Consider the following 57,671-nt stretch of genomic DNA (forward strand, 5'->3'; position numbering starts at 1 on the left):
CAGTATCTTCACTTATAACCTTACCAACACTGTTACATTTTTGTAAAATTATCTTAGTAATTTTGTGTTCATCATCGTGATAGCAAGCTAGAGAAGCTAGATAAGTTTCAGTTTCAAAAAACTTACGTATACTAGAAGCAGCTGATAATTCATCAGCAATAAAAACTAAGAAATGCAATGAGTCTTTACTGAGAGCCAGTTTTAAAGATTTATCTATAGACTCGCCAACTGACCTTACTATAATCAATTGTTTTTGCATAAAGAAATTTTGGGTATTAACTAACGTCTCGAGCGATCGATTTTTAATTTCAGAATATTCTATAGAGGTTTTTAGTAAGTCAAATTTCTTTACTAAAGTCTTACAAACTTTATCAATGTACCCTTTATCTGGACCATAAAGCAACAGAGCCTTAATTTGTCCATTTTCTACCTTATCAAGTAGCTGAATGATTTGTGATAGATAAAGCTTCATCTTTAATTCTATTTTAGACTTCTTGCATAATTCTACTTCTGTTGGTAATTTATACGTCGATCCGGTACTCAAATCCTCACGTACACTTGCCGTACTGCTTGCGGTCATAGTACCCTACATTTTTTCTATAATCGTCATAGCAAGGCTCTTTAGATGCCGTGGCGATCCAAGTAAACAGCAAAGCTGTTTTTTTAGAGTAACGCTTCGCGTATCTTGGATTGCCGCGTCGCCGCTTTTTCGCGGCTTCTCGCTAATAGACGCTCGGAAGACCCCTTAACAGTAGTGAAATAAAAATGTAAGGTACTATGGCTTGCGGTACTAAGCTACATTTTTCCTAAAAATTCCTCAAAAATTATTCAGTTCGTAGGCACTCTCTTAAAATATAAAATTAATCTTGCTAGGATTTCATCTGCTCCTCGTTTTGTAAGGTCTTTCAATGCTACCTCTTCATCTATATAGCTATAATATGGTAAAGCAGCTGTACTATAAGAGGTTATATGACTAAATGTTCCTGTTGTTACTTCTCGATTAGTAACAATATCAACTAACCTATATTGAATAGTTTGACTGATTGTTTCTCTTAACACATCAGAATTCTTTTGAAGAATAAGTGGTAAACGTTTGTTGGTAAATTTTACCTTTAATAAATACTTTGTTGTGACTGTTGTAGAGCTTGGTAAAATACTCGATAAATAGTAACAAAATTCTGCACCTTCAATAGATGCTATTGGTTCAATTTCAATGCTACTTAATTGGCTTAATTCCTGCGTGCTATATTTATTACTATATACAGGTTTTAAACTACAAGAGGTAAATAAAAATAAGTAAGCAAGAGCTACTAATAAATTTGAACGCACCATATTGTATTTACCATTCTCAACTATTAGTTACCTCCTGAGATTGTCCACTATCATTGTCATCTACCTTACGTTTATTATAGTTACGTACTCTAGAGGGGCGAGAATAATTTGATTTTTTCTCAATATATTTACGGTTTGACTTATTGGTGTCAAGGTCATTGACTCCGTTAACCGATTCATTTACCACTACTGGTTTATTAGTTTCTTGAATAGAATCAATTACCTCTTTATCAATTTTTTCCATACCCTTATTTGATTCACTACTAGATTCTAATTTATCAGGCATTTTCCATTTTTGCTTCTTCTTGTTATGAGCAGGAGTCTCTTTAATACTCTTTTCTTCTTGATAATTAGAGGACTGATTCTGAATTAATGGCTTATTACCAGCTTCTGTATGGCTAGATTTCTTTGGCAATTTTATTTTTTCAATTGAATAATTATCAGAAGTGGCAGAAGGATCAACGTGGAATTTTAACTTTAAATTATATTTTTCTTCAATTAGAGATATTTCTGAACGTTTATTATTCAGTAAATAGATAACTGAATGAATATTAGCAAAAATATTTACTAAATCAATATTTTCATTAAAAATTTCATTTTCCACCGTACGTAGAATCAACATAGCATTTGACTCATCTGCCCTAACAAGACCCTTACCGTTACAATATGAACAAATCGATGAATTTGATTCCAAAAATGAGGGGCTTAATCTTTGACGAGACATCTCAAGCAAACCAAATTGGCTAATATGAGCAGTTTGAATTCTTGCACGATCTCTACTTAGAAATTCCTTAAAAGACCTCTCGACAATCCTACGATTTCTAGCTTCATACATATCGATAAAATCAATAACCACTAAGCCTGATAAATCTCTTAATTTAATTTGCCTAGCAATTTCTCTAGCAGCTTCTAAGTTGGTCTTTAATGCCGTTTCTTCAATATTTTTTTCAGAAGTTGCTTTTCCTGAATTAACATCAATTGAAATAAGTGCTTCTGTTGGATTTATCACTATATAACCACCAGAAGGTAAAGCAAAAACTGGTTGGTATAGTTTTGCTAGTTGTTCCTCAACAGCAAATTTTGTAAAAATTGGCACCTTATTTTTGTATTCTTTGAGCTTAGCCAAATCAATAGGTAATATATCCTTCATGAATTTCACAGCATTTTGATAAGTCCCACTACCTTGTATTATCAACTCTTTAACAGTAGGATCACACATATCTCTTATGACTTTTTGAATTAGACCATCTTCTTCATGTATAAAACAGGGGGCTACAGATTTAAGAGTATTCTCCCTAATTTTATTCCATAATCTTGCTAAATAATCATAATCTCTTTTTATGTCTAAAGTAGTACAACCAGCACCAGCTGTACGAATTATGATACTTGACCCACTACTGTTATTATTTGCAGTTATTTTACTGACTATATTCTTAAGCCTTTTTCGCTCATCAGCATTGGATATCTTACGCGATACACCATTCTGCAATGGAGTATTAGCCATCAGAACGCAATACTTTCCCGCAAGAGATATAAAGGTTGTAAATGATGCACCTTTATTAGCTCTTTCCTCTTTTGTAACTTGAACAAGCATAACTTGTCCTTTTTTTATTACTTCTTGAATTTTGTATTGCTTTTGTTTATTGTCTTCCTCTCTATCACTTTTGTCTACACTTATTGTTTCAATATCATTATCTAAGACATCCAAATTAAATTCTACCTGAATTTTTTCGTCCACTAATCTTTCTATGGCATTTAAATCAATTTCTTCACTATCTATTATCGGATTATAATCCCTCTTTGCTTCAGATTCTACAAAATCATCTTGGGTAATATCTAAAAGAGAAATTTCTTGTAATTTATTTATAGAAGTTAAAGATTTAAGATCAGATACTGGTACATTATAATAATATGGATGAATTTCATTGAAAGGCAAGAATCCGCTTTTGTCCGGACCATAATCTATAAAGGCAGCCTGCAACGCTGGTTCAACTCTTATAACTTTTGCAAGATATATATTACCTTTGATTTGTTGTTTTATGGCTGTTTCATATTCAATATCCTCGATATTGTTACTATGATTCAGTAAAACCACCCTTGTTTCATTAGGGAAGTTAGCATCAACTATAATTTTTTTACTCATTAATTTTTTACTCGTAAATTTCTAGGTATATCTCTAAACTCTGTAACATTTAGCAATATTAGAGAATATTATAACAAATTTAAAACTTAATATTAAGTTTTTATGAGAAAACATTTAACAAGTACATTAACCTAACAAATAACTAAAAAACTCTACTTAACCTAAATTCGATATAACATTACTATGCCATTGATCATTCCTAGCTAAAAGCGGGAATCCATGATACCTAACAGTCATTCAGGCTGTTCTTTGGATTCTGCAATGAAGCGGGGATGACATCGAGAACTATTATACCTACTTGGTTATATAATAGACTTCTTGCATAATTCTACTTCTGTTGGTAATTTATACGTCAATCCGGTACTCAAATCCTCACGTACACTAGAGTACGCTGCGGTTTTCCGTTCCTTGTCTCCTATAAATTCCGGAGCAGCAGCGAATTCTGCAAGAAGTCTAATATTTTATTAATGGTCAAAATAACAAATTAATTAGACAAATCATAATGAGTGATATAATGTACTTTTAGTTATATCAAAATCTCTTAAACGCCTCTCAACTAATAAAATTTATATACGATGTAATCTAGTTTAGCAAACAATTATTTATGACCCAAAATAATCATTTAAAAACAGTTTTGCTATTGTTTCTTAGCGTATTTCTTTTTGCATGTATCACTTACATCAATGCACTTATAATGCCAAGTTTTCTGCTAAGTAAAGGCTTATTTGGGGAACAACTAGACCATATCGAATCAATCGAAATGTTAGGTTATATAATAGCTGGTTTATTCTTAACCCCATTAATTAACAAAATCAGCGATAACAAAACTACTATTATTAGCTTAATCTTACTTATAATAGGCATATTAAACCTAATTATGATTAAGGATTACACCATTCTTAAAATCAATTTTATTGTAATGGCATCTGCCTACTACACTTACATAACCACAACTATCATCAAAATAGTAGAGTTAACCAATAACTATAAATATTATAAATATTTTGCTCTTATTATCTTTTCTTTGTTATGGATAGCTGGACAGTTTACCGTTGATTTACTAACTGTATTTCTAGAATCAGCTATAAATGGGTTATTATTATGCACGTTACTTTATAGCTTCATTATTATAACTTGCTTACAAAGAGAGAATATTAATAAAAATACAACTTTAGTTTCTAGATTTTCATTCTTAATTGAGAATATAGAATTACAGATACTAACAGGCTTTATGGTATCTTATATTACTTTTGATATATTGTGGTATTATGAAGAATTTGCCTTAGAGAAACACTTTCCTGTATCAAAGATAGACACTATTACTCATTATACTCTTATAAGTATATTTTTCTTGATATCACCTGTTATTTTATCATTAAAAATAATCAATAAATATCTTGCGAACTTAATATTGATAATTATCCTCCTAGCCAGTTTTATTCTTTTACCATATTATGGAGTCACTTTAATAGGTAACATCTATCTCCTTTCTATAATTGGTGTATGTTTATGTGCTATTTTTATTTGTAATATATTAATATTATCCGGTAAATTTGAAGCACAAGATTTGAGAACCGCACTGGCAATATATTTCACTATGTGTGCTATTGGCATTTATTCTGGAGCTTTATCTTCTTATATATCCCATGGACTCTATGATGGGCAGGGTTTTCTATTTTCTACATATAGTGTTGTTGGAACTTTTGTACTTTATTATTCTTGGTATTTTTTTAAACGGAAATTGTACAAATGGTAGGGGTATAATCTAAACAGTTTCCCAAAACTAAATTGCTACTCGGAGTACGAGTGTCGGCTACCTTCGCGTACAACTAGTACGTGAGCAGCACAGATATTTGGTCGCGAGAACGCCAATTCTTGCAGTTCACCGAGTATACTAGTGATCCACACGGGTAAAGCCTGTACGGGGATGACATCAAACCTATTACATTGAACTCAGGTTTAAGTTGCTATGAAGATTTATGAAAAAAATAAGACTTGACCAATATCTAGTAGAATCCAAATTAGTTGATGATATTAACATTGCACGAAGCTTAATAGTACAAGGCAAAGTATATATCAACCAGTACCAAAATACCAAACCAGGTACAAGAATATTGACTAATACTCCTGATGTTATTATAAAACACCCAGTACATGATTATGTATCACGAGGGGCTTTGAAATTAATTGCTGCTCTAGACTATTTCAATATTGATCCACAAGATTTAGTTTGTTTAGATATAGGTTCTAGCACTGGTGGTTTTACTGAGGTTTTACTCCGTAGAAATGCCAAAAAGATTTTTGCAGTAGATGTAGGATATGGTGAACTACATTATAAATTGCGTAATAATCCTAAAATTGCAGTAATTGAAAGAACTAATGCCCGCTATCTAACAGTTGAGCAAATTAGCTTACCACTAGACCTTATCGTTTGTGATGCCAGCTTCATTAGTCTTACCACTATATTACCCACTTCATTTGACCTAGCAAAAGATAATTATAGTCTAGTTGCCCTAATTAAACCGCAATTCGAAGTAGCAAGGGATGAAGTCGGGAGCGGTGGAATTGTCAGAAGCCAACTCTTACACCAAAGAGTATGTGACCATATTCAACAATGGCTAGAATCAAACCATAACTTTAATATACACGGGATAATACCCAGCCCTATTTTAGGGGCAAAAGGCAATCAGGAGTTTTTAATTTATGGACAGCGTATAGTCAATTGATGAGAATTTGGTAACATCGTTTTCGATCGCTCGCCTATTATCTATAGGCGTTGCTCCATCGTTCCTAGCATCAAATTCTCATAAATTGACTATAACACCTATGAACCTTTGGCAAAAAAATATAAAACTCGATAATCAAGTTTTTTAGAATTATTAAAAAATATGTCATTGCAAGGAGACCGTAGGTCGACGAAGCAATCCAGTAACATCATTTATCTATAGATTGTTTCGCTTACGCTCGCTAATAGACGTTGTGGTATTCTGTGTTTATATCGCACGAGGCGATAACTGGAATTTCTCTTGTTCATTAACAATAGTACTATTCACTCTATTATTAGTGTCGTGTTTACCAACTTTCTCATTAGGGTCATTTACCTTCATATCATCATAATCTTCACTAAGAAATTTTCTTTTCATTTCTGATTTATTGAGTACACTCTTAGTTTTATTAGTTTCTAATTTTTTAATGTTTTTATGACTATCTGTTTCTATTGGTAACATATCAGCACTTTGTGTTTTAGTATTTTTCCCCGCAGGACAACTATACTTTTCTAAATCTTTTTTAGTTTCATGCAGCATAGCTTTAATTTGCTCTAACTCTTTGTGCAACTTACTGTTTTCCTCATCACTATTTCGCTTTTTTACCCTATCACTTGCTAAGTTCAATGAAGGATAATCTTTATCTTGATTTAACTTCTGCCTTCTTTTGCGATCTGCATCCTGTTTTACCATCTTAAGATACATCTGACGATTTCTTAAAGTTGGATTAATTGTTTCCGTATCAGATTCACTAAGTAAATCTTCCTCATCGTCATCAAAATTTTCTTCCGTGACGTTCCTTTTTGCCATTGATATATACTTCTTATTATAAAGAGGCGGACGCTTACCACCTTCAAAACCTTTGGTATCTATAATTTTATTATTAGCAGATTTTTTAAAATATCCTTTAAAACCATCAGTACAACCTGAAAGTAGGAACAATCCCAAAACTGTAATAATAATTTTCCCTAACATAAAGCAATCCGATAATTTTTTACTAAACCATAATTAATGACACAGAATTATTAAAGTTGCAAGAAGCAATTCCCTCAACTGAATTAAAAAGTCAGCTTATTATTTTTTCTACCGCATCAGCTAAAAGCCTACTACCATCATTTTTCCTTTTTAATAACTCATTAGATGTTTTTTTTAATATATCACGATTTTTTACTAGCACTAAGAGTTTACTGGCTAATTTTTCTGCTGTGACGTCATTTTGTTCAAAACACCACCCTGCCCCACTATCTTCTAGAGCCTTGGCATTATAGAATTGATGGTTTTCGCTAGCTGAAGGTAGTGGAATAAAAATCGCCGGCAATCCTACATAGCAAAGCTCAGAAATAGTCGATGCCCCAGCTCTTGATATTACTAATTCTTGACTCGCATATTGCTGATCCATATCATAAAAAAAATCTGCCAACTTATATGGAATTTTCAACTGAGCATAAATTTTAGCAATATTATCATGATCTTCTATGGAAGCTTGTTGGGTAATATGCAGTTTAATATCAGGATTTGATTGCACTAATATTTGAATAGCTTCAGGTACTAAAGTAGAGAAAATCTTTGCTCCTTGGCTTCCTCCAAAAATAAATATCCGAAAAGGATCATTGCCAAAATCATTTCTTACTTTCAGGTTTTTAACATTCTCCCGTACTATATTTCCTATAACCAATTTCTTATTCTTATCAAGAATATCATAATTTTTAGTTTCATCATATGTAAGGGCAACTTTCCTAGCATATTTTAAGAAAAATCTATTAGCTTTACCAATAAAGCAATTTTGTTCATAAACTATGATAGGAATACGTAAAAATACTGCAGCAAGCAATGGAGGAAAAGTCGGATAGCCACCAAACCCAATTATAGCATATGGTTTAATCTTCACTAATAGCAATAACATCTTAAAAGTTATAATTAATAAGGAAATCAATAATTTAAACTTATTAAATAAACCTTTAGGTGGCAATCTAAAATTTATTATATGTGGTATAAGCTTTAAATCTTCAGTTAAATATTTTTGACACCTAACATCGGTGATAAGGTGCAACTCATACCCACGCTTCATTAATTCTTCACCTAAAGCAATAGCGGGAAACAAATGCCCAGCTGTACCACCACCAGCAACAATTATATTCTTCATATGTCAATATCTTGAATTTTATATTTACCAAGAGAGGTTTTATGTTTGGTAAAACCAAGCAGCATCCCCGTAGCAATGGCTATAGCAAGAGTTGAAGAACCACCATAACTAATAAAGGGTAACGTCATACCTTTGGTTGGCAATAAATTCAAGGTTACACCAATATTAATGATTGCTTGTAACCCTATTTGGGAAATAATACCACTTGCTGCTAATTGAATAAATTTATCTTCTTCATTAATAAGTTTAAGTAAACTACGAATAACTATAAAAGCAAAGATCCCTACAATGATTAAACAAATAATTGCTCCAAATTCTTCACCAGCAACAGCAAAGATAAAATCAGTATGCGAATCCGGCAATACTTGTTTTACCGCCCCTTCACCAGGACCACAACCGTATAAACCTCCATGCTCAAACGCCCTGATTGACTTACCAACTTGGTAATTACTACTACTATCAGGATCCAAGAAACTATTAATCCTTTTTGTTACATGAGGAAGCCAAAAGTAAGCTGCTGTAACCCCAAATACCAACATAAAAGCAGCAAGTATAATCCAAAATATCGGCATACCAGCAATAAAAAGTTGAATACCAAAAACAGCAGTCACCATCACTAACATACCAAAATCTGGCTGGATAATTAATAATAAAGCAACGATACTATAAAGACTTATGCAGATAGAAAAACTTGGAAATTCACCTTCAAATTTCAGCGATAATATCCAGCCTGCCACCACTGCAAAAAATGGTTTTACAAATTCTGAAGGTTGTATAGAGAGACCTAGAATATTAATCCAACGAGTAGCCCCCTTAACCTCATAACCATAAAATCTAACTAAAATTAATAATAATATACTACCAATAAATCCTAGAATTGAGAATCTCTTTAACCATTTTCTTGAGAAAAAAGAAAAAAAAATGATTAGTAACAAAGCACTAGCAAGGTAGAATAATTGTCTAGATGCAAAATAATACTCATTAAGTCCAATTCTATTGGCTACTGCTGATCCTGATGTAGTAACCAACATTATACTAAATACAAATAGGATTACTAAAGCAATAATCATTTGCTGGTCAATACTACGCCACCACCATTTTATATAGTTGTTAGACAATTCATTATTATGATTATCTTTAACCATGATTAATAATAGCATTATATAATTTAATAAATAATTCTCCGCGTTCCTCAAAATTTTTAAATTGATCGTAGGAAGCACAAGCTGGGGCTAGCAGAATATTCTTTATACCCCCCATATCCTCCATTGCATCTTTAAAGGCAGAATTAAAAGCCTCCGTTAAATCTTGACAAATTTGGTAGTCTACCTTGCCATTAAGAAATGATGCAAAAATATCTTTGTCTTGACCAAAAAGATAAGCCTTACGAATTTTATAAAACCATGGCTCTAGCTCTGTTATTCCTCCTTCTTTTGCTATCCCCCCAGCTAACCAATATATATTATCAAGCGATGAGATGGATTTAGAGGCAGCAATACCATTGGTAGCTTTGCTATCGTTATAAAAACTTATTCCTTGCATTGTACCAACATATTGCATTCTATGTGGTAACCCCTTAAATAGCCCGATAGCGGCAATTATTTGTTCTGGCATTGCCCCTATAATTCGACAAACTGCATAACTAGCGGCAATATTTTCTTGATTATGTATACCTTGTAGATAGTTATTATTATGGAGATTAATAGTAATCGGTTCAAAAATATTGTCATAAATAATATTATTACAAATTGATATTCCTTTATTAAGAATTTCATAAGTAGAGATTGGTACTACATTTGTTCTATTTTCCTTTTGTAATTCTAGAAAAATATTCTTGGTAATTTCATGATCAACACTAATTATAGCAAATGAATCTTTATCTATTCGATCAAAGATCTTTTTTTTGGCAGCAATATAGCCTTGCATATTATTATGTCGGTCTAAATGATCTTGCGTGATATTAAGAAGCACCACAATTTTGGCTTTAAAACTGTTTAATAAATCTAATTGGAATGAGGATAGCTCCAATACATATCCTTTACTATCTAATCTCATAGCCAAAACAGGAAAACCAATATTTCCTCCAACTTGATAATCAAAACCACAAGATTGTAAAATATGGCTGGTTAAAGCAGTGTTAGTACTCTTACCATTAGTACCAGTTATGCCAATGAAATTAGCTGCCTCAGGCTCTCTTAACCTAACTTCCTCAAATAACAGATCTATATCTGAAGTTATCGGTATATTATAAGAATTAGCCATTGTAACAATGTCATGAGACAAAGGAATACCTGGACTCAGTAGAATCTTATCAAGATTTTGCCACTGCAGATCAGATAAGCTAACAAGACTATCACTCCCATAGATTTTGGTAAAAGCATCCCGACTACTCTTTGCTTGATCATAGCAAATTACTTTAGCTACTTTATTCAGTACTTTCCAAGCAGCTATACCAGTCTTACCTAAACCAACTATACCTATATTCTTATGTTTTTGCGAAAGAAATGACGACATAATTTTTAGGCTCACCTTGTTTTACTTATGTTTACTATACGTCTATAAAACGTCTACTAGCGAGGAGACCATAAGCACAACTGTTAAAAGTTAAAAAGTTGTCATTGCGAGAAGCCGCTGCAAGCGGCGACGTGGCAATCCATGAACCTTGTCATATAGACAACGCTTCGCTAATAGACATATATACTTCTATGATTTCAAGAGTTGATAGACGATAGTATAACTTCAAGAAGAGCTAGGCAGTAGCAAAGTCGAGCATCGGAGATCTTTGGTCGCGGGAACGCCAATTCTTGAAGTTCACCGAGTATACGTCTATAAATAAGAAACGAGAACTATATTAACTCCTTAAGATTTCAAAAGAATTTTGTTGCTGAATTTTCAGCAATCTCTGACTTATTATCAAGCTCACTACTTAAAGACCTTACATTACTTTTAAATTGTTTAAATTTTGCTAATTGCTTGCCAACAAGCTCTATGCCTGGAGTAGATTTAACGTGCATAGGGTTTATGTTCTTACCACCTATTTTAACCTCATAATGTAAATGTGGCCCCGTAGTTCTACCAGTACTACCAACATACGCAATAACTTGGCCTTGTTTAACTATACTTCCTAACTTAAGATTTTTAGCAAAATTAGAAGCATGAGCATAAGCAGTTGATAGATTTTGACTATGTTTAATCTGTACAAATTTTCCGTAACCAGATTTCCATCCTATTTCAGTTATCACCCCATTACCTGCAGCATAAATCGGCGTACCAGTTGGAGCAGCGAAATCAACACCTTTGTGCATTTTGGTATAGCCTAAAGTAGGATGATGTCTATTACCATAATGAGAAGAAACTCTAACTAATTTAACAGGGGTTCTAAGCAAACTTCTTTTTACACTTTTACCATCTTCAGAAAAGAAATCATGATTATTGGGTGTATTATCTAGAGAATACCGGAAAATATTATATTCTTTACCGGACAAATTAAGCGATACATATAAAACCTTACCATGATGAGAGAATTTACCCTCCTTGGTAACAAATTTTTCGGTTATAACAGTTACCGTATCACCATTTTTAATTTGACGTTGAAAATCAATCTGATAACTATACGAGTTAATCAGCTCAATTATACTATTACTTGATAATCCCAACGATTTTAAGGCCGACATAAAGCTTGAATTAATAACCACAGAAGATTTGGTTATTAATTTATTTAGAACTTTGGTCACATCTTTCGCATAAAAACTTTCCTCTTCTCTAATAATTTCTAAAGATTTAACATTATCATACGCTATGGTTATTTTATTCAATATACGTGATTCAGAAGCAAGATCTTCATCATCTTGTTCAGTAATGTTTATCTCATAATCAAAAACAAGTTGCTGTCCTATCTTCAGGGAAGATTCAATATTCTTGTCTTTTATTAGTTTTACGATTTGGTTTATTTCATTATTTGGAATTTGTTGCCGTAAAAGTATTGCCTTTAATGTATCACCTTTTTTGACTGTTATAATTTGGGAGATTTCATTTGATAGTTCTTCTGAAGATTCAAGTATCTCTGGCTCTGCTATAGTAATTGACATAGTATCACTAACGAACTTATTGATCGATAAAGATACAAAAGTAGCAAACCCCATAAAAAGGAATATAGAAAAGTATGAAAAAATGACCCTAAATTTATACTTAATCTGCGGGTTTGTTAATATAAGGCGGATAATAGCTTGCATTAATGCTCATTTAAGTGATATTGATTCATGAAAAAACAAATAACTAACCAAAAATTTATTTAAATATTTTTAGTTTTTATTTGATCTGTATGTAATGATCCTACCAATATGGAGTATAGAAAAATAAATTACAATAAAAATATTACTAAAGTTTTACTTATTTTAAACTACTAGCGATGAATTACACTATCAGGGCAGTTTAAAAGCCCCAACTAATGATAGGAAATACTAAATTATAGAAATAAATAGTTGTCATCGCGAGCCACAAAGTGGCGTGGCGATCCAAATAAACAGCAATTATCTTTTTAAAAAAACAAACTTTTCTATCATTAGTTGGGACTTCTAAACTGCCCTGTTACACTATCATAAAATTTTATATATACAATTTTGCTGCATGCTAGTATAATTCAGCACAGTCCAAATTATAACTTAAAGAATTGTTATTTTCGCATGTTGCAGAAATTGATGAAGCACCTTATATTTGCTAGTATAATGGGGTTTTTATGCATTCTTTCTTCTTATGGACAAGCTGAAGATAATACTCAAAATATGGAATTCCTTGATACTACAGATGAAAGTAATGAATTAGAAAAAGATAATAATTTTACTGAGCATGTTGCTGATTCTAATAACTTGCCAAATATACAAAATAATGTTGAACATTCAGAATTAAAAACTTACAGTCTTGGTAAGATTATTGCTTTAAATAAAATCACAGCAACATCAAAGGAGCTGGTATTAAAGCCTAATGAACCACAATATTTTGGTAATATTCAAATTAAACTTCATAAATGTATTAAAAATCTTGATCCTTACAATGAGGATAATTACATGCTATTAACCATTACAGAGCATAAAATTGATGAGGATGCTATGTTAATTTTCCAAGGATGGATTATCTCGTCAAGTATCTCAGCCTCCACCTTTGAACATCCTATTTATGAAATCTTTGCTAAAAATTGTTTATAGGATATTTTAACTAATGATATACTCAAATGATTTGAAAAATGGGAACAATAAACAAGGGGAGAGTAAGCGGAGCGTACATTTAGTACGTGAACACGCGAATGCCCCGCAAGTATTTGCAAAAGCCAATTCTTAAAAGCATAAGAGTATACAATCCATGATCTGCCTATTAGTTATGTTATTCCCAGTAGTTGGATTGATTTCTGGTTTTTCTACTGCAGTAACAGTTCCTATGTTGTTATTAACTATATTAGTTGCTTTGCGAGATAAAATCTTTATTCATTTTAAATACGCTACTATTAAAGAAACTTTGTTATCCAATTGGAAACTGGAATTACTATTTTGTCTCTGGTGTCTTATAACAAATTTTTATTCACCTAACTACCCCTCCTCTTTATTTAACTATCTACAGGTTTGTTTAATTGTTCTAATAGGGTTTATCGTAAATAGCAATATTGACAAATTATCCATAAATGTAACTAAAATAAAAATATATTTTATTTTAGGAATAACAGCAGCAATTGCTTTGTTTTTTATAGAATACGCATCTTACGGTATTATAACAAGGGCTTTCCGTACTGTTTTTCAGCCAAAATCTTCATGTCAATTCTTTTTATTCATTCTTGACCGTGGGTGTTCTTTATTATCAGTTCTTTCATGGGTAGCGATAGCTATAATTATATCATATCATAGATATTTATTAGCGCTAATATATTACCTGATAATTTTTTATTTGCTCTATATCTCAGATAGCCTTGCAAGCTTTTTAGCATTTACCGTAGCTGGATTAGTATTTTTAACAAATAGGCTGTTAGTAACCAAATCACTGCAATCTGTTTTTTTGAAATTATTTACCCTTGCTATGATATCTGGTTCAATATTGATGCCAATAATTGCATATAAAATACAACCACATTATGCCTCAGATCACTATGCCAAGTTTCTACCAGATTCTGCTAAGCACCGTGTATTTATTTGGCACTTTGTTGCTGAACAAATTATCAAGAAACCAATTTTGGGTCATGGATTTGCTTCATCAAGAAATTTTAAAATTGATGAGAAACAAATGATTAGCTATAACCAGTGGACGTGGTCTCCCCTTCCTCTACACCCACATAATAATATAATGCAAATTTTATTGGAAACGGGCTTAATAGGTTTGATACTATTTTTATCTTTAATTTACAAATATATTCAAAAAATTAGTAATATATCCTTAGTGCAGTCCTCTAAAAGTGGTAAGATAAATCGAACGACTGAAAATAACAAAATAGATGTATTAAATTACAAGTCAGTTGCCTATGCTTGCTTTATAAATTATTATATAATAGGTATGATTTCATTTAACATTTGGCAAATATGGTGGGTTTGCAGCTCTTTTGGAGCGATGATTTTGTTTAAGTTACTTCTTTCAAAATCACAGGAGTATAATTACTAATGTTGGAAACATCTAATATTTTACAAGAATACTTGCCTATAGCTGTGTTTTTTGGTATAGCATCAGTTTTATCATTGGTAATAGTTACATTGCCAAGGCTTTTAGCTCCTCGAAAATATAATAAGGCTAAGTTGGATAGTTATGAATGCGGATTTGAAGCTTTTGGTGATGCTAGAAGCAAATTTGATGTACGTTTTTATCTAGTAGCTATTTTATTTATTATTTTTGATCTAGAAATAACTTTTTTGGTGCCATGGGCTATTACGCTTGGACAAATTGGTAAATTTGGTTTCTTCTCAATGATGTTTTTCTTATTGGTACTTACCATCGGTTTTGTATATGAATGGAAAAAAGGAGCTTTAGACTGGGAGTAATGACATGCAAGCAAAGATAGATCTATATGAATATGATCAAGATAAGCTCCTTGAAGAAGAAATTTCAAACCGAGGATTCCTTATAACTAAACTCGATGATTTGATAGGCTGGGCTAGATCTAATTCACTTTGGCCTATGAGTTTTGGTCTTGCATGTTGTGCAGTAGAAATGATGCAAGCTGCTTCTAGCCGCTATGATATGGATCGTTTTGGCATGTTGTTTAGACCAAGCCCACGTCAATCTGATTTAATGATAGTTGCAGGAACATTAACAAATAAGATGGCTCCGGCTCTTAGAAAAGTTTATGACCAAATGACTGAACCTAAGTGGGTTCTGTCAATGGGAAGCTGTGCCAATGGTGGTGGTTATTATCACTATTCATACTCAGTAGTACGCGGCTGTGATCAGATTGTTCCAGTAGACGTATACGTGCCAGGCTGCCCTCCAACTGCCGAAGCTTTGATTTATGGTTTAATGCAGTTACAAAAGAAGATTAAAAGAACTACTAGATTTAGAGAAGGTGACAATGGAAAATATCATTGACGACTTAATAAAAAATCAGGAGCTTGAGATAACTGCTTTGCCTGTAAATGATTTAAATATACATTTTACTAACTATAAAGCTGGTATAGAAAGTTTGCTACCATTTTTATCGGCAATTAAGGAATCTGAGGATTTGCGTTTTACTGTGCTAACAGATCTATTTGCTGCTGATTTCCTAAACCGCTCTAATCGGTTTGAGATAGTGTATAATTTACTGAGTCTTAAATTAAATAAACGTATATTAGTAAAAATTGAGGCTGGAGAACATGACATAATCCCCTCAGTTACCAAAATATTTAGTGCTGCTTGCTGGTATGAACGCGAAGCATATGATATGTTTGGAGTAATTTTTGGTGGTAGTCATGATAATCGTCGTATTCTAACAGATTATGATTTTGTCGGTCATCCTCTCAGAAAAGACTTCCCATTAACGGGTTACGTGCAGGTTAAATATGATGATACTCTTGCAAAAGTAGTATATGAGCCAGTAAAACTTGACCAACTATATAGAGAATTTGATTTTTCATCAAGTTGGCAAGGCCCAAGTTATGTATTACCTGGAGATGAAAAGGCGAAGTGAAATAACTGTCATATTTACCTTTTTGATTATGGCATATATATAACAACCATTAATTATAATTTTTAATTATTTATCAATTTATAATTAAATTAGTCTTAGGATTAAGAAACATTAAATCAAAGATATGATTAATTTTAAATAAAAGAAGATAATTTAATGAAAAATGTAATTAAGTGCAATAACTTTTATTGTTTTGTTTAGCTGTTATATGCAATTTATAATTGGTAGTAAAATAGAACCCGTGTTGTATTCCACAAAGTCACCGAGTACAAAAGAATACAATGTAAATGAATCTAGACAAAAAAGTTTAAAACTTATCAGTCTTAACATATGGGGAGGACATATACGACAACTACTTTTAGAATTTATAAAATTACATAGAGATATTGATATTTTTTGTCTTCAAGAAGTATATAATAATGCTCTACATAAAGTATCAACTGATGATAACGAAGTTATCCTTAATATTTTCTCAGAAATGAGTGCATTAGTCCCAAAGCATAATGCATTTTTTACACCAGTTGTAGGGGAAGGGTATGGTATTGGGATATTTATAAAAAAGGAGATTGATATACTAAGCAAAGGGGAGACTAACATACATGATAATCCAAATTACATAGGTCGCGGTCCGACTCACTCTAGAAAAATGCAATGGCTTAAATATCGTTTTAATGACCAAATTTATACTCTCTTTAATGTACATGGTTTATGGAATGGGATGGGTAAAACGGATACACAAGAAAGAATAAATCAATCTCAAAGGATTAAAAATTTTGTAGATACTATTAATACACCTAAAATATTATGTGGTGATTTCAATTTAACTCTAGATACCAAAAATATAAAAATACTTGAAAATAGCATGAATAATCTTATAAAAATCTACAATATTAAATCTACACGTACTAATATATATACAAAAGAAGAAAAATTCGCTGATTATATTTTTACTTCTCCTGATATTATTATAAGTAATTTTGAAATATTAAAAGATGAAATATCCGATCACTCACCACTATTGTTAGAGATTAATACACCTTAAAAGAAGATGCCTTATCTATATCAACGGCTTCCTATCTAGGAGCATTTTAGCTAGTAGAGCGATCGTTACCTAAATACGCGAATTCAGGATAAGAATTTGTCAATTCTTATCCCGAATTCGCGTATATGTATTACCACCACTTACCATAACTAAAATTACCAATCCCTCCTATTTCGCCAAACCCCAAGCCACCAACAGTAAAAGTACCAGTACCAGCAAACCACGTGTCAGCAGGATCATTATGATAAAGATTAACATGAGTCCTACCTACGCCAATAGGAACGCCATAACCACATTCAAATCGAACACAATTACCCTTATCCACTAATGACAAAAGGTCAATATCAGAATTTAACCAATTGTGCCACTTTGTGGCTCGCAACTCATCTTCGAGATAAATATGAGCAGAAATTATGCTATAGAACGTGAGTATTATGCGACGAGTGGAGTGTAGAATTAAATTCTCGTTACTGACTACATTTTTTCACCTGTGGAATTTTATAATAAAGAAATACTGATAAAAGTGTACTTTAATGACAAGAGTTTTTATTTGAAACAAAACAATGGTAATACACATAAGAAGCATTATGTTGACTAATTTTTAGTATGTCAAGTAGAAAAGTGATGTTTACATGACTACAAACTTCATGCCAAAACCACTGCGAACCTGATTCTTTAGACGTTTCAAGCACTTTTTCGTCTCGAAGATGAGTCGCAATGACAACTATTTATTTCTATAATTTAGAATTTTCCATCATTAGTTGTGACTTTTAAACTGCCCTGACCTTCACAACCTAAAAATTAAGTTGAATATAAACTATTAACAAGCTAATATGCAAGGTACTAAAAATTAGATACAATATTAGATAAAATGATTACTATTACTTTTCCAGATAGAACGCAAAAACAATTTGAAAAAAATATTACGGGATTGGAGATAGCTAGTAAAATCTCTACTTCTCTAGCAAAAGAAGCTATGGTTATTGAGATAAATAATCAATTAAAGGATTTAAGTTTACCTATAGAATCTGATTGTAATGTAAGGATTCTGACCCATAAAGATCCTGAATGTTTAGAGATAATACGTCATGATGCCGCTCATATAATAGCAGAGGCAGCTAAAGAATTATTTCCAGATATCCAAGTGACCATAGGACCTGCTATCGAAAATGGTTTCTTTTACGATTTTGCTAAAGATAAACCTTTTACCCCTGAGGATTTAGTCAATATAGAAGCAAAAATGCATGAAATTGTTAAAAGAAATGAAAAAATTACTAGAGAAGTATGGAATCGTGATCAAGCCATAGAATTCTTTAAGTCAATAGGCGAGCATTATAAAGCCGAGATAATTTCAGAGATTCCAGCAAGTGAGGAGATTACATTATATCGACAAGGTAACTTCCTTGATCTTTGTCGTGGTCCACATGCCCCGTCAACTGCCTTTGTCAAACATTTTAAATTAATGAAAGTAGCGGGAGCCTATTGGCGAGGTGATAGTAGAAACCCAATGCTACAAAGAATCTATGGGACAGCTTGGGCAACAAAAGAACAGTTAGATAACTACCTTTATATGATTGAAGAGGCAGAAAAGCGTGATCATAGAAAATTAGGGAAAGAGCTTGGTCTGTTTCACTTTCAGGAAGAAGCTCAAGGTATGGTATTTTGGCATGATAAAGGTTGGAGTATATATCGCATTATCGAACAATATATCAGAAATAAAATCAGAAAAACTGGATATATTGAAGTAAAAACCCCGGTGTTAGTTGACAAAAGCTTGTGGGAGGCTTCTGGTCATTGGGAAAAATTTAGGGAGGATATGTTTGCTCTAAATCTCGCTGATGATAAAACACTAGCTATGAAGCCAATGAACTGCCCATGTCATGTGCAAATTTTTAAACAAGGTATCAAGAGTTACCGAGACTTACCGTTACGTATGTCTGAATTTGGTTTGTGTCATAGAAATGAAGCGTCTGGTGCATTACATGGTCTGATGAGAGTAAAGGCTTTTCGGCAAGATGATGCACATATTTTTTGTACTGAGGAACAAATTAACAGTGAGACGGTAAAATTTTTTAGCCTCTTAACCGAGGTTTATAAAGATTTTGGTTTTTCTGATATTAAAATTAAATTCTCAGATCGTCCTAAAATACGGGCTGGCAGCGATGAAATTTGGGATAAAGCAGAAAATGCTCTAAAAGAAGCCGGTTATTCTTACATATTAAATCCCGGTGATGGTGCGTTTTATGGACCAAAACTAGACTTTTGCCTTAAAGACTCAATAGGTAGAGAATGGCAGTGCGGCACTCTGCAAGTTGATTTTGTTTTACCGGAACGTCTTGACGCTCATTATATTACTGTAAGCGGTGAGAAAAAAAGACCAGTAATGTTGCATAGAGTTGTAATTGGTTCTTTTGAACGGTTTATTGGCATATTAATTGAAGAATATGCAGGACGTTTTCCTTTATGGTTAGCCCCTGTACAAGTAGCTATTGCTACCATCACAAGTGACTTAAATGACTATGCACTGGAAGTACACAAATTGTTGATTAGTGAAGGAATACGGTCAGATGTCGATATTTCACCTGAAAAGATTAATTATAAAATACGCTATTTTTCTAATAATAAAGTACCTATAATAGCCGTTGTTGGTAAACAAGAAATGCTAAATAATACTGTGACTATAAGACAACTAGGATCAGATCAGCAGGAAATTATTTCTCTACAAAATCTAGTAAAGCTTGTAAAAGATCAGAATATTCGCTATTTAACATAATGAAAGCAACTGTGTCGTATGTGTAAAAAGTACACAAAAACACAATAATAACTAATAACAATTTTTATGGAGAAAATATCATTTCTGGAATTAAGAATAGTAATTTTCCGAAGGCTAATAGGGAAATTAAGGTCAATCAAGTTCGTTTAGTCGATGAAAATGGTAATATGCTTGGTATCGTTAGCATCAAGAATGCTCTAGAACAAGCTGAAAAAGCTGGTTTAGATTTGGTAGAAATTTCACCAAATGCTGAGCCGCCTGTTTGTAAAATCTTGGATTTCGGTAAATTTAAGTATGAGAGTAAAAAGCGTGTCCATGATGCCAAGAAAAAACAAAAGATCATAGTGCTTAAAGAAATGAAATTTAAGCCTAATATCAGCCAAGGTGATTTTAACGTGAAACTTCGCAAGATCAAAGATTTTTTGAAGGAAGGTGACAAAGTAAAAATTTCTCTATGGTTTAAAGGCAGAGAGATTATCCATAATGATATTGGTATGAAGTTGTTTGACCGCATATCGTTAGAACTAGAGGGCTTAGCTAAGATTGATTCCGCTCCTAAAATGGAAGGTAAACAGATAATTATGTTAGTCAGCCCTGATCCAAGCAAAATACCAACTAATTAGAACTATTTATGCCAATTAAAATTCTAATGCCTGCTTTATCTCCAACTATGACTGAAGGAAATATTGCAAAATGGCTTAAAAAAGAAGGGGATAAAGTTGTTCCAGGAGATGTTATAGCAGAAATAGAAACAGATAAAGCTACTATGGAAGTAGAAGCTGTAGAAGAAGGAATTTTTGCTAAAATAATTGTGCCACAAGGTACAGATAATGTGCCAGTGGGTTCGCTTATCGCTGTATTACTTGAAGATGGTGAAGATGCAAACTTATTGGATAGTTTTATAGCAAGTAGTGATAATTCTGCTAAACCATCTACAGAACCAGTAATATCTATAGAAGAAACTAAGCCGGTTAAGTACGATCAGCAACCGCAAACAATGAATGTAAAAGCTTTAGGCAGGATATATGCTTCGCCTTTGGCTAAAAGACTAGCTGCTATTGATAATATTGATCTGTCAAATATTCAAGGTAGTGGACCTCATGGAAGAATAATAAAAAAAGATGTGTTATCATACTTAGTGCTACCCACAAATAGTGGTAAGATTAGGGCGGTGAACAGAAATAAAGAGGAGTACAGGTGCGTCCCCAATAATAATATTCGTAAAATTATTGCTAAACGTTTGCTTGAATCTAAACAAACCATACCACATTTCTATCTCTCAATAGAATGTAACATGGATAAGTTATTGGATATTAGAGAAGATATAAATAAATCACTTGTAGAAGAGAGTAAAATTAAAATTACAGTTAATGATTTTGTTATTTTAGCAGTGGCAAAAGCTTTAAAAGCTGTACCGGAAGCAAATGTTAGCTGGGATGAGTCTGCTATTCGGTATTATAATAATGTTGATGTATCGGTTGCTGTGGCAATTGATAATGGTCTTATAACGCCTATAGTCAGAAATGCCGATCAAAAAGATATAATTACATTATCGCAAGAATTACAAACTCTTATAAAAAAGGCTCGAGATAATAAACTAACTCCTGAAGAATTTCAGGGGGGAAGTTTTTCCGTCTCTAACTTAGGTATGTACGGTATTAAGAACTTTAGTGCTATAATAAATCCGCCACAAAGCTGTATTCTAGCAATAGGAGCAAGCTCAAAACGTGCAATAGTTGAAAATAATCAGATAAAAGTCGCTACTATCATGGATGTTACTCTTTCTTCTGATCACAGAGTTGTTGATGGTGCTGTTGGAGCTAAATTTTTAGCTTCATTTAAAAAATTTATGGAGAGTCCTGCGTTAATGCTTATATAGCACAACTGTTGAAAGTTAGTAAATATAGCTTCCCTATACGTCATTGCGAGGAGGCTGTAAGACCGACGAAGCAATCCAGTAACATCATTTATCTATAGATTGTTTCGCTTACGCTCGCAATGACGCTGTGGTATAGGTATTTGTAAACTTTCAACAGTTGTGGCTCATATAGCTAAACTGGAAAGGTTTTAGCTATAATTCCAATTCTTTAAATCATAGAAGTATACTCCTCATTCCATTATAAATATAGAATAAATTATGAGTTTTTCCGATAATCTAGCAAAAATCTTGAATAAACATGAAGAATTATCGAAAAAGTTGGCCACTGGTATAGTCGGAGATGATTTTATAAAAGCATCGAAGGAATATGCCGAACTAGAGCCTATTGTTCAAACAATTAATGAATATAATAAATCTCTATCTGAATTGCACGACATCAAAGAGATGGCTCAAGAAGCAAATTTGGACAATGATACACAAACGATGATATATGATGAAGTACATCGTTTAGAGGTTCTGATGCCTAAATTAGAAAGGGCAGTAAAACTCTCTTTGTTGCCAAAAGATGAAGCTGATACAAAAAATGCTATTATTGAGGTAAGAGCTGGTAGCGGAGGAGAAGAAGCGGCGTTATTTGCTGCAGATTTATTTAATATGTATCACCGATACGCAGAATTAAAGAACTGGCGTTTTGAAATATTATCAATCTCTGATACTGGTATTGGCGGATATAAAGAAGCATCAGCACTAATTAAAGGACGAGATGTGTTCTCTAAACTTAAGTTCGAATCAGGCGTCCACCGGGTGCAAAGAGTCCCTGAGACTGAGTCAAGTGGTAGGATACATACTTCTGCAGCTACTGTTGCTGTCTTGGCTGAAGCAGAAGATGTAGATGTTAAGATCGATGACAAAGATTTACGAATTGATACATATCGTGCATCGGGAGCCGGCGGACAACACGTAAATACCACAGAATCAGCGGTAAGGATTACCCATTTACCAACTGGTATTGTCGTTGCATTACAAGATGAAAAATCACAGCATAAAAACAAAGCTAAAGCTATGAAAATTCTTCGTTCTAGAATTTATGAAGCAGAGCGATATAAAAAGGATATGGAAAGAGCCGAGGTACGCAAAGGGCAAGTTGGTTCTGGTGATAGATCAGAAAGAATTCGTACCTATAACTTTCCACAAGGTCGAGTTTCTGACCATAGAATTAATCTAACCCTCTATAAAATAGAGGATATCGTAAAAAACGGGCAATTAGATGACTTTATTGAAGCTTTGATATCGGCTGATGAAGCAAGAAAACTTTCAGAAGTTTAAATTATAGATAGCGTAACATTTTTTCTGTAAATTGCATGTTAACCCGCTTACTTACGTTAAATTTACAGAAAGAATGTTACGCTATCAATTGACTATATATTGTTATAGCTATGCAAACAAAATAAATAATCAGAAAAATTAGGGTAATTTAAAAGTCGGGCTGCAAACCTAATAGATAAAGGAAAAAGTGCTTAATATGTACTCGATGTCATTCCCGCGTAGGTGCATAGGCGGGAATCTAAAAAAATAGGCCTGAAAGACTATTAAGTAATATAGATACCTACCTTCGCAGGGATGACATCGATAGTGGTTAGATTTGTATCTATAGCAACTAATGATTGTGACTTTTAAATTACCCTGAGAAAAATTGACCCAAAAAATCCTAAATTAATTAAAACATTAATTAAAATTTTTTCAAGTGTTATAAAAATTTTACTAGACTTAGAAAGCTAATAATTATATAAACCTTAACGATCACTATAAAAGGGCCTGTAGTTCAGTTGGTTAGAACCCACCGCTCATAACGGTGTTGTCGCAGGTTCAAGTCCTGCCGGGCCCACCATTATTCAATTTTAGTGCATTTTACGAATGCGTTAAACTGTGGACGTAGCATAAAGTCTAGCTTTCTGTCTTTTAATTTTAGGTTACCAAACACTAAATTTATCAATTTACGTTTTCTCTCAATAGTAGAACCTTTGAAGGATGCAAACACTCTAGAAGCCAGTTCTACTAGGTTAATCAGGAGTTCTGAAAATTTATCATCAGTATTTGTATGATTCTCTATTTCTCTAATAATATCTTTACGTTTTTGTATTAATTGTTTATGTTTTTCTTCCCTCTGTAGAAATAAATTTTCTATTTTGTCTATTACGAACAATAGACTTCTTTCGAAACTCGCTTATGCGCAAGGGTGTGAAGGAGACGCGGAACCTCGACCCGCAGCGTACTCTAATGTACGTGAGGATTCGAGTACCGCATCGACGTACAAATCACCAGCAGAAGTAGAGTTTCGAAAGAAGTCTAATAAACAAAGTACCCATTTCTTGACACGACCATAATAGCTCAAAGAGATCTGCTTCTCTGTCACCAATAGTTATAACTTTAGTATCTTCAGGTATAATATGCATAGTGTCTTTAAGTCGAAGCTATTTCTATGTTTCTTGTCACCCAACTCAATGTATTATACTATATTAATTTAACAATCAGATACAGTATCGTCTCAAATCTGATTGTTTCGATAATTTCACCAAATTTGGAATAAGAATTGACAAATTCTTATCCCGAATTCGCGTAATTAATGTGACATTAATGTTGACAAAAGAATTAATATGATATGGAATAACACGAATTTGGATAGGTTAAATAATGAAAAAAATATTTTATATTATTTCAATAATATGTCCAATAGTTGTTGGCATATTATTAATTAACAACAAAGATGAGAGGGTAATTAATCTATACAATAATAGTTTTGTTATTAATTTTAGTAGTGAAAATAAGTTAATAGCACTTGCTTTTATTGTTGTAACGCTGGCTACTAACTTATATGCCATAAGTAAAAATAGAAAATTTGAGGTACTTATAGGTAGCCTATATTCAGCTAGTTCTTTGGTCTGTTTATTTGCTGGGGATTTTGTTTCGATGTTTGCTTCTCTAGAAATGATGATGATATTTGCTGCTTTGTTGATTTTTTATGGCAATTACAAAAATAGTGTTAGAGCAGCAAGACAATATTTGCTTACCCATCTTATAAGTGGTAGTCTTATTTTAATAGGGATTAGTTATATAATTACTCACACCTCTAGTTCACAAATTGTTTCTCTTACCTCATTGACAGAAAATCAAGAGGCTGGTTTTATATTTTATGCTCTAATACTTTGTGGTTGTTTGATTAATGTAGCTAGCATACCTTTTTCTGGATGGATTGTTAATTGCTATCCATTTGCTTCAAGCTCAGGGATAATATATTTAACTAGCTTTACTAGTAAAATATCGATAATTATACTCCTTAAACTATTTAGTGGCTTAGAAATACTTAAATTCTTTGGATTATTAATGATTATATATGGCGGGGTTTATGCTTGCCTAGAAGATAACATCAAAAGATTCGTGTGTTACCTTACTATTTCTCAGCTTGGATTCATGCTAGTTGCTATTGGCACAAAATCTCAACAAGCAAATTTAGGAATCATAGTTTTTCTTTTTGTCCATATACTGTATAAAGCTTTATTTGGTTTATATGTTGCTATATTAATAGACAAAGAAAATATAGAGAATTGTTCTGAGATAAAAGGACTTTACTTGCCCAAAAGTTATTTGTTGTTTGTTAGTTTAATAGTTAGTGTATTGTTCATTATAGCCTTGCCTCCTTTTGCTAGTTTTGTTACCAAAATTGTTGTGACCAATGCTTTGAACCAAGATATTAATTATTATGCTATTTTCTTACTCAAGATTGTCACATGCATCGCTTTATTTTCTACAGTTAAATACAAATCTTTAGTTAGTGGTTTTTACCCTAAGTTAAATATTCTAACTAAAGTTAGTTTATTTGTCATGTTATCGTTTCTATTAGCAACTAGCTTTTGTTTAGAAGAAGGTTTGAAACTAGTATGGTCATCTTATCCCATTGAAATAATTGATACAAATTGGTTGGATTTAGTAAAACAAATAGTAATAATAGTAATAGGTATAATATTTGCCTTAGTTCTTAGTAAAATGATTTCTAGGCGTTCAACTGCCAACATAAATTTAGACTTATTTCAGTTTATTGAAAATAATATTCGTCATATTTATTTTAAATATAACTTAGTGGTGCAAGAGTTTTATGATAAAATAGGAGCGGACTGCCCTACTTTTGACAAAATAGAAAAAAATACTTTACGTAAAATGAAATCTTGGCATAATCAGTCAACCGGTTTGTTGGTAGTAATGATACTATTAATTATTTTTACCATATCATTGATTACAAGTAGTAGAGGAGAGTAAAATGAAGCCACCCATAGCCGATAAGATTGATTATAATTTTGTATTACATGGTCAAAAAATTACAGATGAGTATGCTTGGCTTAGGGATAGTGAGTGGCCTAATGTTAGTAATAAAAAAATTATAGAATATTTACAGGCAGAAAATAAATATTCCGAACAATTTTTTGCACAATTACAACAAGAAAAGGATAAAATATTTGAAGAGCTAAAAGGTAAGATTAAGCTCGAGGATCAGTCAACTTATGTAAAGAAAGATAATTATTACTATTATACTAGAACTGAAGAAACTACAGAATATCCTATATATTGCCGAAAAATGGGGTCAGTAGATGCTTCTGAAGAAATTATATTAGATGTTAATAGCATCTCTAAAGGTAATAAATTTACTGATGTAGGGCAAGTAGCAGTCTCTCCTGATCATACGTTAATGGCTTATAGTGTTGATTTTTCCGGTGATGAAAAATATATAATTAGGGTTTATAACTTAAAGACTAAAGAATATTTACTAGATGAAATAAATAACGTTAGTGGTAATATAATTTGGCATGAATATCTCAAGGGATTTTTTTATATGCCTATTAATGAGAATTTTCGTCATGATAAATTAATGTTCCACTCTTTAGGTGATGTAGTTTCAAATGATAAATTAGTACTCCATATAACAGACCCATTATACCAGCTGAACGCTACAAAGTCAGCTAGTCGACAATATATTTTTGTTAATAGCTTTGGTCATAATGAAAATGAAATATATGCGGTGCAAATGCATGATCATAGCTTTCAGCCTAAACTGATTAGAGCGTCAAAAGAAGAGATTTTTTATTCAGTTGAGCATAATGGTGATAATTTTTATATTAAGACCAATGAAGGAGCAAAAAACTTTCGTATAGTACTAGTAAATGTAAATAATTTCCAAAATGATTTGTGGAAGAATGATTATATATCGGAAGATCCGGGTAGATATTTGTCAAGCTTTGCCATCACTAGAAATTATTTGATACTTAATTATCGTGACCAAGGATTGCCTGTTATTAAAATAAAATATCTTAAAGAACAGGATGAGAAAGTTATTCACTTTCCTGATACTTCTTTTACTGCCTACGCTTTGTCTACTAATTTTGAGGAAGATGATATTAGAGTAAATTATTCTTCACTTGCGAGACCAAACACCACTTATAGTTATGATTTTGATAGTGACCAATTGTCAATATTGAAAGTGCAAGAAATACCAAGTGGTTTCAACCCTGAAGAATATAGGGTAGAAAGGATATGTGCTGATAATGAGGGGGTAAAAGTGCCAATTACCTTATTATATAAAAAAGCACTGTTTAAACAAGATGGAAAAAATCCTTTATATTTGTATGGCTATGGCTCATATGGCATTAGCATACCAGTATCTTTTCGGAATACAGCTATTTCTCTTGTAGATCGTGGGTTTGTCTATGCTCTTGCCCATATTAGAGGTGGAGATGATCTTGGACATGATTGGTATGAGGCTGCCAAGTTCCTCAATAAAAAAAGAACTTTTGACGATTTTATTGCGGTTAGTAAAGAGCTAATTAAAGAAAAATATACTAGCCAAGGTAATATAGTAATCTGTGGCGGAAGTGCAGGAGGGTTATTAATTGGAGCGGTAATTAATGAGCAACCACAATTATTTAAAGCAGCACTTGCCCATGTACCTTTTGTTGATATGTTAAATACCATGCTTGATGAACAATTGCCATTAACCCCCGGTGAGTTTAAAGAGTGGGGGAATCCTAAAGAATTAGACTATTTTAACTATATTAAGTCTTATTCTCCGTACGATAATATAAAGTCACAAAATTATCCAAGTCTATTTATTACTGCTGGAATCTCTGACCCAAGAGTTGGGTATTGGGAAGCAGCTAAATGGGCAGCAAGGATTCGTGCAACAAAACTCGACGATAATATATTATTGCTAAAAACTAATATGGATTCAGGACATAAAGGGGCTTCTAGTCGTTTCGATTATCTAAAAGAAGCAGCCGATGATATAGTATTTGTATTTAGGATTTTTGGTATAATCAATTGACTATATTAAGATTATTATTAACCAGCTATTGACTCGTATTTTTATAAATGGTAACATGAAGTTTATGATTTACACAATAAATAGAATCACTTAATTTAGAGGATTTACAATGACTAATAGTACTGCCCAATTTGTAGATTTTATGAAATCTTTTATGAATCCAGAAGTTTACATAAATTCCGTAAAAAACTTACCTGTTATGGATTTTTCTGCTATGTCAGATACTATCAAGAAAAGTACTAAAATATTTACTACAACAAATCAGATTGTTACTGAATCACTGCAGTCTATGATCCAAAAAAATTCAGAAGATTTTCAAAACAATGCTATGAATAAAACAATGCTATGAATATGTTGAATTCTACAAAAGACGCAATAGCTTTTGGAGATTTTAACCAAATAGCCGAATGTCAGCAAAAATACCTTAAGTCGACTTGCGAAACTTCAATCAATAACATTAAAGAGTTTGTCAGTATGGTATCTGATACTTCAATGAAAATGTTTGATGCCATAAATAGTATGACAGGAGAGATGACTAAGGCTTGTGACAACATAAAAAACAAAGATTAAGATAAATTCAGGAGAATTGGATAGCAGGAACGATGGAGCGAAGCCTGTAGATAATAGGTGAGCGACTAGTCATGGATTGCCACGCTCACGTACGTTCGCTCGCAATGATGGCATGGACTCCGTCCATATATGACGGTTTAAGTCTTATAACAGCACTTCGCTAATAGACAATTTTTTAACTTTCAACAGTTGTGCCTCTCTCACATAGTTTGAAATCATAGCAGTATACAGAAGTGCGAATAATAGACTTCCTGCAGAATTCGCTTTTGCTGAGGAATTTGTAGGAGACACGGAACCTCGACCCGCAGCGTACTCAAATGTACGTGAGGATTCGAGTACCGGATCGACGCACAAATTACCAGCAAAAGTAGAATTATGCAGGAAGTCTAATGGTTAATTCAAAAGCTCCCCCCTATTCTTCTATAGTTTAGTGCTTCAGCAATGTGTATCCTGTAGACGTTGGAAGAAGCGTCTAGAACTGCTATAGTTCTTGCAACCCGTAAGATAGGGTTATAAGCACGCATGGATATACGAAATTTTGTCGCGGCTTCATTAAGTAAATCCTTACCGTCATCTACTGGCAATGCATGTTCGATAAGCAATTGTCCGTCCAAACGGTTATTTGTTTTGATATTATATCCTTCATATCTAGTTTGTTGAATATTACGAGCCATTTCTACCCTATTTGCTATCTGCCCCGACTCTTCTTCTGTATCATCTTCTATTAAATTATAATTATATGAGTCGATAGATCCTACCTCTATATGTAGATCAAATCGATCCATGATAGGGCCGGAAATTCGCATCTGATAATCGCTCCCACATTTTGGGGCTTTAGAACATGCTTTATGAGGATCGCTTAAATAACCACATTTACAAGGATTCATTGCTGCTATTAACTGAAAGTTAGCCGGATATTTTATATGCGAATTTGCTCTAGCAATTAGTATTTCTCCGGTTTCAATTGGCTGCCTTAAAGATTCGATAACGTTAGGTGGAAATTCTGGTAATTCGTCTAAAAACAACACTCCATTATGTGCTAACGAGATCTCTCCAGGTTTTACTCTTTTACCAACCCCACCGCCGACCATCGCTGCTATCGAGCATGAGTGGTGGGGGTACGAAAAGGCCTAGCTCTTGACAGTTTCCCGTTTGCTAGCTTGCCTGCAACGCTTGCTATAGTACTGCACTCTAATATTTCTTCAGGTTGCATTTTGGGTAATATACCAGGTATACATTGTGCCAACATAGATTTGCCAGTACCAAGTGAACCAAGCATTAATAGATTGTGACCACTAGAGGCTGCTATTTCTAAAGCTCGCTTAGCGGCTTTTTGTCCTTTGATATCTTTAAAATCAGGGTAATTTATTATAGTAGTGTCAATTTCTAATTCAGGTGATGATAATATTTGTGAGCCTTTAAAATGGTTAACTAACTCTATTAAATTTCCTGCTACCAAAATATTATTATTGCTAGACCATGCAGCTTCCTGACCATTAGATTTTGAACAAATTAGCCCTTTATTTCTAGCCGAAGCTCCAATAGCAGCAGGTAAAGCCCCGCTGACAGGCAGAATAGAACCATCTAGAGATAATTCTCCTATTACTAGATATTCTTGTATTTCCTCAGCTGGTAAAATTTTCATGCTGCTAAGTATAGCACAAGCAATAGCAAGGTCAAAATGACTACCTTCTTTAACCAAATCAGCTGGAGCTAAATTTATCAGTATTTTTTGAGCAGGCAAGGCAAGACCTATTGAAGAAAGTGCTGCTCTAACTCGTTCTTTAGACTCGCCAATAGTTTTATCAGCAAGTCCTACTATAGTAAAATTAGGTATCCCTAGTGATATCTGTACTTGCACATCAACATCGATAATATCTATACCGCTAAAAGTTAAACTACCAAGATGAACTATCATTTTTATAAAATAAATTTTACTAGATCAAGATTTTTTATAATTTTTGATAATTGCTGGTCGACAAAATGTTCGTCAATAACTATCTCTTTTTCCTTCGTATCACTTGCATTAAAGCTTATCTCCTCTAATAAATTTTCTAGAATAGTATGTAATCTTCTTGCTCCAATATCTTCAACTTCTAAATTAACATTTGCTGCATAAGTAGCAATTTTATCTATTGCATTATCAGTAAATTTTAATTTTACCCCTTCGGTTGCGATTAAGGCTGAATATTGTTTTATTAAACTTGATTCTGGTTCAATTAAAATTTTTATCATATCGTCCTTAGTGAGTGAGCTTAACTCTACTCTAATAGGTAGCCTTCCTTGCAATTCAGGTAATAAATCAGATGGTTTTGATAAATGAAAAGCACCTGATGCTATAAATAATATATGAGCAGTTTCTATAGGACCATGTTTTGTATTAACTGTTGTACCCTCAATAATAGGTAATAAATCTCTCTGCACTCCTTCTCTACTAATTTCTGAACTTTTTCCCTCAGATCTTGAGGTAATTTTATCTATTTCATCCAAAAATACTATACCATCATTTTGTACTAGCACTAAGGCATCTTGAGTAATTTTTTCTTGATCGATCAATTTTTCTGACTCTTCGGCAGAAATAATTAAACGAGCATCTTTAACCAGCATTTTCTTAGTTTTTGTTTTATTAGTACCAATAGCTTTGCCGATCATATCAGAAATATTTAAGACGCCCATGGCAGCTCCTGGCATACCAGGAATCTCAAAATTACTACTACCAAATAAGCCACCTGAATCTGTTATACTTATTTCAATTTCAGTATTGTCAAGTTCACCTTTTTCAAGCTTGCGACAAAATTTCTCTCTAGTTTCAGTTGATGCTGATTTGCCGACTAAAGCATCCAAAATCCTTTCTACAGTTTTTAAATGTGCATTAGCAATCACTGCTTTTTTAGCATTAGCTTTTTGTGTGTTAACAGCTATTTCCACTAAGTCTCGTATTATTGACTCAACATCTCGTCCAACATATCCTACTTCAGTGAATTTTGTTGCTTCTACTTTAAGAAATGGTGAGCCGCTAAGCTTAGCAAGTCGCCTAGCGATTTCAGTCTTACCTACGCCAGTTGGTCCTATCATTAAAATATTTTTTGGCACGATTTCTTGACGCAGTGGTTCGTCTACATTTCTACGTCTGCAGCGATTCCGCAACGCTATCGCAACAGCTTTTTTAGCTTTATATTGCCCAACAATGAATCTATCAAGTTCAGCTACGATTTTAGCGGGAGTTAATCCCATAGATTTTTTTTTAAGATTAATACTCATATAACTTTAACTTTTTCTAGAATAATATTATGATTAGAGAAAACACAGATATCAGCTGCAATATTCATTGATTTTAAAGCAATCTCTTCTGCAGTTAGGTCATTGTCAAAAGACATTAAAGCTCTAGCAGCAGACAGTGCATATAATCCACCAGAGCCAATGGCAGCAGCATTACCATCAGGTTCAACTACATCGCCATTACCAGTTAAAATTAATATATTTTTTTGATCTGCAACGATCATCATTGCTTCAAGCTTACGTAAATATTTATCGCTACGCCAATCTTTTGCCAGTTCTACAGCACTTCTCAGTAACTGATACGAATATTTCTCCAACTTTAATTCTAATTTTTCAAATAAAGTTAAAGCATCTGCAGTAGATCCAGCGAAGCCAGCAATAATACTATTATTGAACATGACTCTTAATTTTCTTGCTGTAGATTTTAAAATTGTATTACCATGGGAGACCTGACCATCTGCTGCGATTACAACATTCCCACCTTTTCTTAAGCAAAGTATAGTAGTCCCGTGTAATGTGACAGAGCCATGCGAGTTATCTGACATAAAGAATCTTTTAAATATTGATGTTTGACTATTTGTTTATTATTATGGTATTTAAGTAATCATTTAATATCGTAATTACAAGACTTTCCTATGAATATTTATTCAATATATGTTAATCCTCAAAAAAAAGATAATGATTTTATTCTTATCAAGCAAGGTTTTTCATTATTTGCTGCGTTTTTAAGCGTGTTTTGGGCATTATATCATAGAATGTGGTTACCACTAATAACTACTTTGATATTAAGTATTGTTATATCAAGTTTAGGTTGTACTAATTTTATTTCTGTAAGTCAACTCGCCATTATGTTGATATTTGGTTTTTTCAGCGATGATATGAGAGAATATGATTTGCAAAAAAAGAAATACCAGCTTACAGACATAATATTAGCAAAATCTGAGATAGAAGCTGAATTAAAATTTTTAGAACGCTTAGTGGATGAAAAAAATGTGTTATAGTAATCTCAAATATTGACATTTGGGAATAGATAATAAAAATGAGAGTATAATATGTATGACAAGAATAATGTTTTTGTAAAAATTATTGGTAAAGATATTCCAGCAGAGATAATATATGAAGATGATAATCTAATAGCATTTAATGATATAAATCCTGTAGCTCCAGTACATATAATAATTATACCAAAAAAGGAGTATATTGACTATAGTGATTTTATCCTTAAAGCTTCTAGTGATGAAATTAAAGATTATTTCACCAAACTAGCCTATATTGCATCGCTAGTTGGTTTAGATCAAGATGGCTATCGTTTGATTACTAATAAAGGGATAAAATCTGGACAGAGTGTGTTCCATTTTCATTTCCATATTATAGGAGGAAAAACTATTTCTAAGCTGATATAGTCAATTGATAAAAAGATAAATGTAAATGACAAAACAATATAATATTGCGGTAATTGGTGCGTCGGGTAATGTTGGGCGTGAGACTTTAGAGATTTTGTTTGAGAGGGGTTTTCCAATTAATAAGCTCTATGCTGTAGCATCGAGTGAATCTACAGGTAAAGAGGTTAGTTTTGGGGAAGATAGTATAAAAATATTTGATATAGATAGTGTAGATTTTAGCAAAATAGATATTGCCTTTTTTGCAGCTGGATCAGAAATATCAATGAAATATATACCCAAAATTGTCGAGCAAGGTTGCATAGTTATCGATAAATCATCATTTTTTAGACTTGATTCTGATGTTCCTTTGATAGTTCCAGAAGCCAATTTAGCGAGCCTAAAAGATTATACTATTAAAAATATTATAGCTAATCCGAATTGTTGTACTGCTCCTATAGCTACTGTATTAAAGCCTTTGGATAATGCAGTAAAGATTAAGAGAATGGTGATATCGACTTATCAATCGACTTCAGGAGCAGGAAAGAGAGGAATGGATGAGCTTTACGAGCAAACTAAGGCAAAATATGTTTTTAGTGACATCACTCCTAAAATTTTCCCTAGGCAAATAGCTTTTAATTTATTCCCTTATATAGGTAGTTTTAATGAAAATGGTTCTACTAGTGAAGAATCTAAGATTTCCTTGGAATTAGAAAAAATTATAGGATCACATGCTAAATCTAGTGTAACTTGCGTGAGAGTGCCGGTGTTTGTTGGTCATTCTATTTCAGTAAATGTTGAGTTTAGTGGAGAGATAGATGCTAAAGAAATAGAAGAAATACTAAAAGAATCAGACTCTATTGTAGTTAATTCTCATTTGGATAAAACACAATATGTTTCTCCCATAGATGTTGTTGGTAAAGATCTTGTTTATGTTTCACGAATTAGAAATGATCATAGTCAAAAAAATACCATTAATTTATGGATTACAGCAGATAATTTACGTAAAGGAGCAGCTTTAAACGCTGTGCAAATTGCTGAGGAGTTGATAAAAGGATATTTGTCGAAAAAGTAATTAGGTTATACTTCTAGGCTCTAAGTTAATAAAGAGGTTGCCATATTATTTATTTTGCGTATAGTGTAGAGTCAAATAAAAATATTACAAATAGTATAATTTTTACTGATTAGCAGTAAAAATTATACTAGAGCCGGGAAGCCATCAGGTTCAGATAACTACTATTATCAGAACAGGCTAATTTAATTTGTGTTAGACGATATAGATTATAATTCAGAAAAATATAATATAACAACGGTAATATGAGAAATAATAGTGCATTAGTATCTCAAGTAGTAATAAATCCCCTAACTACTGCTCTTGAGAAGTGCAAAATTGCGTTTTGGATAGTTTTTAGTTTTGCGTTTGTTATTAACTTGTTAATGTTGATAACGCCTCTTTATTCCTTGCAAGTGCTTGATCGGGTTATAGGAAGTGGTAACTTATTTACATTAATGTGGTTGTCTATTATTATTGGTACGATCTATTTTATTTATGGGTTATTGCAAGTTGCTAGATCATTCACCCTAATTAAAGTTGGTGAATGGTTGGATAAAACAGTTGCTCCTGTAATTTTTGGTCACTCTATTTCAGCCTCTGCAACTCGTACTAATATGGGTGCTAGTCAGTTACTTCGTGATTTTCAAACAGTAAAAACCTTTCTAACTAGCACTGGTATTAATACTTTATTTGATGCTCCTTGGAGTGTTGTCTATATAATAGTAATTTTCTTAATTCATCCATATATTGGAATCCTTACATTAGTTGGGGCTATTATTATTGTATCTACGGCTTTCTTTAATGCGGCTGCAACTAATAAAACTCTCGGTGAAGCTACTGAATTCTCTATAAAGGGTATGACGCAAGCTGACATCGCCAATAGAAATTCAGAAGTTGTAGAAGCTATGGGCATGATGAAAAATGTTACGGCAAATTGGCATCAGTTTAATATTGCTTCTTTGGAGAAGCAATCAATTGCTAGCTACCGTAATGGTGCTATTTCTAATTTTTCAAGATTTATCCGTAATGTCATGCAAATGCTGGTAACTGGTATTGGTGCTTATGTTGTTGTTCATACTTCAGGAAGAGATATGACTACCGGTGGTATGATTATGAGTTCCATTATAGTTGGTAGAGCTTTAGCCCCTTTTGATAACGCTATTGAGTTATGGAAAAGTATGAGCGGAGCTATAAAATCTTATAAAAATATCAATCAATTATTTGCTTCGTATAAATCAAGAGAAGAAGCAATGCCAATTCCAAATGTCGAAGGACATTTAACTGTGGAAAATATTTATTATTCGATACCAATTCCTCCACATATACCACAGCCGCCAATACCAAGATATATTTTAAAGGGAGTATCCTTTGCGGTGCAGCCTGGTGAAATATTAGCAATTATAGGACCTTCTGCAGCAGGTAAGTCAACTTTGGCAAAAGTTTTAGTTGGGGTATGGAAAGCATCGTCAGGAACTGTTAGGCTTGATAGTGGAGAAATTTATCGTTGGAACAGGGAAGACTTTGGTAAACATGTAGGGTATTTGCCGCAAGGAATAGAGTTATTTAGTGGTAGTATAAAGCAGAATATAGCTAGGATGGCTGAAAATGCTGATCCAGAAAAAGTAATTGAGGCAGCTAAAATTGCTGGGGCTCATGAAATGATCTTAAGATTACCGGATGGCTATGATTCAGATATTGGAACAGCAGGCTCTAATCTTTCTGGTGGACAAAAACAACGGGTTGGTCTTGCTAGAGCATTTTATGGTAATCCTAAACTACTTATTTTAGATGAACCTAATGCAAATCTTGACGAAGCGGGTGAAATAGCCCTATCAAATTGCTTAAAGCAAGCAAAATCTAGGGGTATTGCTGTAGTTGTTATCTCTCATAGACCTTCTGTATTATCGGTGGTAGATAAGATTTTGGTATTACAAGATGGGGCGGTAGCTCTTTATGGCACTCAAGAAGAAATGCAAAATCGAGTTAAACTGTTACAAAATGGTGTAATCCACATTAATGAATAAGTTTTAAATATGGAAGAAAAGTCAAATAACAATAAGCCGGCATTTACAGCGGAGCAACTTAAACAACTTTTGTCGCTACAAAATGATTTAACACACACAAAAAAAACAAAGGGAGCTATTGTATCACAAAAGGTAATAGTAAAGATTTCTAATGCCATTAAAAATACATTATATTATCTTGATCGTTTCGTCAATTTTGTTACTAAAAATAATGATGTTGATCGCAATGATGTAGTGCAGATTGCTAGATCCCCTATTCTTTTTGGAGTGTATGTAATAATCTTTTTTGTATTAGTTGGAGGGGTATGGGGCAGTTTTGCTCCTCTTGATAGTGCTGCTACAGCATTGGGTGTTGTTATAACGAGTGGTAATAAGAAGACAATTAATCACCAAGAAGGTGGAATTATAGCTAATATTTTTGTTAAACAAGGTGATCAAGTTAAAGAAGGTGATAAATTAATAGAGCTAGAAGATACAAGAATTAAGTCAGCATATGAAAGTAATTTAAGCCAATATAGACATGCTTTAGCAACGGAAAGTCGTTTAATTGCTGAGAGAGATAATCAAGATAAGATTGAATTCCCAGAATTATTAACCAAAAATATCAATTTACCTGAAGTAGCAAGGATTATACATACCCAAGAAAATTTATTTCAGTCTAAAAAAGAAGTATATAAAAGTGAAAAAAATGCCTTACATCAAAGGATCGAGCAATTAAATAAAAGAATCGAAGGTATGCAGGCTAAAAAAGTTGCAAATGTAAAAACTCTAGAGGTTGTTAAGGATCGTTTAAAGGCAATGGATACATTGCATGGAAAAGGTTTTGCCAATAAAGCCGCTTTATTAGACTTAGAAGCTAAGGAAGCACAGTACAAAAGTGAGATAGCTATGGCAGAAGCTGAGATTGCATCTATTAAGCATTCGATTACAGAGTGTGAGATTAGCATTATTAACTTACAGAATAAATATACAGAGAAAACTCTGACTGAACTAAAAGAGACACAAGAGCTAGTAGCTCGTTTTAAAGAGGCATTTAATGCACATCAGGACTCTTTAAATCGGGTGGTTATTAAATCACCAGTTGATGGTATTATAAATGTATTGAACTATCATACAATAGGACAGGTGATTTCACCAAGTTATCCGATTCTAGAGATTTCTCCAACTGATGATAGTTTGATAATAGAAGCAAAAGTTCCAAGCAAGAATATAGATTCAGTGCATGAAGGCTTGGTAGCAAAAATTCGCTTCAGTGCTTTTAAATCTAGAACAACGCCGTTATTTACTGGCAAAGTTGTTAAAATATCTCCTGATATTGTACAAGACAGAAATACTCCAAGCCAAGATCCTACCACTTATTATATCGCTAGAATTGAGATTGATATGGATGAGTTTAATAAGATTGCAAAAGCTAAAAAGTTAGAGTTACATCCTGGTATGCAAGCGGAAGTTCAAATCGTCACTGGCACAAGGACTCTCCTGAGATATTTACTTGATCCTATTACTGATACGATGTTTAGAGCATTTAAAGAGAAATGATATAGCTAACTAAAGAAGGTTTTAGCCAAAAATGCCTAGTACTACAAATAGTACTAACGTTAAAACGCTGTCATTCCCGCTTCGGCGGGAATCTAAAAAAATAACATAGAAGGTCTGTTATACTGCTCGTAAATGAAGAGTTGGTAGACGAAGATCAAAATCAACAAGTGCTAGGAGTGTTCAAGCCGAGGAGCACAGCGTACATTAGTACGTGGCTACCTGCGGTCTTGGACAACGACAACGCAATTGTTGATTTTCATCGAGTATATCATAATACCCTACTTTTTTTATATAACCACCATTAAAATGGCTGCTGATCGTCTATTAGCGACTCATCTTCGAGACAAAAAAGTGCTTAAAACGTCTAAAGAATCAGGTTTGCAGTGGTTTTGGCATGAAGTTTGTAGTCATGTAAACATCACTTTTCTACTTGACATACTAAAAATTAGTCAACATAATGCTTCTTATGTGTATTACCATTGTTTTGTTTCAAATAAAAACTCTTGTCATTAAAGTACACTTTTATCAGTATTTCTTTATTATAAAATTCCACAGGTGAAAAAATAATGGTATGGATCTCCTGATATACAGAATGAAAAGCAGTTGCTAATCTTCTAAAGTTAATATTAAATATTAAAATAACAATCAGGATGCTAAGATGGAAGTTACCACAATTGGTATAGATATTGCAAAAAGAATTTTCCAAATTCATGGTGTAGATAAAAATGGTAAGACGGTATTAAAGAAAAAATTAATGAGAGATCAAGTTTTAACATTTATGGCTAATTTACCAAAATGTTTGGTAGGGATGGAAGCTTGCGGCGGAGCTAGTTACTGGGCAAGAGAAATAACTAAATTGGGGCATACAGTAAAACTAATGGCAGCACAATTTGTCAAACCGTATGTTAAAACTAATAAAAATGATCAAGCTGATGCAGAAGCTATATGTGAAGCGGTAACAAGACCAAATATGAGGTTTGTACCAATTAGAACTGTAGAACAACAAGATATTTTATCAATTCATCGAGTAAGAGAGAGATTGGTAAAAAATCGTACTGCCCTTGCTAATGAAATTAGGGGTCTACTACATGAATTTGGTTTTATTATTCCTCAAGGGATCAATAAGGTTATGACAAAATTAACCGAGATTTTAGATGAAGGAAATTTAAGCCAGCTGGGTTATCAAACATTTAGTGAACTGAAAGAGGAATTTTTGGATAATGACAAAAAAATAAAAGAGATAGAAAAAAGATTAAAAATAATAGCTAGCAACTTAACTCAATATCAACGATTAACAGCTATACCTAGTCTTGGTTTAATTACTGCTACTGCTTTAATAGCATCAATAGGTAATGCTACAAGTTTTGAGAATGGTAGGCAATTATCGGCATGGTTTGGATTAGTGCCAAGGCAGCATTCCAGTGGAGGGAAAGATAAGTTGCTTGGAATTAGCAAGCGAGGTGATGTTTACTTGCGTACTCTATTGATCCAAGGAGCTAGAGCTGTACTAAATGCCAAGATAAGATTTACATTGGAAGAACAAAAATCTAAAAAAGATTTTAGCAAATTTACGCAGTGGATGTTTAATTTATCTGAGCGAAATGGACATAATAAAACAGTAGTTGCTGTAGCTAATAAACTGGCAAGAGTGGTGTTTGCAGTACTAAGGTCAGGGGATGATTATGTAGAGAGTAAAGTTTGTAGCACAAAGCTATTATAATTAACATAAAATAAAATAAATAGTGGTTTATTAATTAATAGGTAAACAAAGAATATGTAAGAGATTCCAACCCGGAATATGCGTGAGATAATAATATTGATGGTAAATAAGACAAACCTTAGCTTACAAAGAAACTGATGACTACAATGGCTCTTTGAAGCCGATAAAATGATAAGTATATAGTAAATTTGTAAGCCAGCGAATTCCATCAGGGCTGTAGGATAAATTACACATAATTTATTAACTATAAGCCGGATACATGTATGCATTTGCATTTTTGCTATTAGATGTTATTTTTTTCTTGCATTTTACAGGAGGTTCATACATGTAGTCAGTAACGAGAATTTAATTCTACACTCCACTCGTCGCATAATACTCACGTTCTATAGCATAATTTCTGCTCATATTTATCTCGAAGATGAGTAGCGAGGAGTCGCGAAAAAGCGGCGATGCAACAATCCAGGATACACGAAGCGTTACTCTAAAAAAACAGCTTCGCTGTTTACCTAGATCGCCACGGCATCTAAAGAGTCTTGCTATGACGATTATAGAAAAATGTACTATGATTAGCTTGTTACATCGATAGTTGAGATTAAGTAAGTGTATTAATTTTCGGATTTGATATACTCTTCTGCTTTAAAGAATTGTTTTTTGAAAATATCATGGATTCGCATGCGTAACTATACTATATGTACACCTAGCATGCTCACCATTCATTTTCAAATCCAATTCTTCAAATCATTTGAGTATACTAGAGTTTTCTAACGTTTTATCAATTACCCTAGAAAGGATTTCTAAACTATATCCATTTGTTAGTATGCCATTAACAAAAAATGCGGGTGTACCAACAAAACCTTGTGAACTAGCAGCAATGTTAGTATTGGCAAGTAATGTTTCGACAATTTGATTATCATTAAGACATTTAGCATAAGTTTCTGCGGATACTCCACCAATTTGAGCTATATTTGTTAATAATTCACGATATCTATTACTACTGCCCCATTTATCTTGTTGTGCTAGTATTACACTTTGGAATTTAAGAAAACTCTCTAGATCATTTGGACAACGTGCCAAAATTGCTGCATCTAAATCTTGCTTATTACCGACAAATTCACGAATTATATAAGCAATTTTATTGGTATCAATATATTTCTTTTTAAGCTCAGGTAGAATTTTTTCATGATAATAAGCACAATGTGGGCAAGTTGGAGAAAAATACTCAACTACCACTACAGTTGCCTTAACATTACCAAGAACTATATCATTTTGGCTAACATTGAAAGTTGGTTTATAAGGCATCTGTTTCAAGCTAACATTATCAGTAGAGTTAGTAGCAGAATCCTCTACCGTATCTAGAGATTCTTCCGTATTAGTTGAAACCGTACTGTCTTGAGGATTTACTATTGTATTCCATTTATCATTGGCAAGGTTGTCATTATTTTCTTCTTGTGGAGCTTTTTCCTGAGTCACTTCAGCCTTATTATCAGGTTGTTCGTTTTTATTATTAGATTTATCACTTTCTTCCGAACATGATATTAACAATAATGAAATTATAATGATAAGGATATTATGCATAAGTTTTGATATAGTTTTAAGTTAAATTAAATACTTTACTCTTCAGGATTTTATATTCCTTATGAGAAGTCCTTATAAAAATAAGGTTTTACTGGTATTTAAGCAATAAAAATTTTTACTTATTCGTAACAAAATAATTAATTTATATACTATAAATATTTTTTCTAATAAATGCAAAAATACTATTAGTTAAAATAAAAATATTGTTATAATGATTTGAACCCCCGCGTAACTTTCGTGATAATTAAGTCTTATTTGTAAATAAGGTAACACAACCCAAGAAGAAGTGAAAAATATATTGGGATACCATGATGATACTGATATAATGCTTGATGGTAGCATGAAATGGGTATACATCCGTATAACTTATGTTCCGATTAGTTAATTGATTCTCCTCCCTAGATACTGAATAACACGATAAGAAAATTAATTATGAAAGATTTTAATACTAAGGTCATTAGTAAGTATACAGAAAGATTAAAAGGCTGTTTTGTCTCTTTAAGCTCTGAATGCATCGTGTCTTGTAAGTATCCTAGTACTTTAAAAAGGTCTTTGCGTACTTTTAATATTATAAAGATTCTACAACAGAATAGTGACTTGCTTGATTATCTTAGTCTAGATAGTCAAAAGAACTTGCTTTCTATTCTTGAGCATTACGGACCTCTCTCTATTGAAACGTTAAAGCAACAAAAATATCAAATGGAAGAGGTAACAAATTTTGTTACCTCTCTTAATCAATTGGTTGATTGCTTAAAAAGTTCTTCCACTTTACATCATGAAGAAAATAATAAGGCACTAAAACCTGTAATGGATTTAGCTAGAAACTTTGTACAACATTGTTGTATATTAATAATTGAAGATGTTAAAAATCAAGATGTTATAAATAATTTACAGGCAACTGCCATTGTTTTGAATTTAGATAATTTATCGCTTGAGCAACAAAATCTACTTTTAGATCAATTGTTGTTCATTAAAGAATTATGGCAGATTGATTCTACTATTGACATAAAGAAAGAATCTGTTCCTTTGTTATTTCATGCTAATATATTATTAACACTGAAAGAAGAGAACACAGTAGATTACGAATACATTTTTAAAAAAATTACTAATTTTTTAATAGATGATCACAATGTATTGATGGAGTTAACCAATGCTAAGTTAATTTGCTTATATAATAGGCTAAAAGATTTATGTATTAAATCTCAGACCATAAACCATATTTTGCTAAGAATACATGACGAGTCAAAATTTAGGAAGAGTTTCAGTAAACTTAATAATTCAGGGTATGAGCTTTCAGTATTATTTGAAAATTATAATGCAATAATACATCAGATAGAAAATGCAGAGTTCGCTATAATAGAAAGATTCTTACTTCGGCAAAATGTCTTTATGCATGAAATTTTAATTAATATTACAAAGCATATAGATGCTATCAGGATGCTCAATATAACAGAAGATTCTGATCTGAATTATATATTAGCTCAGATTAGAAAAAGGTTAACTCAAAATATCCAAAGTGGTCATACTATTTCTTTAATGATTTCTTCTATTGAGTCTAAATTTTCTGCAAAACTTGAAGTTAAAATTATCAAACGATATGCTTCTTTAGATAGTTTTACTAAAAATGCTTTAAAAACTAGGTATCAGTTGTTATTTAAAAATATTACTTCATTATTAAAAAAAGAGCTAAATTATGCAGAGTTTGTACAACAGGTAATAACATGTAGAATCGCAGCTGATTATAAGATAAATAGTAATGTTACTTCAGTTAGAACGTTAAGACTAATTGAACAAGAAAGGTTAGAAGTAAAAAAACAATTATGTGAAATAAATTTTGTAGAAACTTTTAGTGACAAATATTTAAATAAAACATCTAGTTTAAGTTTTAAAAAACATGTCAGGAGAACTAGTATAACAACTCCTGCAGGTTATGTTACGGTAATTATTAGAATATTACTAACAAATTTTAGTGTTGAACAGCTTCAACTTTTATCACAATTTTTAATGAATGGTAATCTAACTACAATTCGAACAATCGTTCAACAAGAGTTGGTTGTGCAAGTTAAAAAACGCACCACTATAAGTAAAGTAATATATTATGTATTTACTAGAAAGAAAAATGAACTTACCATGCTCAATAATATCAAGAGAATTCTAAATGAATATACTAACCTCAATTAGATATAAGAAGCCTTTTTTAGGGGTGTATTAATAAGCAGATTATAGTCAATTCAGGAGAATTTGATGCTAGGAACGATGGAGTGAAGCCTATAGATAATAGACGAGTGACGACGTCACCAAATTCTCATCAATTGACTATATCAAAAATTTTTGTAAGATTTGCTAACATAAGCATGTCAGAACCATCTTCTAAAGCCCAAACCCAAGAAAGTACAGATTGGACAAAACACCAATCGCTAATTCGCTCCGTATCTAAATCCAAGAGAGTTGCAAACTTAATGATGCGATTTGCAATAATACTCTCAACATCTTCTAAAGCAAGGAGTTCAGGGAGAGGATTACGAATAAATGCTGCTACCTCATATGCTTTTTCACCGATAACTCCTTTAGGATCAATAACCACCCAATTATCACCACTTTGTAGAATATTATCATGATGTAAATCACCATGAAGTAAAACTAACATTGACGATGTGCCTAGTAATTTATCTCGCAATTGTCTAGCTTTTTCTAAGTAGTAAGTTGGCACATCCCATTCTTTATCTAATACTGCCAACCAATCTGTGACATAAGGAAAACCTTCTGATGGCAAAGGTGCATAGTGTAATCTTTTCATTACATTACATGCTATTTTAATAGCCTCGTAATCTTTTACAGGAAAATAGGATTTTAATGATATATTAGAAATAGCCTGCTCAACTAGCAGTAAGCCGGTGCTTTCAGCTAAAACCTTCACACCCCCAAATTTAGAAAAAACTTTTAAAGCTGTTGATTCTCTCTTAAGATCATCAATGTCTAGCCCTAACTTTAAGATAATTGGCTGATAACCTTGGAAGCCTGCTAGGACATAATGGTAACTCAAGTTCTTAACTGGATTTAAGCTAGACAAACCGTACTCCTTGACCAATTTATGGACAATTTTTGGCAAATCATCTAACCAAACCTTACCTTGAACACCATAGATATTAGTAATGTTAGTTTCAAATGTTTTCATGATGATCTCAGAAAAATGCATTCTTAAAGTAGCTGGCACAAATGCATTTTAATCTATTATCGCTAATAATCTTAGCTAATAATATTATTAGCAAATGAAATATTTAACAATCAGGCATCAAACCACTTTAAGCCTGATTGTTTACATTCTCATTCCAATTTCGGATTAATGAAATTAATCCGAAATTGAGGTTGATAATAAATTTGTATTTTTTTATGCTAGATCAAATTAACTATTTGCTATAATATTATAGGTAATTCTAACTTAAAACTTATAAAATTGATATTATGGGAATGAGCTTCAGCCACTTATTAGTGATCTTATTAATCATCTTAGTGTTGTTTGGAGCTGGTAAGTTGCCTCAAGTGATGTCAGATCTTGCAAAAGGTCTTAAAGCTTTCAAGGAAGGAATGAAAGACATTGATAAGAAAAAAGATGAATAGACTTCTTTCGAAACTCGCTTATGCTGAGGGATTTGAAGGAGACGCGGAACCTCGACCCGCAGCGTACTCTAATGTACGTGAGGATTCGAGTACCGCATCGACGTACAAATCACCAGCAGAAGTAGAGTTTCGAAAGAAGTCTAATAACCTGTTTTGCTAGGTGATGTGAAGATTTCTATCTAATTCTTATCGATCGTTATTTTCGTTCTCGAATCCGTAATACCATTTCCCAAAACTAAATTGCTACTCGGAGTACGAGTGTCAGCTACCTTCGCGTCTCATCTTCGAGACGAAAAAGTGCTTGAAACGTCTAAAGAATCAGGTTCGCAGTGGTTTTGGCATGAAGTTTGTAGTCATGTAAACATCACTTTTCTACTTGACATACTAAAAATTAGTCAACATAATGCTTCTTATGTGTATTACCATTGTTTTGTTTCAAATAAAAACTCTTGTCATTAAAGTACACTTTTATCAGTATTTCTTTATTATAAAATTCCACAGGTGAAAAAATGTAGTCAGTAACGAGAATTTAATTCTACACTCCACTCGTCGCATAATACTCACGTTCTATAGCATAATTTCTGCTCATATTTATCTCGAAGATGAGTCGCGTACAACTAGTACGTGAGGAGCGGGGATTATGAAGTACGACGACGTGATGATTAGTTTTCGGAAATGGTATAACACCACAACTGTTGAAAGTTAAAAAACCGTCATCGCGATGAGCTTTGTAAGCCCTAAACCGTCTATTAGCGAGGAGTCGCTGTAAGCGACGACGTGGCAATCTTGTGAAGAAGAGCTTACTTCATGAGATCGCCACGGCGTCTATCGACGCCTCGCGATGACGATTTTTAACTTTCAACAGTTGTGGCTGTAAGACCGACTAAGCAATCCAGTAACATCATTTATCTATAGATTGTTTCCTAGATTGCTTCGCTTACGCTCGCAATGACGCTGTGGTATAGGTGTACAGTTGTGGGATAATTATACTCATTCAATAACTATCGCAGCTCGCTCAAATTTATTTTCTAAGTTGCTTTTAAGGTTTTTATATTGAGGAGTTTTTAACTCTTCATTGGTAATCAAACTTTTTCTTATGGAGATTATATCTGTAAATTCGGTATCTTTATCCTGATATTTACATGATCTATTGACATATATCCACGGAGTATCAACCTCAAAGTTTAATTTTTTACAGTCTTTAATTATAATATTTTTTATAATTATATGTCTTGTGTTAGTGTTAGGTATACCTATAAAAAGGTCTGATACTTGGTCAAAAGCTGTATTTGTAATATCCTCCATCCCATATAATCTTAACCTTAAACCAAACCCCTTATTGGTTTTAAAAATTCGATTTTTTTGCTGATATGCGTATTTAATTGTAAGATCCTTGACAATACGAGAAGTAAGATCAGGTAATTCTAAAAATTTCTTGTCTTCTTCATCAAGATATACTCCTGTCAACATGTGGAAAGTAAAATCCCTTAGCTGTTCATTTGATTCATATAACCCAGCACCTGTTATATTTACTGCTGTTTCTCCTTGTAAATCAAGCTGACCATGCACATCTACAATATTATTTCTTATTACGAACTCATTGTGCATTATAGCTTGTGAATTTTGATGGGCTATTTCAGGAACTTTGGTATAACCTGCTTCTTGCATATCTAATACCAAGGCTAACTTACCTGCAACATCCGAAAAAATTCCTTGTGCCATACTGACAAAGTTTGTTGGGTCAATCCAATATATTTTTCCATTTTTATTAGCTACTTTAAGCATCACATGATTAAAATTTCTAACATTAGGTAATGCATCTGGGTTAGAAAAATTAGTAATACCTCGCATTACTAAAATGGGTTGAACCTTAAACCCAAGCTTTTGCAAGATAACAGCAGTACTTGCAGAAAAATCTTTGCAATCACCAATTTGAGAAGTAGCAATCTTTTCTAAATCTCTAGGAAAATACCGACCTGATACTGTTCGCCAATCACCCATATATTGGATTTTCTCAGCTAATGAAGAAGTAACAAAATTAATTTTTTCTTCATCGGTATTTTTATCTAGAGCAGATTCCGCTATATTCATGAAAATTGTAGGAAGTGGTTGATTGATTACCTTAGAATAGCCAGGAGCTAATTGTTTGGCCAAATCTTGCCATTTGGTTAAACTTGATAAAGATACCCAAGTTTTGTGCTTAATATTTAATATACCATTACTTGGTTCATTGGTCAATTGATTATAAACAGGTTTCTCTAGGATAATCTCTGCCGAATGAAAGTCACTTTCAGCATCGGTAATAACTTTTAATACGCCTTTTGGGTCGTTTACTTTGATATTTAGAGGTAATTTGGAATTAATCTTAGTTCTACTTGCTTGCAAGTAACCTTCCCTACCATAGAATATGGTATCACCATAAAAATCATCTATAGCAACTTTTGTTTCAACATACTTATATTTTAAGTATATTTCTGCACCAAGTTCCACTTTAGGGAATGAGATAGTTATCTGATTTAGCTGATCAAAACCTTGTCCAAAACTAGCTAACGGTTTATCCTCAATCATATCTTTAGAAACTACATATTCTTGCCCATTATAAATAGTCTTGGCTTCTAATATAGAGATTTTGGAACTATAGTTATTATAAGTCAATCTATATTGAGAGAACTGACTACGTCCTGATTCTTTTAGTATTTTTGCGTGTATTTCCATTATTTCTTCAGAAGTACCATCTTGGTTAATAGTAATATCGTTGTTACAAAATTTTATTTCAACAGGAGCATCTTCGTACTTACTCCATCTTCCTTGAGCGGAGTAGTTTATTAAAAATACTAATAATATTAGACGAAGACAAAATTTTAAATAAGTCATTATAAATAATCCTAAAAATAAAGAAATACCCCTTAGTTACCAGCATTATAAGGTATTGTAAACTAAAAAATAGAGACCACTAAGTAAAAATGATCTTTTTTCTTGGAGGGATATAAACAATTTTTTCTTGGTCATTTATATTATTGTCATAATTCATTTTTTCCATGACACCAATAAAATAATTACCATGTGGCATTAGTTTTACTATTGCCCAACCGTCCATAATAAATTGAGTAATTTTATCTAAATCAGATTTGTTTTCAGCGAAAGATATAATTTTTTTATGGGGTTTTACCCTTGTCATAATCTTATTTTTTATTAATTTTAATTTCTTATATTTATTATTACTAAATCTTTTGATTAGTACGGCTGTAACAATAATTGCATCGAAACTGTGTTAGCTTTATTAGAGGGAAAATGTATACTCAAATGATTTGAAGCATTGGATTTGAAAATGAATGGTGAGCATGTTAGGCGTACATATTAGTATAGTTACGCATGCGAATCCATGATATTTTCAAAAAACAATTCGTAGGAGCAGAAGAGTATATGTATTTTTTGAAATACACTAACATTATCCCAAAAGTTAACTGATTTGATTGACCTTTCTTTTTCTTACATAAAATTAGATACTCTAATGATAAATTATATAGTCAAATACATTGAATTAGGTGGTAAAAACATAGAAGTAGTTTTCACAATCAACTGATTTTATCAATTATCTTTCCACCTAATTCAATGTATTTGACTATATTACATTTTTATCTGTTCCTAGAATTCACGGTGTCAGTATCTTTTAATATCAATCTATCCTAGATAACTAATTATTGCAACACTTTCTTTTATTTTAAATACATAATGCTGAGGGATTTAAAGAAGCCACGAAACCTCGACCCACAGCGGACAATGATGTACGTGAGGAGCAGAGTATCGGTAGTACGAATAAATTACCAGCAGAAGTAGAGTTTGCCAAAGATATCTATTATATTTTCCACATTATATCTTAGTGCTTTATAATTTCTGTGCTATACTAGCTTTAGAATTGATAACTACTAATAGCATATATGGATAAAATAACTCCTCGAGTTGATTTGGCATTTAAGAAAATCTTTGGTGTAGAAGAGAATAAGGACTTGCTGATATCCTTGATTAATTCAATTGTATCTAAGGAAGATCAAGTGGCAGAGGTAACGCTGCTTAATCCATATAATCCAAAGAGCTTTAAGAATGATAAACTCTCAATATTAGACGTGAAAGCCAAATCTGTTGATGGCAAAAGGTTCAATATTGAAATTCAAATTAGCGACGAAGCTGATTATGATAAGCGAGCTTTATATTATTGGGCTAAATTATATACCGAACAATTAAAGGTAGCTCAGGACTATTCTACCCTAAGCAAAGCCATTGGTATTCATATTCTAAACTTTACTTCTATTCCGAATGTAACTAAATATCACAATGTTTTCCATATAGTAGAAAAAGATAGTGGCTTGTTATATTTCAAAGACCTCGAATTACATACTATTGAGCTTAATAAGTTTACTGATAATTCTTATGAGGAATTACCTGATATACTGAAAAAAGTAAAAAACTCTCTAGACATGTGGACAGCTTTTCTAACAAGACATGACCTACTTAACAAAGATAATTTACCTAAAGAATTAGACAATGCCAGCTTAAAAAAAGCTCTAACAGTGTTAAATGTTATGAACTTTACTGACGAAGAAAGGGAAGCTTATGAAGACCATCTTAAATGGCTGCGTATCGAAGCTAATACTCTGAAAAAACAACTGGAGAAAGGTAGAGAGGAAGGTATAATAGCTATAGCAAAAGAAATGCTATTAAACAATGAGCCGATGGAAAAAATTATTAAATACACTAAGTTAAGTAAATCTCAAATAGAAAATCTAAAATGACTTACGATCCTCAAATTTATCATTTACTATCATTTACTAACATATTCTATTATTGTTATGTAATGGTTAGCTATAGCAGAAGAGGAAATTATGATTAAGAGTATTTGGGCAAAGGTTAAATATGTAGTATACTTGCTTATATATATAGTGATTACTTGGGTTACTACGAGAATTATACTTATATCAACATTTCCTGATGATGGTCAATGCCATTGCACTGAAACTCCAACGTTACTGCATTATATTTTAGCTTCGATAGTAACTATATTGCCAGTAATAGCACATATATGTACAAAAAATCGTAAACCAAAAGTAAAGTCTGATACTAAATAAATTATGATTGGTAAATTAAAAGGTAAAATAGATGCATGTTTTAATGATTATGTCATTATTGATGTTAGTGGTGTTGGATATTTAGTGTATTGTTCTAGTAAAACTTTAAATAAGTTAGTCGTTAATGAGTTTTGTCAATTATTTATTGAAACACATGTAAGAGAAGATCATATTAATCTTTACGGCTTTTTATCTCTCGAAGAGAAGGCTTTTTTTAATTTATTACAATCGGTAAACGGTATTGGTACAAGAATGGCTTTAGCTATTTTATCAAATTTATCACCCAAGCAAATCCAATCAGCGATAGCAAGAAGGGATAAAGAAGCTTTTAAAGCCATTTCTAGTGTTGGGCTAAAACTAGCTGAACGAATTATCATAGAGTTAAAGGATAAAGCTTTAACTAATTTTACTAACAACCTTACCATGGATAACAATGATACTGACTTAGCTAAGATATCATCTGATGCCACATTAGTGTTAACCTCGCTTGGTATTGGTAAAACTGAAGCACAGAATTTAGTACAGGGAATTATTGCAGAAAATTCTAATCTCTCTATTAATGAACTAATTAAACTTGCACTAAAAGCACGTGGATCCAATGTCTAAAAATATTTTGTCAGCTGATATACTTCCGAGTGATCAAGAATTTTCTCTACGACCTAGCTATTTAAGAGAATTTGTCGGACAACAACAAATTAAGGATAATTTATCCATTTTTATCCAAGCAGCTAAAAATAGGTCTGAACATTTAGATCATACATTATTTTACGGTCCTCCTGGACTTGGTAAAACCACTCTTGCACAAATTATTTCTAAGGAAATGGGAGTAAATTTTAAATCCACCTCAGGACCTGCTATATCAAAAGCAGCTGACCTAGCTGCTATACTTACTAATTTGCAAGATAATGATGTGTTATTTATCGATGAAATTCACCGTCTTAGTACAAATATTGAAGAAGTATTGTACCAAGCAATGGAAGATTTTGCTTTAGACATAGTTATTGGTGAAGGACCTTCAGCAAGGTCAGTAAAAATCAATCTACCCAATTTCACTTTAGTTGGAGCAACTACTAGGCTCGGTTTACTCAGCAATCCTTTGAGAGATAGATTTGGCATACCATTGCGGTTGCATTTTTATAACGTAGCTGAATTAAAACTTGTTTTGAGTAGAGCTAGTAAATTGCTAGCAATTAATTTAACCGATGAGGCATTAGAAGAGATAGCGGGGCGTAGTAGAGGAACTCCAAGAATTGCCCTTAGGCTAGTTAGACGAGTGAGAGATTTTGCTTCTGTCGATGATAAGCTAGAAATTGATAAAAATATTGCCAATATCTCCCTAAATCGATTAGAAGTTGACAAAATAGGTTTAGATAGTAATGATTATAGATACTTAAAATTTATAGCTGATAATTATGCTGGTGGTCCGGTTGGTATAGAGACAATTGCAGCAGCTCTATCAGAACAACGTGATGCTGTTGAAGAGACTATAGAACCATATTTAATACAAATAGGGTTATTACAACGTACCCCAAGAGGTAGAGTTATTACTAAAAATGCCTTTGACCATCTTGGAATATAGTAATTTACAGTTACAAAGAGGTAGTTTATGAAAATAATCAACATAAAACAACAGAAAAACCCGCTTAGTTCAATGTCGTCTCCTATAGTCTTTGATTTAGCAATTAAATATAAACCTGATCTTGCTAAAGCTTATAATAACAAAGGTGTTGCCTTGAACAAGTTAGGTAAATACTCGCAATCAGAAGAAGCATTTAGCAAGGCAGAGCGACTTAGAACAAAACATTAAAAATTATAGAATGTATAGCTAACCCGACTAACATTACTCCGTCATTGCGAGGAGCTACTTTAGTGGCGACGAAGCAATCCAAAAAAGTTAGAAATGGATTGCTTCGTCGGCTCACGCCTCCTCGCAATGACACTAGGATTTATGTACTCTTCGCTACTCATCTTCGAGACAAAAAAGTGCTTAAAACGTCTAAAGAATCAGGTTTGCAGTGGTTTTGGCATGAAGTTTGTAGTCATGTAAACATCACTTTTCTACTTGACATACTAAAAATTAGTCAACATAATGCTTCTTATGTGTATTACCATTGTTTTGTTTCAAATAAAAATTCTTGTCATTAAAGTACACTTTTATCAGTATTTATTTATTATAAAATTCCACAGGTGAAAAAATAATGGTATGGACCTCCTGATATACAGAATGAAAAGCAGTTGCTAATCTTCTAAAGTTAATATTAAATATTAAAATAACAATCAGGAGTCTAAGATGGAAGTTACCACAATTGGTATAGATATTGCAAAAAGAATTTTCCAAATTCATGGTGTAGATAAAAATGGTAAGACGGTATTAAAGAAAAAATTAATGAGAGATCAAGTTTTAACATTTATGGCTAATTTACCAAAATGTTTGGTAGGGATGGAAGCTTGCGGCGGAGCTAGTTACTGGGCAAGAGAAATAACTAAATTGGGGCATACAGTAAAACTAATGGCAGCACAATTTGTCAAACCGTATGTTAAAACTAATAAAAATGATCAAGCTGATGCAGAAGCTATATGTGAAGCGGTAACAAGACCAAATATGAGGTTTGTACCAATTAAAACTGTAGAACAACAAGATATTTTGTCAATTCATCGGGTAAGAGAGAGATTGGTAAAAAACCGTACGGCACTTGCGAATGAAATTAGAGGATTATTACATGAATTTGGTTTTATTATTCCTCAAGGGATCAATAAGGTTGTAACAAAATTAACTGAGATTTTAGATGAAGGAAATTTGAGTCAGCTAGGTTACCAAACATTTAGTGAACTGAAAGAGGAATTTTTGGATAATGACAAAAAAATAAAAGAGATAGAAAAAAGATTAAAAATAATAGCTAGCAACTTAACTCAATATCAACGATTAACAGCTATACCTGGTCTTGGTTTAATTACTGCTACTGCTTTAATAGCATCAATAGGTAATGCTACAAGTTTTGAGAATGGTAGGCAATTATCGGCATGGTTTGGATTAGTGCCAAGGCAGTATTCCAGTGGAGGGAAAGATAAGTTGCTTGGAATTAGCAAGCGAGGTGATGTTTACTTGCGTACTCTATTGATCCAAGGAGCTAGAGCTGTACTAAATGCCAAGATAAGATTTACATCGGAAGAACAAAAATCTAAAAAAGATTTTAGCAAATTTACGCAGTGGATGTTTAATTTATCTGAGCGAAATGGACATAATAAAACAGTAGTTGCTGTAGCTAATAAACTGGCAAGAGTGGTGTTTGCAGTACTAAGGTCAGGGGATGATTATGTAGAGAGTAAAGTTTGTAGCACAAAGCTATTATAATTAACATAAAATAAAATAAATAGTGGTTTATTAATTAATAGGTAAACAAAGAATATGTAAGAGATTCCAACCCGGAATATGCGTGAGATAATAATATTGATGGTAAATAAGACAAACCTTAGCTTACAAAGAAACTGATGACTACAATGGCTCTTTGAAGCCGATAAAATGATAAGTATATAGTTTGTAAGCCAGCGAATTCCATCAGGGCTGTAGGATAAATTATACATAATTTATTAACTATAAGCCGGATACATGTATGCATTTGCATTTTTGCTATTAGATGTTATTTTTTTCTTGCATTTTACAGGAGGTCCATACATGTAGTCAGTAACGAGAATTTAATTCTACACTCCACTCGTCGCATAATACTCACGTTCTATAGCATAATTTCTGCTCATATTTATCTCGAAGATGAGTCGCTAATAGCCGGAGTAATGCTAATCGGAGTTAGCTATATATTTTAAAAACAAACTAAGAAATACTTAAGAAAGAAATATTATATGAAAAAAGCTTTAAGTCTTATAATTGCTGCAGCAATTATTTACTCTATTGTCCAAATGAAGATGCTTTCTCCTCCTGAGGATAAAGACCCTAAAGTTCAGACAACTAATGATGCTGAAAATAATAAAAATACTAAAGCTGCTCCTGAACAAGCAAATATACCATTAACTGGTAATTTTCTTGAAAAAACTGTTTCAAAGGTTTTGATAAATGCTCTTAAGACAGAAGAAGGTCGACTATTTTTTGAGCATTTACTACAACCAACGAACAAACCTATTACTGATGGTAAATATACTATAGAGGTTAATAGAGACTTAATACAACCAATGTTTAAGATTAATAGCTTTGGTAATGGGACTAAAGGACCAGCTACTTGTGGTCACGTAGTCACATTACGTTATCAATTATTGGATATTAACAATAATTTACTTAGCGAAAATACCAAGACCTTTACACTTGGTTCTAGAGCGATCATGCTAGGTCTTGATTCTGTAGTAGTAGGTATGATGGTTGGACAAACAAGACAAGCGGTGCTTCCTGCAAAATATGCATATTATAACCAGCAATATAAAGAAGAAGATAGAGATCATGATGCACCTTATAGAGTTAATATTGTCTTAAATTCAATATTACCTAATAATTTTGTTGATAGTAATGAAGTAAAGATATTTGATGATGAAATAGCTTATAGAATGCCATTATTATGCGGAGATAAAGTAGGGGTTGACGTAAAGATTACTAAACTATCGAATGGTCAGGTAATTTATGATTCAGTACAGAAAGGTAAGAAATTAGATATAAAAATTGGTGATATTAATTATCCATTAATCGTTTCATATGCTCTACATGGTAAAGTGCCAGTTGGCACTAGAACAGTAATTGCCAAAGGTAAGTCATTTAAGGCACTTGGTTCTAATATCAACAAAATGCTTAATCAAGATAAGATTCCTATGGATGAATATTTGATGCTGGAATTAACAAATTTTCAAACAGAATAATAGAGAAAAGAATGCACGACAATAATTACAAGACAAAAAGAGCTACAGTACCAGCTCTAGAAGAATTATTATTTGAACCCATAAAAATACTAGATCATGGCTTTATCAGAATTATTGATTATATGGGTGATGATAGTAGCATCGTCCAAGCAGCACGAGTATCATATGGTAAAGGTACAAAACAACTAAGCCAAGATAAAGGTTTAATCAATTACCTAATGCGTCACCACCATACAACACCATTTGAAATGTGTGATATCAAATTTCATATTAAACTGCCTATTTTCGTTGCAAGACAATGGATACGTCACAGAACCGCTAGTGTTAATGAATATTCAGCTAGATATTCTATATTAGAAAATGAATTTTATTTACCAGAAAAACAGAATCTTGCTGCTCAATCCACAATAAATAAACAAGGAAGAAGTGATGAAGAAATTCCAAAAGAAATTGCAGATAAAGTCTTAGTGCTATTAGAAAAAGATGCTAAACTATGCTATCAGCATTATACTGAAATGATGAACCAGGATGAACATGGCAATATTATCGATGAAAATACTATAGGTATTACTAGGGAACTTGCGAGAATGAATTTAACCTTAAACTATTATACAGAATGGTATTGGAAAATTAATTTACATAATCTATTACATTTTTTACTGTTACGTGGGGATTCTCATGCTCAATATGAAATCAGAGTATATGCAGAGAAAATGCTAGAAATAGTAAAAGCTTGGGTACCTTTCACTTATGATGCTTTCGAGGAATATAGGCTAGGAGGAAATAATATTTCTAAAAAAGGACTTGCTGTTATAAAAAAACTACTCAATAATGAAGAAATTACTCAAGAATCTAGTGGCATAAACAAAAGAGAATGGGATGAATTAATGCAACTTATAAAATAGGTATTATAAAAATGATTACAATTGATAGAACAACCTACCGAGCCCCATCTTTTAATGAGAGAGTTAGATTTTTGGTACTGCATTACACTAACGAAAACTTAGAAGGATCCCTAAGAGACCTGCTAGGTTCGAAAGTTAGTGTACACTATCTAGTTTCTGACTCTAATCCGAATCATATATTCCAATTAGTGGAAGAGTCTAGACGAGCTTGGGATGTTGGTGTTAGTGGTTGGCAGGGGCGTCAGAATCTCAATGATACTTCTATAGGTATTGAAATAGTAAATCTTGGCGATACTAAAGATTCTCAAGGAAATATTCATTGGTATCCTTATCCCGAAGACCAAATTACAGCGGTAATGGAGCTTTGTCAGAATATTATAGCTCGTTATGATATTAACCCCACTTGTGTAATTGGTCATTCTGATGCTGCTCCGGGAAGGAAACAAGACCCAGGTCCCCTATTTCCATGGAAACAATTATATGATAATAATATCGGAGCTTGGTATGATCAAGATACTGTTAATGCTCTAATGCCCAAGGTAGATCTGTCTAATGTAAAGTTAATCCAAGAACAATTTAGCAAATATGGTTATGTGTTGCAGCCGACAGGAATAATTGATCAACAGACAACGGATGTTGTAGTATCGTTCCAAATGCATTTCCGCCCAAAGAATTTTTCTGGAATATTAGATGTCGAGACCGTGGCAATTTTAGAAGCATTATTACAAAAATATCTTATGTAAAAAAGCTGTCATTCCTGCGAAACATTTGTTGCGTAGATCACTAGTGTGTAATCGTCATAGCAAGGCTCTTTAGGTGCCGTGGCGATCTAGTGAAGTGAGGCGTAATACTGCATAAAGATTGCCACGTCGCTGCTATCGCAGCTCCTCGCTAATAGACGATTGCGGTGTCTATAGGTGCATCGCGACTTATCTTCGAGAGGGAGAAGTGTTTGAAGAGGTAGGAAAGTAAGGTTTATAAGGATTTTGCTATAAGATTTGTAGTCATGTAAATGATATTTTTTATTTGACAATGCTGGAATTTAGAGATATAATCTCTTTCATGTATATTACAACTGTTCCAAATAGAAATTCTCGTCCTGCAATATTGCTTCGTACCTCTTATCGCGAAGACGGGAAAGTATTAAATAAAACCCTAGCTAACTTAACTAACTGGGATGATTTACGCATTGAGGCTTTTAAGAAGATGCTGAAAGGTGAATTTGATGGTTTAGATGGTGTTCCTGAGGTTGGTGAAAGTTTTGGGACTATTTTTCTACTAAAAAGAATTGCTGATGAAATTGGTATTACTAAGGCTCTTGGTACTAGAAGCAAAGAAGCTTTATTGAGTCTATTTTTGGTTTTAGCACGCTTTGCTCACCAAGGGTCTAGACTTTCCAGCGTGAAATGGGCGAAATCGCATGCGATATCTGATGTATTATCTGTCGATTCAT

Annotated in this window: 56 protein-coding genes, 1 tRNA gene and 1 pseudogene (2 of these 58 cut by a window edge); 40 read left to right on the forward strand and 18 right to left on the reverse strand. The window is 32.8% G+C overall.

Going from position 1 to position 57,671, the window contains the following annotated elements; all coding sequences use genetic code 11:
• The 3 genes from holA to AAHN03_RS00305 form a co-directional block, all read right to left on the reverse strand.
• On the reverse strand, nt 1–472 hold the beginning of the coding sequence (holA, locus tag AAHN03_RS00295; RefSeq protein WP_375333084.1) for a DNA polymerase III subunit delta. Its footprint begins 506 nt before the window's first position; the window shows 472 of its 978 coding nt (coding positions 1–472); its start codon is at nt 470–472; the stop codon falls past the left edge of the window.
• A gap of 356 nt (nt 473–828) precedes the next feature.
• Nucleotides 829–1,332, reverse strand: a complete 504-nt coding sequence (locus AAHN03_RS00300) for a hypothetical protein (RefSeq protein WP_342278721.1) — start codon at nt 1,330–1,332, stop codon at nt 829–831.
• A 16-nt stretch (nt 1,333–1,348) separates the two neighbouring features.
• Entirely contained in the window at nt 1,349–3,475 is a 2,127-nt protein-coding gene (locus AAHN03_RS00305) for a ribonuclease E/G (protein WP_342278722.1), read from the reverse strand.
• Between the two features lie 604 nt (nt 3,476–4,079).
• Between AAHN03_RS00305 and AAHN03_RS00315 the strand changes: the two genes are divergently transcribed.
• Together AAHN03_RS00315 and AAHN03_RS00320 are read left to right on the forward strand one after the other, a co-directional pair.
• Entirely contained in the window at nt 4,080–5,231 is a 1,152-nt protein-coding gene (locus tag AAHN03_RS00315) for a hypothetical protein (protein WP_342278723.1), read from the forward strand.
• A 223-nt stretch (nt 5,232–5,454) separates the two neighbouring features.
• Nucleotides 5,455–6,201 carry a TlyA family RNA methyltransferase gene (locus AAHN03_RS00320; protein WP_342278724.1) on the forward strand — a complete coding sequence of 249 codons (747 nt, stop codon included), beginning with the start codon at nt 5,455–5,457 and terminating at the stop codon, nt 6,199–6,201.
• Between the two features lie 267 nt (nt 6,202–6,468).
• On the opposite strand, the gene AAHN03_RS00325 is transcribed toward AAHN03_RS00320, so the two are convergent.
• From AAHN03_RS00325 to AAHN03_RS00345, 5 genes are all read right to left on the reverse strand, one after another.
• Nucleotides 6,469–7,215 (reverse strand): hypothetical protein, encoded by a 747-nt coding sequence (locus tag AAHN03_RS00325; protein ID WP_342278725.1) that lies wholly within the window; start codon nt 7,213–7,215, stop codon nt 6,469–6,471.
• Nucleotides 7,216–7,306: 91 nt separating this feature from the next.
• On the reverse strand, nt 7,307–8,383 hold the full coding sequence (gene murG / locus AAHN03_RS00330) for an undecaprenyldiphospho-muramoylpentapeptide beta-N-acetylglucosaminyltransferase (RefSeq protein WP_342278726.1): 1,077 nt from the start codon (nt 8,381–8,383) through the stop codon (nt 7,307–7,309).
• Nucleotides 8,380–9,528 carry a putative lipid II flippase FtsW gene (gene ftsW, locus AAHN03_RS00335; protein WP_342278727.1) on the reverse strand — a complete coding sequence of 383 codons (1,149 nt, stop codon included), beginning with the start codon at nt 9,526–9,528 and terminating at the stop codon, nt 8,380–8,382. The genes murG and ftsW overlap by 4 nt, the downstream gene beginning before the upstream one ends.
• On the reverse strand, nt 9,521–10,897 hold the full coding sequence (gene murD / locus AAHN03_RS00340; RefSeq protein ID WP_342278728.1) for a UDP-N-acetylmuramoyl-L-alanine--D-glutamate ligase: 1,377 nt from the start codon (nt 10,895–10,897) through the stop codon (nt 9,521–9,523). Before murD ends, ftsW begins: the two co-directional genes overlap by 8 nt.
• 353 nt (nt 10,898–11,250) lie before the next feature.
• Nucleotides 11,251–12,615: a M23 family metallopeptidase gene (locus tag AAHN03_RS00345; RefSeq protein ID WP_342278729.1), complete on the reverse strand. Its 1,365-nt coding sequence runs from the start codon at nt 12,613–12,615 to the stop codon at nt 11,251–11,253.
• Between the two features lie 465 nt (nt 12,616–13,080).
• Between AAHN03_RS00345 and AAHN03_RS00350 the strand changes: the two genes are divergently transcribed.
• From AAHN03_RS00350 to AAHN03_RS00375, 6 genes are all read left to right on the forward strand, one after another.
• A complete protein-coding gene (locus tag AAHN03_RS00350) occupies nt 13,081–13,584 on the forward strand; it encodes a DUF2155 domain-containing protein (RefSeq protein WP_410521336.1) in 504 nt (167 codons plus the stop codon).
• Nucleotides 13,585–13,738: 154 nt separating this feature from the next.
• Entirely contained in the window at nt 13,739–15,019 is a 1,281-nt protein-coding gene (locus tag AAHN03_RS00355; protein WP_342278730.1) for an O-antigen ligase family protein, read from the forward strand.
• Nucleotides 15,019–15,393, forward strand: coding sequence for an NADH-quinone oxidoreductase subunit A (locus tag AAHN03_RS00360; protein ID WP_342278731.1), 375 nt, complete (start codon nt 15,019–15,021; stop codon nt 15,391–15,393). Before AAHN03_RS00355 ends, AAHN03_RS00360 begins: the two co-directional genes overlap by 1 nt.
• A gap of 4 nt (nt 15,394–15,397) precedes the next feature.
• Complete coding sequence (locus AAHN03_RS00365; RefSeq protein WP_341761302.1) at nt 15,398–15,937, forward strand: NADH-quinone oxidoreductase subunit B family protein; 540 nt, start codon at nt 15,398–15,400, stop codon at nt 15,935–15,937.
• Nucleotides 15,915–16,517, forward strand: coding sequence for an NADH-quinone oxidoreductase subunit C (locus AAHN03_RS00370; RefSeq protein ID WP_375330976.1), 603 nt, complete (start codon nt 15,915–15,917; stop codon nt 16,515–16,517). Before AAHN03_RS00365 ends, AAHN03_RS00370 begins: the two co-directional genes overlap by 23 nt.
• 241 nt (nt 16,518–16,758) lie before the next feature.
• Nucleotides 16,759–17,559, forward strand: a complete 801-nt coding sequence (locus AAHN03_RS00375; protein ID WP_342278732.1) for an endonuclease/exonuclease/phosphatase family protein — start codon at nt 16,759–16,761, stop codon at nt 17,557–17,559.
• Nucleotides 17,560–17,689: 130 nt separating this feature from the next.
• Here AAHN03_RS00375 and AAHN03_RS00380 read toward each other — a convergent pair whose 3' ends face one another.
• Nucleotides 17,690–17,893, reverse strand: coding sequence for a hypothetical protein (locus AAHN03_RS00380; RefSeq protein WP_342278733.1), 204 nt, complete (start codon nt 17,891–17,893; stop codon nt 17,690–17,692).
• Nucleotides 17,894–18,089: 196 nt separating this feature from the next.
• Complete coding sequence (locus AAHN03_RS00385) at nt 18,090–18,251, reverse strand: hypothetical protein (protein ID WP_341761540.1); 162 nt, start codon at nt 18,249–18,251, stop codon at nt 18,090–18,092.
• 179 nt (nt 18,252–18,430) lie between these two features.
• On the opposite strand from AAHN03_RS00385, the gene thrS reads away from it, so the two are divergent.
• The 5 genes from thrS to AAHN03_RS00410 all read left to right on the forward strand — a co-directional run bounded on the left by thrS (nt 18,431) and on the right by AAHN03_RS00410 (nt 24,099).
• Nucleotides 18,431–20,332: a threonine--tRNA ligase gene (thrS, locus tag AAHN03_RS00390; RefSeq protein WP_342278734.1), complete on the forward strand. Its 1,902-nt coding sequence runs from the start codon at nt 18,431–18,433 to the stop codon at nt 20,330–20,332.
• Between the two features lie 167 nt (nt 20,333–20,499).
• A complete protein-coding gene (infC, locus tag AAHN03_RS00395) occupies nt 20,500–20,955 on the forward strand; it encodes a translation initiation factor IF-3 (protein ID WP_341763288.1) in 456 nt (151 codons plus the stop codon).
• 8 nt (nt 20,956–20,963) lie between these two features.
• Nucleotides 20,964–22,211 (forward strand): pyruvate dehydrogenase complex dihydrolipoamide acetyltransferase, encoded by a 1,248-nt coding sequence (locus AAHN03_RS00400; protein ID WP_342278735.1) that lies wholly within the window; start codon nt 20,964–20,966, stop codon nt 22,209–22,211.
• Between the two features lie 258 nt (nt 22,212–22,469).
• Entirely contained in the window at nt 22,470–23,537 is a 1,068-nt protein-coding gene (prfA, locus tag AAHN03_RS00405; protein ID WP_341761308.1) for a peptide chain release factor 1, read from the forward strand.
• A 485-nt stretch (nt 23,538–24,022) separates the two neighbouring features.
• A tRNA-Ile gene (locus AAHN03_RS00410) sits at nt 24,023–24,099 on the forward strand.
• On the opposite strand, the gene AAHN03_RS00415 is transcribed toward AAHN03_RS00410, so the two are convergent.
• Nucleotides 24,100–24,414, reverse strand: coding sequence for a recombinase RecB (locus AAHN03_RS00415; RefSeq protein WP_342278736.1), 315 nt, complete (start codon nt 24,412–24,414; stop codon nt 24,100–24,102). It lies immediately after the preceding tRNA gene.
• Here AAHN03_RS00415 and AAHN03_RS00420 point away from each other — a divergent pair.
• The 5 genes from AAHN03_RS00420 (at nt 24,398) to AAHN03_RS00440 (ending at nt 29,148) form a co-directional block, all read left to right on the forward strand.
• The gene (locus tag AAHN03_RS00420) at nt 24,398–24,595 is read left to right on the forward strand and encodes a palindromic element RPE1 domain-containing protein (protein ID WP_342278737.1); all 198 of its coding nucleotides are present in this window, start codon (nt 24,398–24,400) and stop codon (nt 24,593–24,595) included. The two genes, AAHN03_RS00415 and AAHN03_RS00420, sit on opposite strands and share 17 nt — an antisense overlap.
• A 307-nt stretch (nt 24,596–24,902) precedes the next feature.
• Entirely contained in the window at nt 24,903–26,522 is a 1,620-nt protein-coding gene (locus AAHN03_RS00425; protein ID WP_342278738.1) for a proton-conducting transporter membrane subunit, read from the forward strand.
• A gap of 1 nt (nt 26,523) precedes the next feature.
• Nucleotides 26,524–28,578 (forward strand): S9 family peptidase, encoded by a 2,055-nt coding sequence (locus AAHN03_RS00430; protein ID WP_342278739.1) that lies wholly within the window; start codon nt 26,524–26,526, stop codon nt 28,576–28,578.
• Between the two features lie 109 nt (nt 28,579–28,687).
• Entirely contained in the window at nt 28,688–28,927 is a 240-nt protein-coding gene (locus AAHN03_RS00435) for a hypothetical protein (protein ID WP_342278740.1), read from the forward strand.
• 2 nt (nt 28,928–28,929) lie between these two features.
• Nucleotides 28,930–29,148 carry a phasin family protein gene (locus AAHN03_RS00440; RefSeq protein ID WP_342278741.1) on the forward strand — a complete coding sequence of 73 codons (219 nt, stop codon included), beginning with the start codon at nt 28,930–28,932 and terminating at the stop codon, nt 29,146–29,148.
• 398 nt (nt 29,149–29,546) lie between these two features.
• On the opposite strand, the pseudogene AAHN03_RS00450 reads toward AAHN03_RS00440, so the two are convergent.
• The 3 genes and pseudogenes from AAHN03_RS00450 to hslV form a co-directional block, all read right to left on the reverse strand.
• Nucleotides 29,547–31,066: pseudogene (locus AAHN03_RS00450) on the reverse strand (YifB family Mg chelatase-like AAA ATPase).
• A gap of 2 nt (nt 31,067–31,068) precedes the next feature.
• A complete protein-coding gene (gene hslU, locus AAHN03_RS00455; protein ID WP_341747709.1) occupies nt 31,069–32,409 on the reverse strand; it encodes an ATP-dependent protease ATPase subunit HslU in 1,341 nt (446 codons plus the stop codon).
• Nucleotides 32,406–32,972, reverse strand: coding sequence for an ATP-dependent protease subunit HslV (hslV, locus tag AAHN03_RS00460; protein ID WP_342278742.1), 567 nt, complete (start codon nt 32,970–32,972; stop codon nt 32,406–32,408). The genes hslU and hslV overlap by 4 nt, the downstream gene beginning before the upstream one ends.
• Before the next feature lie 90 nt (nt 32,973–33,062).
• Here hslV and AAHN03_RS00465 point away from each other — a divergent pair, with 90 nt between their 5' ends.
• The 7 genes from AAHN03_RS00465 to AAHN03_RS00495 all read left to right on the forward strand — a co-directional run bounded on the left by AAHN03_RS00465 (nt 33,063) and on the right by AAHN03_RS00495 (nt 40,143).
• Nucleotides 33,063–33,428 carry a DUF2628 domain-containing protein gene (locus AAHN03_RS00465; RefSeq protein ID WP_341763277.1) on the forward strand — a complete coding sequence of 122 codons (366 nt, stop codon included), beginning with the start codon at nt 33,063–33,065 and terminating at the stop codon, nt 33,426–33,428.
• Between the two features lie 51 nt (nt 33,429–33,479).
• Nucleotides 33,480–33,830: an HIT domain-containing protein gene (locus AAHN03_RS00470; protein ID WP_341763276.1), complete on the forward strand. Its 351-nt coding sequence runs from the start codon at nt 33,480–33,482 to the stop codon at nt 33,828–33,830.
• 25 nt (nt 33,831–33,855) lie between these two features.
• Nucleotides 33,856–34,881, forward strand: a complete 1,026-nt coding sequence (gene asd / locus AAHN03_RS00475) for an aspartate-semialdehyde dehydrogenase (RefSeq protein ID WP_342278743.1) — start codon at nt 33,856–33,858, stop codon at nt 34,879–34,881.
• A gap of 242 nt (nt 34,882–35,123) precedes the next feature.
• Nucleotides 35,124–36,884: a type I secretion system permease/ATPase gene (locus tag AAHN03_RS00480; RefSeq protein ID WP_342278744.1), complete on the forward strand. Its 1,761-nt coding sequence runs from the start codon at nt 35,124–35,126 to the stop codon at nt 36,882–36,884.
• Nucleotides 36,885–36,893: 9 nt separating this feature from the next.
• The gene (locus AAHN03_RS00485) at nt 36,894–38,423 is read left to right on the forward strand and encodes an HlyD family type I secretion periplasmic adaptor subunit (protein ID WP_342278745.1); all 1,530 of its coding nucleotides are present in this window, start codon (nt 36,894–36,896) and stop codon (nt 38,421–38,423) included.
• Nucleotides 38,424–38,774: 351 nt separating this feature from the next.
• Entirely contained in the window at nt 38,775–38,936 is a 162-nt protein-coding gene (locus tag AAHN03_RS00490; protein ID WP_341761148.1) for a hypothetical protein, read from the forward strand.
• 145 nt (nt 38,937–39,081) lie between these two features.
• On the forward strand, nt 39,082–40,143 hold the full coding sequence (locus tag AAHN03_RS00495) for an IS110 family transposase (protein WP_342278718.1): 1,062 nt from the start codon (nt 39,082–39,084) through the stop codon (nt 40,141–40,143).
• A 738-nt stretch (nt 40,144–40,881) separates the two neighbouring features.
• Here the strand turns inward: AAHN03_RS00495 and AAHN03_RS00500 are convergent.
• Entirely contained in the window at nt 40,882–41,718 is an 837-nt protein-coding gene (locus tag AAHN03_RS00500) for a DsbA family protein (protein WP_342278746.1), read from the reverse strand.
• Nucleotides 41,719–42,150: 432 nt separating this feature from the next.
• Between AAHN03_RS00500 and AAHN03_RS00505 the strand changes: the two genes are divergently transcribed.
• A complete protein-coding gene (locus AAHN03_RS00505; protein ID WP_342278747.1) occupies nt 42,151–43,899 on the forward strand; it encodes a hypothetical protein in 1,749 nt (582 codons plus the stop codon).
• A 127-nt stretch (nt 43,900–44,026) separates the two neighbouring features.
• Here the strand turns inward: AAHN03_RS00505 and AAHN03_RS00510 are convergent, their stop codons facing one another.
• Entirely contained in the window at nt 44,027–44,893 is an 867-nt protein-coding gene (locus AAHN03_RS00510) for an aminoglycoside phosphotransferase family protein (RefSeq protein WP_342278748.1), read from the reverse strand.
• Between the two features lie 287 nt (nt 44,894–45,180).
• Between AAHN03_RS00510 and AAHN03_RS00515 the strand changes: the two genes are divergently transcribed.
• The 3 genes from AAHN03_RS00515 to AAHN03_RS00525 all read left to right on the forward strand — a co-directional run bounded on the left by AAHN03_RS00515 (nt 45,181) and on the right by AAHN03_RS00525 (nt 45,795).
• The gene (locus AAHN03_RS00515) at nt 45,181–45,336 is read left to right on the forward strand and encodes a Sec-independent protein translocase subunit TatA (protein WP_341747719.1); all 156 of its coding nucleotides are present in this window, start codon (nt 45,181–45,183) and stop codon (nt 45,334–45,336) included.
• Complete coding sequence (locus tag AAHN03_RS00520; protein WP_342278749.1) at nt 45,329–45,496, forward strand: palindromic element RPE1 domain-containing protein; 168 nt, start codon at nt 45,329–45,331, stop codon at nt 45,494–45,496. The genes AAHN03_RS00515 and AAHN03_RS00520 overlap by 8 nt, the downstream gene beginning before the upstream one ends.
• Before the next feature lie 137 nt (nt 45,497–45,633).
• Nucleotides 45,634–45,795, forward strand: coding sequence for a hypothetical protein (locus AAHN03_RS00525; RefSeq protein ID WP_341761540.1), 162 nt, complete (start codon nt 45,634–45,636; stop codon nt 45,793–45,795).
• 531 nt (nt 45,796–46,326) lie between these two features.
• Here the strand turns inward: AAHN03_RS00525 and AAHN03_RS00530 are convergent.
• Both AAHN03_RS00530 and AAHN03_RS00535 read right to left on the reverse strand, forming a co-directional pair.
• On the reverse strand, nt 46,327–48,210 hold the full coding sequence (locus tag AAHN03_RS00530; protein ID WP_342278750.1) for a DUF3857 domain-containing protein: 1,884 nt from the start codon (nt 48,208–48,210) through the stop codon (nt 46,327–46,329).
• A 79-nt stretch (nt 48,211–48,289) separates the two neighbouring features.
• A complete protein-coding gene (locus AAHN03_RS00535) occupies nt 48,290–48,514 on the reverse strand; it encodes a DUF2674 domain-containing protein (RefSeq protein ID WP_342278751.1) in 225 nt (74 codons plus the stop codon).
• Between the two features lie 760 nt (nt 48,515–49,274).
• Between AAHN03_RS00535 and AAHN03_RS00540 the strand changes: the two genes are divergently transcribed.
• The 11 genes from AAHN03_RS00540 to AAHN03_RS00590 form a co-directional block, all read left to right on the forward strand.
• Nucleotides 49,275–50,126 carry an Rpn family recombination-promoting nuclease/putative transposase gene (locus AAHN03_RS00540; RefSeq protein WP_342278752.1) on the forward strand — a complete coding sequence of 284 codons (852 nt, stop codon included), beginning with the start codon at nt 49,275–49,277 and terminating at the stop codon, nt 50,124–50,126.
• 90 nt (nt 50,127–50,216) lie between these two features.
• On the forward strand, nt 50,217–50,459 hold the full coding sequence (locus tag AAHN03_RS00545) for a Holliday junction ATP-dependent DNA helicase RuvA (protein ID WP_342278753.1): 243 nt from the start codon (nt 50,217–50,219) through the stop codon (nt 50,457–50,459).
• Nucleotides 50,460–50,462: 3 nt separating this feature from the next.
• Nucleotides 50,463–51,065, forward strand: coding sequence for a Holliday junction branch migration protein RuvA (ruvA, locus tag AAHN03_RS00550; RefSeq protein WP_342278754.1), 603 nt, complete (start codon nt 50,463–50,465; stop codon nt 51,063–51,065).
• The gene (ruvB, locus tag AAHN03_RS00555) at nt 51,058–52,038 is read left to right on the forward strand and encodes a Holliday junction branch migration DNA helicase RuvB (RefSeq protein ID WP_342278755.1); all 981 of its coding nucleotides are present in this window, start codon (nt 51,058–51,060) and stop codon (nt 52,036–52,038) included. Before ruvA ends, ruvB begins: the two co-directional genes overlap by 8 nt.
• Nucleotides 52,039–52,065: 27 nt before the next feature.
• The gene (locus AAHN03_RS00560) at nt 52,066–52,266 is read left to right on the forward strand and encodes a tetratricopeptide repeat protein (protein WP_342278756.1); all 201 of its coding nucleotides are present in this window, start codon (nt 52,066–52,068) and stop codon (nt 52,264–52,266) included.
• 176 nt (nt 52,267–52,442) lie between these two features.
• Nucleotides 52,443–52,604 (forward strand): hypothetical protein, encoded by a 162-nt coding sequence (locus tag AAHN03_RS00565; RefSeq protein ID WP_341761148.1) that lies wholly within the window; start codon nt 52,443–52,445, stop codon nt 52,602–52,604.
• A 145-nt stretch (nt 52,605–52,749) separates the two neighbouring features.
• Nucleotides 52,750–53,811, forward strand: a complete 1,062-nt coding sequence (locus AAHN03_RS00570) for an IS110 family transposase (RefSeq protein WP_342278757.1) — start codon at nt 52,750–52,752, stop codon at nt 53,809–53,811.
• A gap of 503 nt (nt 53,812–54,314) precedes the next feature.
• A complete protein-coding gene (locus AAHN03_RS00575) occupies nt 54,315–55,313 on the forward strand; it encodes an FKBP-type peptidyl-prolyl cis-trans isomerase (protein ID WP_342278758.1) in 999 nt (332 codons plus the stop codon).
• A gap of 11 nt (nt 55,314–55,324) precedes the next feature.
• A complete protein-coding gene (gene thyX, locus AAHN03_RS00580; protein ID WP_342278759.1) occupies nt 55,325–56,218 on the forward strand; it encodes an FAD-dependent thymidylate synthase in 894 nt (297 codons plus the stop codon).
• An 11-nt stretch (nt 56,219–56,229) separates the two neighbouring features.
• Nucleotides 56,230–56,961, forward strand: a complete 732-nt coding sequence (locus AAHN03_RS00585; RefSeq protein ID WP_342278760.1) for an N-acetylmuramoyl-L-alanine amidase — start codon at nt 56,230–56,232, stop codon at nt 56,959–56,961.
• Between the two features lie 319 nt (nt 56,962–57,280).
• Nucleotides 57,281–57,671 carry the beginning of an IS1634 family transposase gene (locus AAHN03_RS00590; protein WP_342278647.1) on the forward strand. It continues 1,217 nt past the right edge of the window, so the window shows 391 of its 1,608 coding nt (coding positions 1–391); the start codon lies at nt 57,281–57,283; its stop codon lies beyond the right edge, outside the window.

The sequence above is a fragment of the Candidatus Tisiphia endosymbiont of Myopa tessellatipennis genome, from assembly GCF_964031105.1.
Lineage (GTDB): Bacteria > Pseudomonadota > Alphaproteobacteria > Rickettsiales > Rickettsiaceae > Tisiphia.

Bases quoted from the DNA above. Each gene is read 5' to 3' on its own strand.
- AAHN03_RS00300 (WP_342278721.1), bottom strand. From the start codon at position 1,332: ATGGTGCGTTCAAATTTATTAGTAGCTCTTGCTTACTTATTTTTATTT.
- AAHN03_RS00305 (WP_342278722.1), bottom strand. From the start codon at position 3,475: ATGAGTAAAAAAATTATAGTTGATGCTAACTTCCCTAATGAAACAAGG.
- AAHN03_RS00315 (WP_342278723.1), top strand. From the start codon at position 4,080: ATGACCCAAAATAATCATTTAAAAACAGTTTTGCTATTGTTTCTTAGC.
- AAHN03_RS00320 (WP_342278724.1), top strand. From the start codon at position 5,455: ATGAAAAAAATAAGACTTGACCAATATCTAGTAGAATCCAAATTAGTT.
- AAHN03_RS00325 (WP_342278725.1), bottom strand. From the start codon at position 7,215: ATGTTAGGGAAAATTATTATTACAGTTTTGGGATTGTTCCTACTTTCA.
- murG (WP_342278726.1), bottom strand. From the start codon at position 8,383: ATGAAGAATATAATTGTTGCTGGTGGTGGTACAGCTGGGCATTTGTTT.
- ftsW (WP_342278727.1), bottom strand. From the start codon at position 9,528: ATGGTTAAAGATAATCATAATAATGAATTGTCTAACAACTATATAAAA.
- murD (WP_342278728.1), bottom strand. From the start codon at position 10,897: ATGTCGTCATTTCTTTCGCAAAAACATAAGAATATAGGTATAGTTGGT.
- AAHN03_RS00345 (WP_342278729.1), bottom strand. From the start codon at position 12,615: ATGCAAGCTATTATCCGCCTTATATTAACAAACCCGCAGATTAAGTAT.
- AAHN03_RS00350 (WP_410521336.1), top strand. From the start codon at position 13,081: ATGAAGCACCTTATATTTGCTAGTATAATGGGGTTTTTATGCATTCTT.
- AAHN03_RS00355 (WP_342278730.1), top strand. From the start codon at position 13,739: ATGATCTGCCTATTAGTTATGTTATTCCCAGTAGTTGGATTGATTTCT.
- AAHN03_RS00360 (WP_342278731.1), top strand. From the start codon at position 15,019: ATGTTGGAAACATCTAATATTTTACAAGAATACTTGCCTATAGCTGTG.
- AAHN03_RS00365 (WP_341761302.1), top strand. From the start codon at position 15,398: ATGCAAGCAAAGATAGATCTATATGAATATGATCAAGATAAGCTCCTT.
- thrS (WP_342278734.1), top strand. From the start codon at position 18,431: ATGATTACTATTACTTTTCCAGATAGAACGCAAAAACAATTTGAAAAA.
- infC (WP_341763288.1), top strand. From the start codon at position 20,500: ATGCTTGGTATCGTTAGCATCAAGAATGCTCTAGAACAAGCTGAAAAA.
- AAHN03_RS00400 (WP_342278735.1), top strand. From the start codon at position 20,964: ATGCCAATTAAAATTCTAATGCCTGCTTTATCTCCAACTATGACTGAA.
- prfA (WP_341761308.1), top strand. From the start codon at position 22,470: ATGAGTTTTTCCGATAATCTAGCAAAAATCTTGAATAAACATGAAGAA.
- AAHN03_RS00425 (WP_342278738.1), top strand. From the start codon at position 24,903: ATGAAAAAAATATTTTATATTATTTCAATAATATGTCCAATAGTTGTT.
- AAHN03_RS00430 (WP_342278739.1), top strand. From the start codon at position 26,524: ATGAAGCCACCCATAGCCGATAAGATTGATTATAATTTTGTATTACAT.
- AAHN03_RS00435 (WP_342278740.1), top strand. From the start codon at position 28,688: ATGACTAATAGTACTGCCCAATTTGTAGATTTTATGAAATCTTTTATG.
- AAHN03_RS00440 (WP_342278741.1), top strand. From the start codon at position 28,930: ATGTTGAATTCTACAAAAGACGCAATAGCTTTTGGAGATTTTAACCAA.
- hslU (WP_341747709.1), bottom strand. From the start codon at position 32,409: ATGAGTATTAATCTTAAAAAAAAATCTATGGGATTAACTCCCGCTAAA.
- hslV (WP_342278742.1), bottom strand. From the start codon at position 32,972: ATGTCAGATAACTCGCATGGCTCTGTCACATTACACGGGACTACTATA.
- AAHN03_RS00465 (WP_341763277.1), top strand. From the start codon at position 33,063: ATGAATATTTATTCAATATATGTTAATCCTCAAAAAAAAGATAATGAT.
- AAHN03_RS00470 (WP_341763276.1), top strand. From the start codon at position 33,480: ATGTATGACAAGAATAATGTTTTTGTAAAAATTATTGGTAAAGATATT.
- asd (WP_342278743.1), top strand. From the start codon at position 33,856: ATGACAAAACAATATAATATTGCGGTAATTGGTGCGTCGGGTAATGTT.
- AAHN03_RS00480 (WP_342278744.1), top strand. From the start codon at position 35,124: ATGAGAAATAATAGTGCATTAGTATCTCAAGTAGTAATAAATCCCCTA.
- AAHN03_RS00485 (WP_342278745.1), top strand. From the start codon at position 36,894: ATGGAAGAAAAGTCAAATAACAATAAGCCGGCATTTACAGCGGAGCAA.
- AAHN03_RS00495 (WP_342278718.1), top strand. From the start codon at position 39,082: ATGGAAGTTACCACAATTGGTATAGATATTGCAAAAAGAATTTTCCAA.
- AAHN03_RS00500 (WP_342278746.1), bottom strand. From the start codon at position 41,718: ATGCATAATATCCTTATCATTATAATTTCATTATTGTTAATATCATGT.
- AAHN03_RS00505 (WP_342278747.1), top strand. From the start codon at position 42,151: ATGAAAGATTTTAATACTAAGGTCATTAGTAAGTATACAGAAAGATTA.
- AAHN03_RS00510 (WP_342278748.1), bottom strand. From the start codon at position 44,893: ATGAAAACATTTGAAACTAACATTACTAATATCTATGGTGTTCAAGGT.
- AAHN03_RS00515 (WP_341747719.1), top strand. From the start codon at position 45,181: ATGGGAATGAGCTTCAGCCACTTATTAGTGATCTTATTAATCATCTTA.
- AAHN03_RS00520 (WP_342278749.1), top strand. From the start codon at position 45,329: ATGAATAGACTTCTTTCGAAACTCGCTTATGCTGAGGGATTTGAAGGA.
- AAHN03_RS00530 (WP_342278750.1), bottom strand. From the start codon at position 48,210: ATGACTTATTTAAAATTTTGTCTTCGTCTAATATTATTAGTATTTTTA.
- AAHN03_RS00535 (WP_342278751.1), bottom strand. From the start codon at position 48,514: ATGACAAGGGTAAAACCCCATAAAAAAATTATATCTTTCGCTGAAAAC.
- AAHN03_RS00540 (WP_342278752.1), top strand. From the start codon at position 49,275: ATGGATAAAATAACTCCTCGAGTTGATTTGGCATTTAAGAAAATCTTT.
- AAHN03_RS00545 (WP_342278753.1), top strand. From the start codon at position 50,217: ATGATTAAGAGTATTTGGGCAAAGGTTAAATATGTAGTATACTTGCTT.
- ruvA (WP_342278754.1), top strand. From the start codon at position 50,463: ATGATTGGTAAATTAAAAGGTAAAATAGATGCATGTTTTAATGATTAT.
- ruvB (WP_342278755.1), top strand. From the start codon at position 51,058: ATGTCTAAAAATATTTTGTCAGCTGATATACTTCCGAGTGATCAAGAA.
- AAHN03_RS00560 (WP_342278756.1), top strand. From the start codon at position 52,066: ATGAAAATAATCAACATAAAACAACAGAAAAACCCGCTTAGTTCAATG.
- AAHN03_RS00570 (WP_342278757.1), top strand. From the start codon at position 52,750: ATGGAAGTTACCACAATTGGTATAGATATTGCAAAAAGAATTTTCCAA.
- AAHN03_RS00575 (WP_342278758.1), top strand. From the start codon at position 54,315: ATGAAAAAAGCTTTAAGTCTTATAATTGCTGCAGCAATTATTTACTCT.
- thyX (WP_342278759.1), top strand. From the start codon at position 55,325: ATGCACGACAATAATTACAAGACAAAAAGAGCTACAGTACCAGCTCTA.
- AAHN03_RS00585 (WP_342278760.1), top strand. From the start codon at position 56,230: ATGATTACAATTGATAGAACAACCTACCGAGCCCCATCTTTTAATGAG.